Origin of the sequence: Flavobacterium sp. (assembly GCF_029945805.1) — a bacterium.
In the GTDB taxonomy this organism is placed as follows: Bacteria; Bacteroidota; Bacteroidia; order Flavobacteriales; family Flavobacteriaceae; genus Flavobacterium.
Window position 1 is genome coordinate 115343 of record NZ_JAQSDH010000033.1, and the last position, 56312, is coordinate 171654.

Consider the following 56312-nt stretch of genomic DNA (forward strand, 5'->3'; position numbering starts at 1 on the left):
CCTTCAGCTATATTTGAAGGAATAGAGACTGATGCTCTCCGTAGTTGGTTAGTTAAACCAAATTTTTCATCACTAGGAAACTTTGAAGTTATTGTATAAATCTGGGAACAAAATAATCTGCTCCTTTTCCAAATTTCTAGTTCTTTAAATTGATGCATGTATAAAATATAAATTTATCTAAGTTGTCTAATTAGTCTAAAAATCTATCAAGTCTAACTAATACTGTTCATTCGCATTCGGAAAATCTTTCGATTTCACATCCGCAACATAATTTCCAATCGCTTTTGTCATTTGCTCGTACAAATCTAAATAACGGCGCAAAAATCTAGGACTAAACTCGTTGTTCATGCCGAGCATGTCGTGAATTACCAAAACCTGTCCGTCAACACCGCCACCAGCCCCAATCCCAATTACAGGAATAGAGATTGTTTTAGCAACTTTCTCAGCTAAACTCGCTGGAATCTTTTCCAAAACCAAGGCAAAGCAACCTAATTTTTCTAATAATTTAGCATCTTCAATCAATTGTTCCGCTTCTGCATCTTCTTTAGCGCGTACGGTATAAGTTCCAAATTTGTATATAGATTGCGGTGTCAAACCTAAATGTCCCATAACGGGAATTCCGGCGTTCAAAATGCGTTTGATACTTTCTTTAATTTCACTTCCACCTTCTAATTTCACAGCATGACCGCCACTTTCTTTCATGATTCTAATGGCAGAACGCAAAGCTTCTTTAGGATCCGATTGGTAACTTCCGAAAGGCAAATCTACCACAACCAAAGCACGTTCAATAGCACGAACCACGCCTGAAGCATGATAAATCATTTGGTCTAAAGTTATAGGCAAAGTAGTTTCATGACCCGCCATAACATTACTTGCAGAATCACCAACTAAAATCACATCCACACCAGCAGAATCCACAATTTTAGCCATGGTATAATCGTATGCCGTAAGCATAGAAATTTTTTCGCCATTGGCTTTCATATCAAACAATGACTTAGTTGTAATCCTTTTATAATCTTTTTTTGCTGTAGACATATCCTTTAGTTTTGATGCGGTAAAAGTATAAAATCTATTTGTCTTAAATCAAAATTCAACAGAGTATGCTTAAATTATACTATTTTTGTGCCATCTTGATTAGGAGCGAAAGGTTCGGGCTTGGATTAAACCATATTCCTGCTTTAGTTTATCCTGAGCTTGTCGAAGTGTTCCAATATCTTTATCAAAGTAAAAAACTTTGATAAAGATGATTTCCACTGCAATCAGGGCTATCGAGTAAACCATAAAATTAGAATCACATCGAGAGCGATCGGGGTGAAAATCGAAACATACAAGTATGCCCAAAATTTTAATTATCGAAGACGAATTGTCAATCCGGAGAGTATTAATCAAAATACTTTCTGAAGAAAGCAGTGCCTATATTTTAGACGAGGCAGAAGACGGAAAAATAGGTTTTGAAAAAATCAAAAATGAAGATTATGATTTGGTTCTTTGCGACATCAAAATGCCAAAAATGAACGGCGAAGAATTGCTCGAAGCGGTTAAGAAAATCAAGCCCGAGATTCCGATGGTAATGCTTTCAGGTCACGGCGATTTAGAAACTGCCGTCAACACGATGCGTCTTGGAGCCTTTGATTACATCTCAAAGCCACCCGATTTGAATCGGTTACTGAATACTGTGCGGAATGCATTAGACAAAAAGCAACTGGTCGTTGAAAATAAAATACTAAAGAAAAAAGTTTCTCGAAACTACGAAATAATTGGCGAAAGCGAACCAATTCAACAAATCAATCTTATGATTGAGAAGGTTGCGTTGACCGATGCCAGAGTTTTAATAACGGGTCCCAATGGAACCGGAAAAGAATTGGTAGCCCATCAACTGCATGAAAAAAGCGAACGAGCTGCTGCACCCATGATTGAAGTCAATTGCGCTGCCATTCCATCCGAATTGATTGAAAGCGAATTATTCGGACACGTAAAAGGGGCGTTTACTTCTGCCATTAAAGATAGAGCTGGTAAATTTGAAGCTGCTGATGGCGGAACGATTTTTCTAGATGAAATTGGCGACATGAGTCTTTCGGCGCAAGCGAAAGTATTACGTGCATTGCAAGAAAGTTTAATTCAAAGAGTGGGTGCCGATAAAGACATCAAGATCAATGTTAGAGTTATCGCAGCAACCAATAAAGACTTAAAAAAAGAAATTGCAGAAGGTCGCTTTCGTGAAGATTTGTATCACCGATTAGCCGTAATTTTAATCAAAGTGCCTTCGTTGAACGACAGAAGAAGTGATATTCCATTGTTAATTACTCATTTTTCTACTAAAATTGCAGAAGAACAAGGAAATGTTGCAAAGGCTTTCTCGGATAAGGCAATCAAATTGCTACAAGAATACGATTGGACAGGAAATATCCGCGAACTTCGAAATGTGGTGGAACGTTTAATAATCCTTGGTGGAACCGAAATTTCAGAAACAGATGTGAACTTGTTTGCATCCAAATAAAATAGGGATAAGGGATAAGGCAAAAGTCTACTCCCTTTTCCCTTTTAACTTATCCCTTTACAATGAATTTAAAAAAAATAAACCTAAATCTCCAGAACGCACTAATTGAGCACGGTTTAACCGAAGCTAACGAAATGCAACAGCAAACGTTTTCAACAATTAAAAGCGGTGCCGATGCTGTCATACAATCGGGTCCTGGAACCGGAAAAACAACTACTATTGTTTTGAACGTCATTCAAAAATTAGAAAAAACTTTAGACGAAAGTACACGGGCCTTAATCATTGTAGAAACTAAGGAAAAAGTAATCGAAATGGAAGAATTGTTCCTGCAATATGGAACGTATACCGATTTGAGTATTCTAGGAGTTCACGAGAAAGGCGACATCGATTACGATAAAAATGTAGTTTCGATGGGATTGGATATTCTTATTGGAACACCCAACAAAATCAACGCCATGTTTGCTTCCGCCGGATTTAATAGCAATACCATAAAACTTTTAGTAGTTGATGATGCTGATGTTTTATTCAGAATCAGAATGGATGCCATTGTGCACCGTTTGTCAAACAGTATTGAAAAAACACAACGCTTGTTCTTTTGTTCCCAAATTACCGAAAGGGTAGAATCACTAGCCGATAAAATAATGATTGAACCCGTTTTTTTTGAAATGGATGGGGAAGACGAAGCGTAGTCAGAAGTCAGAATTTAGAAATCAGAAACCACTAAAAAATGTCATGCTGAGTTTGAAGAGGTGCCACAAATAAATCGTAAATTGTAATTCGTAAATCATAAATAAAAATGGGTCTAATTAAAATATTTTCAGGAGAAGAAATTCTAGCAGTAGGTTTAAAAGAAAGACTAGAAGAATCAAATATTAACGTTGTTATTAGAGACAATAATCAGGCAAATGTTTTGCCTAGTATTCAAACGGCAAAAGCGGTCGAATTGTTCATTCAAGAAGTTGATTTCGGTAAAGCCAATCCTATTATTGAAGAGTTTAGGTTGAGTATTTAACAATCAAAACGTCGGGATGCGAACAGTACAATTTGTTTTTAAATATCTTCTGTCTTTTTTTGGAATCATTTATCTTTTGTATGCGTCCTACGTTTATATCAATCAGGAAGAAATGATTTTCGTAGCATCCAAATTGCCTAAAGAATATAAATTTGACTTTAAACAAAATTTTGAAGAGCTTACTATTACTTCTTTCGATGATAAAAAACTTAACGGTTTATTGTTTAAAACACCAAATCCGAAAGGCTTGATTTTTTATTTGCACGGAAATGCAGGAGCTTTAGATTCCTGGGGAGAAATTGCCACTATTTACACTGATTTGGGTTATGATATTTTCATTCTAGATTACCGAGGCTACGGTAAAAGCGAAGGTGAAATCGACAATCAAGACCAATTTTATAAAGATATTTCATTTGCGTATAAGAATTTAGCGAAGCGATACAATCAAAATAAAATCATCATTATTGGTTATTCAATTGGAACTGGTGGGGCGACATATTTGGCATCAAATCAGAATCCGAAACAACTCATACTTCAGGCACCATATTATAATTTCTTAGAATTTTCAAGTTCTAGAGTGCCATTTTTTCCCAACTTTTTAAAGAAATTTACCTTTGAAACGAATAAGTATTTTGCAAAAGTTAAAGCCCCAATTTATGTTTTTCATGGCTCAGAAGATCGTTTGATTTCTTTTGATAATTCAGTTCGACTTAAAAAGCTATTCAAGCCAACCGATAGTTTATTTACATTGGAGCATCAAGGGCATACAGGAATTAATGATAACCCTGATTATCAAGAAAAACTCAAAGAAATTTTAAATCATTAGTGTAAACAATACAATAAGATGAGAGCATTCAGAATTCAAAATGACAATTTCGGAAATTCCTATTTTGAAGAAGGTAGTTTGCCAGAATACTTCAGTATGGATTGCGAACGTTTTATCATTCAGACTAAGGTAGAAGAGTATCAAAAACACCAACATGTGGCACCTCGCTATCAATATGTGGTAACTTTAAAAGGCAAACTCCGATTTACAACGTCTGACGGGAAACAATTTGTTTTAGAACCAGGAATTATTTTAATCGCTGAAGACATTCACGGTGAAGGACATTCTTGGGAATTAATTGAAGGTGACGAATGGCATAGGGTTGATATCATTCCCAATCGAAATGCCGAGGATCATTTTAGTGTCGATTAATTTCTAAAAATCTTCAACTGACTAACCAAAATCGTAATAAAGAGTCCGAAAACCCCAATAATAGCGAAAGAATATTTTAAACTTGTCAATTCCGCAATGAATCCAATTAACGGCGGGCCCATTAAAAATCCAAGGAAACTGATACTGGATACAATGGTCAACGCAATACTGGTTGGTACTTTTTCATTCTTTCCAGCAACACTGATTATTATCGGAACCACATTTGAAACCCCAAAACCAACCATCATAAAGGCAATCGTACACGGAATCAAATAAGGAAACAAAACGGCGGTATACAATCCGCAGGAAATTATAATTCCACTTGTCATAAGTACTTTTCGAGCACCGTATTTTCTAACTAAAATGTCACTCAAAAATCGACCACAAGCCATACTAATCATAAAAGTAGTGTAGCCTAAAACGACTAATGCTCCGGGTGCTTTAATGATGTCTTTAAAATAAACACCACTCCAGTCAAACATTACTCCTTCACTTGCCATTCCGCAAAAGCACACAACACCTAACCAAATCAAAGTCATATCCGGATTTTTGATAAAGGAGTAGTTGGATTGTTCGCCCTTTTTCTTGACTTTGGCTTTAATAATGAATTTGTAGTTGAATAAAACAATTAATAATGTAAAAACAAAAGCCACCCAAAAGTGTTGGTATGGCGTTAGCTCTATGGCTAGCATAAATAAACTCGTCACAGCACCAAAAAAACCGGCCAAACTCCAAGAGCCATGAAACGAACCCATTATGGGCTTTTCAAAAAGCTGTTGGGTATAAACACCTTGAGTATTGACTGCGATATTGCAAAAATTTCCAAAAAAACCAAAAAGAAATAACCCTAAAGCCAATTGCCACTTTACGGTTGCTAATCCTAATAAAGTCAGACAAAAAGCATATACCGGTAAAGCCATGATTACAATATTCCGGCTTCCGTACTTGGCAACAATTCTACCTGAAAAAGGCATTCCAATAAGCTGACCAACGGGTAAAGCGAATAAAAGTGTTCCGAGTCCGGCTTCGCTTAATTGTAGCATCGATTTGATGTCGGGAATCCGGCTTGCCCAAGTAGCAAAACAGAATCCCATCCCAAAAAAGAATAGAGAAGTAGCTAATCGTACTCTGTTTAAATACGATTGTTTTGCATTCCGATAGCTTTTTTTGATCTTGGCTTTGGGTAAAATTTTCTCTAAAAAACTGTAGTCTATTAATGGCATATTTTCTTTTATTCTGATTGAATGCTTAAAATTAACCAAATCCTGTCGCATAGAAAAGGATAAAATGAAGTTGTTCATCTTATTGATTCATTACAACGTTATTGTTGTCAAATTGCAATTAAAATTAATAAGAAAAGACTCGTTTACAAAATCATTTTCAAATTTTCAAATTGTCTCATTTCTAAATTACACTATCTTTGCCGCTTCAAAAAATCTAAGTAGTCTAATTAATCTAAGAAGTCTAACAATCTAAATGATAACAGTTAACGACATAGCCGTAGAATTTGGCGGTACAACTCTTTTTAGCGAAGTAACTTTCGCCATCAATGAAAATGATAAAATTGCCTTAATGGGCAAAAACGGTGCGGGTAAATCAACTTTACTTAAAATTGTCGCCGGAGAAAGTAAACCTTCACGCGGATCAATTTCTGCACCAAAAGAAGCTGTGATAGCCTATTTACCGCAACATTTATTGGCTGCCGATAATTGTACAGTGATGGAAGAAGCATCCAAAGCATTTGCCGAAGTCTTCAAAATGAAAGATGAAATTGATGGTATTAATGAGCAGTTAACTATTCGTACCGATTACGAAAGTGACGCCTACATGAAACTCATTGAACGCGTTTCTGAATTGAGTGAAAAGTTTTATTCTATTGAAGAAGTGAACTACGAAGCCGAAATTGAAAAGGTTTTGAAAGGTTTAGGATTTGAAAGAGAAGATTTCAATCGTCCCACATCTGAGTTTTCTGGTGGATGGAGAATGCGTATCGAATTGGCTAAAATTCTATTAAAACAACCCGATTTGATTTTATTGGATGAGCCTACGAATCACTTGGATATGGATAGTATCCAATGGTTGGAAGATTTCTTGATCAATCAGGCGAAAGCCGTAATGGTCATTTCTCACGATAGAGCCTTCGTTGATAATATCACCAACAGAACCATCGAAGTTACCATGGGAAGAATCTACGATTACAAAGCCAAGTATTCTCATTATTTAGAATTGCGTAAAGACAGAAGGGTGCACCAACAAAAAGCGTACGACGAACAACAACGATTTATTGCCGACAATCAGACTTTCATTGATCGATTTAGAGGTACATTTTCTAAAACCGATGCAGTACAATCGCGCGTTCGAATGTTAGAAAAAATTGTACCCATTGAAGTGGATGAAATCGATAATTCGGCTTTGAAATTAAAGTTTCCACCATCCATTCGTTCCGGACAATATCCGGTAATTGTTCGCGATTTGGAAAAATCATATGGAGAACATCTTATTTTTAAAGATGCCAATATGGTCATTGAACGCGGTCAGAAAGTAGCTTTCGTCGGAAAAAATGGTGAAGGAAAATCGACGATGATTAAAGCCATCATGAAGGAAATTGAAATCAACAGCGGAAACGTTGAGGTGGGGCACAATTCACAAATTGGTTATTTTGCCCAGAATCAAGCTTCTTTATTAGATGGAAATGCTACGATATTTGAAACCATAGATAATATTGCTGTTGGTGATGTTCGTACCCAAATCAAAAATATTCTAGGCGCTTTTATGTTTCATGGCGATGATGTTCAGAAGAAAGTGAAAGTGCTTTCGGGCGGAGAAAAAACGCGTTTGGCCATGATTAAATTGTTGTTGGAACCCGTTAATCTATTAATTCTGGATGAGCCTTCGAATCACTTAGACATGAAAACTAAAGATATCATTAAAGAAGCGTTGAAAGATTTTGATGGAACTTTAATTTTAGTTTCTCATGATCGTGATTTCCTTGACGGTTTGGCCGAAAAAGTCTTTGAATTTGGAAATAAACGTGTAAAAGAACATTTTGAAGACATTAAAGGGTTTTTGGCACATAAAAAAATGTTAAGCTTAAAAGAGATCGAGAAATAAACAACTATATTTCCAAAGTTATGGCAGCATAGCCTCAAAAAATAAAGTTATGAGTACGAGCAAAATTTCTAGATTTGAACTTCATCACGTAGCTGATTTTTTACCCTATCCATTTATAATAGCAGAAGTGATTGACGGTGTTCATTATAACACTTTTTTAAATGAAAAATTCAAAATGGAAATCGGATATACGTTAGAAGAAATTCCAACCATTCAAACGTGGTACGATAAGGCTTATCCAGAGGCAACTTACAGAGATAAAGTAATTAAAAGTTGGGATCAGGAACAGATTAATTCGAATCAGGAAGGAAAACTTTTCGTGAGGGGTAAATCACTAATCACCTGCAAGAATGGAATGAAAAAATGGTATCAAATAAAGGCTTCTGTACTTGATAAAATTCATGTGGTTTCGTTTGTTAATCTGGATAAAGAAATTACACTTCAAGAGAAGCTAAAAAGTATAAACAGTAATAACGACCGAATGTTATCGGTATTAGGTCACGATCTTAGAGCTCCACTAATTAATCTTAGAGAGATATCCTCTATGGCTTTAGATTATGATTTATCTCGAGAAGAATTTACTGGTTTTATTGAAAAAATCAACAATCAAACGGCGCACGTTTTAGACATGTTGGATACTACGTTAAACTGGTCCAGAGCCAATTTTAATGCAATTACCGTAAGCAAAGTTACTATTGATATCGAACAAACCATTAATGATATTTTGAAAGTTTGTAAAAATGATTATGAAGCAAAAAATATTGCTATAACTGCTTCATTTGATACAAAAACATTGAATTCTGATTTGGAGATTGTTACAATCATTGCTCGGAATATGATTACCAACGCCATTAAATTCACTCCTGACAACGGAGAAATAAAGATCACATTTTCGGATAATCTTTTAACCGTTTCAGATAATGGAATAGGAATGTCGGAAAACATGATTCAATCTATTTTTAAGCGTCAATATGTTTCGAAACGCGGTACCAATAATGAAATTGGTATGGGAATCGGAATGCAATTGATGCAGAATCTGTGCGAAAAAATCAATGCCCAAATTAAAATTGAAAGTCAGTCTAAAAAAGGAACGTCAATAAGTTTACATTTTTAGTAAAAAAATAAAACCCTGTCCGTGTGCATCCAAACAGGGTTTCGTCATTTAAAAAAACACCCAACTTAACTATTTTTCTTTTTCAATTTAATTTACCGCTTCCATCAATCGTATGAATTCTGCTCTGTAGCCTTGGTCATCGAATTCCAAACCTTCTTTAGCTAATTTTTTAATATCTGATGAAGAGGTATTGGTTACAAATTTAGAATCTCTCAATTTCAATCCAAACCAAGCTACAGCGGAACTGAATTTTAAATCTCCGGAAGCATTGTTCATAGCTACTGATTTATCTTCAATCACTCGAATCATTTCGATGCTTTTATCACCATCTGGTTTTTTGTAACGAAATTTCACTGTTGCCAATTCGGCATTGAATTTGGTTTTCGTGGCTTCTGTTTTGGTGTATTTTAAATCGGTTGGTTCAGTATAAAATTTGCTTTTTATACCAGTTGGAATGATTTCGTATAATGCTGTAACGGTGTGTCCACTTCCTAATTCGCCAGCATCTATTGCATCATCTTTAAAATCTTCTGGATTCAATTTTCTGTTTTCATAACCAATTAGTCGATAGGATGCCACATGTAACGGATTGAATTCGATTTGAATCTTTACATCTTTTGCGATAGCAAACATCGAACCTTTGAATTCCTTACCCAAGAAACGATTCGCTTCCTGAATGTTATCGATATAAGCGTAGTTACCATTTCCTTTATCGGCTAAGGTTTCCATTTTGCTGTCTTTGTAATTTCCCATTCCGTAACCCAAACACGTTAAGAATACCCCCGATTTTCTTTTAGCCTCAATCAAAGTTTGCATAGCACTATCAGAAGAAGCCCCTACGTTAAAATCGCCATCGGTTGCCAAAATTACACGATTGTTTCCGTCTTTGATAAAATTATCCATTGCAATTTTGTAAGCCAATTCAATTCCGGCGCCACCCGCTGTACTTCCACCAGATTGTAGTTTGTCTAAAGCATCAATAATCGTTTGTTTCTGATTTCCTGCTGTTGAAGGTAAAACCAATCCCGCTGCACCAGCATAAACCACAATTGAAATTTTATCCTCATCACGCAATTGGTTTAGTAGTACTTTCAACGATTCTTTGACTAAGGGCAATTTGTTCATAGCACTCATAGAGCCCGAAACATCTATAAGGAAAACCAAATTTGAAGCGGGTAAATTATCGGTTGGAATGATTTTTCCCTGCAAACCAATGCGAACTAATTTGGTATTCCGATTCCATGGACAATCGCTATATTCTGTGGTAATAGAAAACGGATTGCCTTCTGTTGGTTGTGGATATTGGTATTTGAAAAAGTTCACCATTTCTTCCACCCGAACAGCCTCTTTTGGAACCTTTTGTCCCGAGTTGATAAAACGTCTAATGTTGGTGTAAGAAGCATTGTCAACATCGATAGAAAAAGTAGAAAGTGGTGCAGTTTTCGGACTTTCAAATACATTTTCAACCAGGGTTCCGTAATCTTCATCATTGGAATTGTAGATTCCAGAATTAATAGCATCTTTTTTAATGGTTTCTTTCGGTTTCAGATAACCTACTGCATCTGCGTTAATCGAACTGTAGCCACGAATAACAACGTTTGCTTGGCCAGGCATACCAGAACCTAAAGCAATACTGGTACCTTTTAATTGACCTTGTAACGACTGTTGAAGGATAGCGTTAGGTCTATTAACTATTGATTGTGAACTCACCGTTTGAGCTGCGCCAAGCTGTCTTGATTTTGATTCGGTTTTTCCGTACCCATTAACAACAACTTCAGACAGTGTTGCCCCGTTGTCTTGTAGTACTACATTTATTACAGATGAATTCCCTACTGCTACGCTAGACGTATTCATTGCAATAAAGCTGAAGATTAAAACTTCTCCTTGAGACGCTTTGATGGTGTACTTTCCATCAAAATCGGATTGGGTACCACGTGCGGTTCCTTTGACAACTATATTGGCACCTGGCAAAGGCCCTGATTTATCTGAAACTACTCCAGTAATGGTTTTTTCTTGTGCAAATGATACGACACAAATGAACATAGCAAGGGCTAATGAAATACGTTTTACATTTTTCATGACTTTAAAATTTAAGGGTTGGACGATGTTATTTTGCTTTCTTTGAAGCTACGGGTTTCCCGTTTTTGGTGGTGATAATCACGACACCTTTTTTTCCTTTTTCACCATAGATTTCGATAGCTTTTTCATCCTGCAGAATGGAAATGGTTTCGATTTCTTGTTTTTTAAGTGGCGAATACGGACTTGTTGGATTTGGGCCAAAAACTTCCTGTTCGGTATATTCTACTCCATTAATGATGTAGAGTGGTTCATTCAAGACAACTAATGATTCATCATCATTAAATTGAATGTCTTGTATTTTTGTTTTTTCAACTTTATTGTCAATCACAACAAGTGGTTCGTCTTTATGAACTAATGATGCCTTTCTGTTTTTCTGTAGCATCATTTCTATATCTGCTTGTTTAGATTCCGCTACTGAAGTTTCTTTGATGGCACTGGCACTAGGTGAAGGAGCATTAAAGTAACCTGATGGAGAAGACGGAATTTCGTTAACAGCATCAGCTTTGTTCTCTGGTTTGATATCTGTTTCCAGAGCAACTTGACGTTCTGGTTTTAATTGCTTTTGCAGAATTTCAGCCGCATCTACCTTAATTTCTGGAATTATTGGATCACTTGTAACTATAATTTCTTTTTTTGGAATTGATGTTTTAGTTGAATCTATGTTTACAACAACGCCATTTACTTTAGGTTGTTCCTGTTTAAGAAAATGATAACCTAAGGTTCCGAATAATAACAGACAAGCTGCAACTGCAATTTTCTTCCAAAGCAAGATTGATTTTTTATTTTCGGTAGTATCCAATTTTTCTTCAACGCGCTGCCAGACTTTATCCATTGCCGCAAACTCCTTGGTTTCAGCATTTTTAGCTGCCGATTTGAATTGGTCAAATATTTTATCTTCTTTCTTCATCACTATTTTGCATTTTGATAATAAAATTTAGCAATCAGTTCTTTTAATTTGGTTTTTGCCGCATTCAACTGCGATTTGGATGTTCCTTCTGAAATCGTCAGCATTTGTGCAATTTCTTTGTGTCCATAACCTTCAATAACAAATAAATTGAAAATGGTTTTACAACCTTCTGGAATCAAATTCAATAAGTTTAATAAATCTTCTTCTTCCAACTGAGTATCTGCAGCAACTTCTGGCTGTAAATAAAACGGAGTATCTTCTAGATACAAATTGAAATTTACATTGCGTTTCAAATGCTGTAAACAATGATTCACCGTAATCTTTCGCGACCAAGCTTCAAATGCGCCAAATTCCTTTAGCTGATTAATTTTACTGAATATCGTGCAAAATGCATCTGCCAATACTTCTTCAATTTCTTCTTCCTTTTTCAAATACCTTTTGCAGGTGCGGTATAATTTTGGAGACAGGTGATCATATACTTGTCGCTGCGATTCCCGCTGCATTTTTTTGCATCCTAGTATTTGATTTTCGTTAATCACAAATTGGCTTTTTTATATAGAGAACAATTTTTGTAAAAAGGTTGGAAAGAATATTAATTTTTTTTAAAGTTTTTATCTAAACCCTTATCCCTTATCCCTTTTGCCTAGTCACTAATTTATAAATATTCGACTCTAATTTTTCAGTATCATTATCTTCACACAATAAAAACTCGATTTCTGTTGCTGATTTTTTGAATAATGTCAATCCTTCAAACTTATGTTTGTTCGTTATCTGAATCCAATCTATGAGTTTCATGGTTTTCAAATCAATGCTTCCAATGCTACTTCCTAATACTTCGCCGTCTAAATACGTTGAGGTTGTGTCTTCGGCTGTAGCCAAAAAGTAAATGGTTTCTCCAATTAGAATCGCATCCGTAAAGGTTGTCGCGACGTTTCTAATTTTAGGTAAGTCAAACGGAATGAATTCAAATTTTGCAGTCTCGGCACTATCATATGCATAAATAATTCCGTTTTTCCCAATTTTTCCGTTACCACGCTGGAAGATGTAAAGTGACTCGCCATTTAATATTACTCCTTCAATATTCAGTTCATCATCTGCAATAGTGTATTCCCTTTTAATCTTTGAATAGAGATCGGTACTATCTTTTGCTATGACTTGCCCTGATTTTGGTTTGTATTTAAAAAGTCGATTTCTACTTTCTGTTGAACCCGAACCAAATAAATAGAGATTTTTTCCTTTTAGCGCAATCGCTTCTAAGTCCGGTTTATCTTTCTTGGCGATGTTTTCCTGCGGATTATCGACCAACGCAATTTTGTTCAGTTTTGCATCCGAAAGCTGATATTCATACAAATAACTGCTGCTATCAGAAATGATATAAAGTTTGTCGTCAAGATAAACTAATCCTGATGCAGAACCAATTCCGATGATCTTAAACAGTAGCGAAAGTTGAAATTTTTCCATAAGTTTACAAATATAAACAGTTGTACAATGAAAAGTATCAATCCCGACGATTTTAGAGTAGCAAAATACATTAAGTTATCTACTAGTCCAACCAACCTTAACAATGATGCCACTGATGATGAAAAGGAAGCGGAATTAGAAAATATCCAGCAGAAACTCAGCAAGCGTCAAGATGTAATGTATGCGCACAATAGGCATGCAGTTTTGATTTGTTTACAAGGAATGGACACCAGCGGAAAAGACAGTTTGATAAGGGAAGTTTTCAAGGAATTTAATACGCGTGGAGTGATAGTACACAGTTTTAAAACACCTAACTCAACCGAATTAGAGCACGATTATTTATGGCGTCACTATTTGGCTTTACCCGAAAAAGGAAAGTTTGGTGTTTTCAACCGAACCCATTACGAGAACGTTTTGGTTACCCGAGTGCATCCCGAATATATCTTGTTTGAGAATCTTCCCGGAATTGAAAAAGTGGAAGACATTACACCAAAATTCTGGAAACACCGAATGAGGCAAATCAAAAATTTTGAAAAATATCTTAGTCAAAACGGAACCTTAGTGCTGAAGTTTTATCTGCACATGAGCAAAGAAGAACAACGTAAACGATTGTTGAAACGATTGGAAAGTGGTGAAGACAATTGGAAGTTTTCTATAGGCGATTTAAAAGAACGTGAACTTTGGGACGAGTATCAAAAATACTATGAGGAAGCCATTAACGAAACTTCTACCAAGCATTCGCCATGGTACGTGATACCAGCAGATGATAAAGAAATGGCGCGTGTTATTGTTGCTAAAATAATTTGGGAAGAACTTCAAAAACTTACTGATATTGACGAACCCGAATTAGATCCAAAAGTTAAAGCCAATATTGAAGAATATAAAGAACTCTTGAAAGAGTGATTTCAATCTCAATGTCAAAAATCAATCTCAATAACAAAAAGCAATATCAATGACAAATTCAATGATATTGCTTTTTTTAATTGCCATTGAATCCACTACATTTGCAAACTCAAAATTGCAAAATGAATCTCTCAGTATATACCAAAGAATTTAGAAGAAACTTAACATTGGCGTATCCCGTAATGATTGGAATGTTGGGGCATACGCTAATAGGTATTGTAGATAATATTATGGTGGGTCGGTTAGGTAGTACTGAGCTTGCTGCAGTTTCTCTAGGTAATAGTATGATTTTTATTGCGATGTCGATTGGTATCGGATTTTCTACTGCTATTACGCCAATTGTTGCTGAAGCAGACGCTGAAAAGGATAACAACAAAATACGTTCTGCCTTTCATCACGGCTTGTTTTTATGTATCATTTTAGGTTTTTCTTTGTTCGGATTAGTAGTTTTGGCAAAGCCGATAATGGAATTACTCCAACAACCTGATGATGTAATTGCGCTCGCTAAGCCTTTTGTGGATTGGGTAGCTTTTTCACTCGTTCCGCTGATTATTTATCAAGGATACAAGCAGTTTGCCGATGGATTATCAATGACAAAAGTTTCTATGTATGCTATTGTGATGGCGAATATCCTGCACGTAATTATCAACTATTGCCTCATTTATGGCTTTTGGATTTTTCCTAAAATGGGAATTATTGGAGCCGCATTGGGAACTGTACTATCCCGAATTGCCATGGTTATTTTTATGCATTTTATTTTGTCAAGAAAAGAACAACTAAAGCAATATTTTCAAAATTTTAGTTTTGAAGAAATCAAGAAAGAATCGATTCGGAAAATTGTCAATCTCGGATTTCCATCTGCCATGCAAATGCTTTTTGAAGTGGTACTTTTTACTGCCGGAATATGGCTTTGCGGAAACATTGGTAAAACCAGTCAAGCAGCAAACCAAATTGCGCTGAGCTTAGCTTCAATGACATTTATGGTTGCGATGGGATTGAGCGTGACAGCCATGATTAGAGTCAGTAATCAGAAAGGTTTGAATGATTATAAGCAGCTAGTAATAGTTGCGCGTTCTATCTTTTTATTAGCCATACTTATCGAAATTGTATTTGCCGTAATGTTTGTTGCACTACACCAAATTTTACCGTATCTATTCCTAAATATGGAAAACGAAACCCAATTACTCGACAATCAAGAAGTGATTGCTATTGCAGCCAAATTGTTATTGGTAGCGGCAGTATTCCAAATTACAGACGGATTACAAGTAGTAGTTTTGGGTGCATTACGGGGTTTGCAAGATGTTAAGATTCCAATGTATATTACGTTTGTAGCCTATTGGATTATTGGTTTCCCAATTTCCTTCTACCTCGGAGAATTCACAGAATTAAAAGCCGTAGGCGTTTGGATTGGCTTATTAGCCGGACTAACAGCTGCAGCAATATTTTTGTATATTCGTTTTCATTATCTAACCAAAAAACTCATAACGCAGACATCAGATAAGTAGAGTGCCGATTACAGAAATCTAAATTAGTTATGTACTTTTGTTTTAACGAATAACCAAATCCACAAAATAATCAAATCCACATAAAATGGAATTACCTAAATTTTTACTTGCCGACAACTCCGATTCACCAGAAGTGGACATTTATGTTATTCACCTTGATTTCCCGCGCTTTATTATCAATTTAAAAGATGATGAGGTAGAGTTTTTAGAAGATCTCGAAGGAGAAGACGAAACGGAATTAGAAAGCGAAATGGAACATCTAATCACGTTGGCCGGAGAATTCTACGACAGAGAAATGGAGCGTTACGAAGAGTAATTTTCTAGTCTAATCCGCTTTTAATAGCAAAAACTGCTAAACCTACACGGGTTTTAATATTCAATTTTTCACATAAGCTATTCCTGTAGCTTTCAATAGTTCGTGGGCTGCAAAACATTTTTTCCGAGATTTCTTTGTAGCTCATATCTGTGATGCAAAGTTTTAGGAATTCTTTTTCTCTGTCGCTTAGCTCCGTGGCTATTGAAGTTCCTTTTGGAGCATTTCCCATCATGATTGAGATCATGAGGTTGGATGCCCATTCGGGATAATAATACCCGTTGTTGATTATTGTTTTTAACGCTCGTTCCAACTCGGAAGGCGAAACATTTTTAAGCAAATAACCTCGCGCTCCATTTTTTATCATTTGAATCAAACTCTGCTCGTCATCTTGCATACTCAATGCTAAAACCATAACGCTTGGATGCGTTTCGTGCAGCCATTTTGCCGTTTCAAATCCATTCATTATTGGCATGCTGATGTCTAGCAATACAATATTTGGAATGTTATTTTTAGTAGTAAATTTTTCTTGAAGTTCCTTGCCATTTCCACATTCGTAGAGCACCTCAAATTCTTCAAAATTCGTCATGATGCTACCAATAGCTTTGGCGATTAAAATGTGATCGTCAACAATGACAATAGAATGCTTCATTTTTTCTAATTATGGTGAAGCTAATATAAACATTTTAACTTTTTAACCTACTAAAGGGTCCACGGTAATTTTATTATTAATTGCGTTCCAGATGAACTGCTCTGTAATTTAAAATTGCCGCCAATGATTTCGGTTCGTTTTTTAATATTATGAAGTCCAATTCCGAGCGAATCACTCTGATTTACATCAAATCCGCATCCGTCATCTGCTAATTCGAGTACTATAAAGCCAGATTTTAAGTTTAGATTTACCGAAATCGATGTGCATTGACCATGCTTCAAACTGTTTTGAATAAATTCCTGAGCAATTCGCAACAACATACTTTTCATATGATAATTCACCTCACTGTCTTGAATTGCAGTGTCGTAAGTAAACCAACACTTCTTGAGCTTGTTGACTTTTTGACATTCAATCTGAAAAAGGGTCACTATTGATTTTGTAGCAATACTATCGTCGGTCAATGTTTTAGACAATTGTCTCAAATCGGCTAAAGAATCATTAATAATTGAACCAATATTTTCTATACTTTCTGTGTTTTCTAGTTTTTTATTTTCGTAAAGTAGGTTTTGAATGTATAAGCTAGCCAAGGTTAATTTTTGTCCAATATTGTCGTGTATTTCCCTACCAATTTCTTGCATCGTCTTTTGTTGCATTTCCAATTGAATAGATAAAAGTTCTTTGTGATGTAACTCTTGTTGGTTCTGAATGGCGTAAGTGTGTTCTCTTTTCTTCAGTTTATATTGCCATACATACGATACTATGGCTACAATAAATAAAAGAAACAAAAAATTAAAAATGATGGTTATCAGTAAGTATTCGGTTTCCCCCATAGTAAAGCGATTGAAAATAGTGTGTACATTAAAATATTGGTAAGCATAAAAAATAAATAATAGTTACTCCAAATAACCGCATCTTTCCAAATCAGACTGTGAAACGCGAAAAAGGGGAGTGTGCCAACAAAGAACAAACCTACTGCCGTATTAATGTAAAACATCATGTTTTCTTTAAACTTTAAGATAGCATCTGATTTTATTTGTTTGTCATATTCTAAGATGATCATGAAGCTCAGCAAAAATGTCCCTACGATATAATTAAACGAATTGACGAGCGTATATTCTCCAAAAACAAAATATGGAAACAGCGATAAGGTGTAGATAATCGCACTAATCCAAAACAACTTTTTCTTACCCAAAGACTTATAACTGTACAACCAAAAGAGAAATAAAAACTCAACAGGTATGACAAAAAAATCATAAAAGTAGCCTCTAAACTTTATAAAATAACACAATACAAAAAAACTTAGTAACTCGCAAAGTGCAATAAATATCAGAAAATAAATAAACCATTTCCAATGCGTATCTCTAAATTTTTTAAACTTAATAACTCCAATAACAGCAGCAGCTACTTCAGCAACCAACAATATTTTTACGAGTACATTTTGAAGATCAGACATACTTTATCAAACCAAGTTTATTGAATGGGTATTCCGTTCGGAATAAAACAGGTTAAATATACTAGTTATACAACTTAAAACCATAAACCGGTATTAGTTTCTGGCGGTGTTAGACTTCCGTGATTTTTAGCCATGATGACAGTAGCGGTACCAGTTGGTTTTTTTCCCGTGTATGTATTTACATCAAAAGGATCAAAGTCGGAATTCACCCCATCCATTTCGGCAGTAGGAATGGCTACCAGCGTATGTAGTTTTTCATATTGTTTATTGACATCCGCAATGTCTTCATAACTGGGTTCGTCCCAAGAATCATTTTTTGGATACGAGGTATAATAAAAACGAGCCCCAAAATTTTTCAGATTGTATTCAGGATGTTTGGCAGCTTCATCTTCAATAGTGGCAATAAAATCTTTTAAAGCCTGTAAGTCAAACCAAACCGACTGCGCGTCAAACGACATCGGATTAATAGTATTGGTCACAATTGAAAGGTACTGTTTTGATTTGTAGTTAGTAACCATTTCTTCAACAAGGTCAATATTCATTGTTTTGGCCGCCATTTTGTTTAGTTTTTAGGGTTTAATTATTAGGATTATAGTTTTAAAGGCAATTAAAGTAAGCAATATTCATTCTTACTTAGCAAATCAAATCATTATTTTTCACATGGCGCTTAGGGTTTTTACCATTTTTTAGTCTTGAAAATATAGTAAAAACACGGTAGCAGATACCGTAAAAACCCTATACGATTAGTGAAATTGAATTTGGAACTTTGATATACTTTAGAACTTAAGTTCTTTTTATAGAATAACCTGCTTTTTTGGGACTGTTTTCAAAACGGTTTTCACCTTACAAAAAAAGAGGGAGTTAAGTTAAAATCCTGCCCGTAGCTTCATTGTGGTATTTGAAGTTCAAGAAAGGGCAGGTTTTTGTCTAAAGTCATTTAAAATAATGAAGCGATGAAATTTTTTGACACCAATAGACCAAGTAAGCTTATCATATCAGATAAAGCAGCCCCAGTTTTTATCAAAATTATTTTGTTTTGTAGTATCATTATTGTGGGGTTTGAGTTGTACATATTGACAAAATTGTAAAACAGCGCACGACGTGAAATAGTAGATAGCTAGCTGCCAATGGTTGCTGTCAAAATGATTCCTTAGAAAATTGTCTATGGATTCTAAACTGCTTTAATTCATTCGGATTGAACCAAAATAACTTAATATAAATCCTTCCAAACCTCTTGCGATTTTATTTGAGACTTTAATTTAAGAGGGGTGGCGAGGATAAAAAACAAAATGGCTCATGTGGAAAAATGTAGAAGACCAATGTAAAGCGCTGTATGACTACAGATTCATTAATGCTAATGATCCGGTGGATCGTAGAACGCTGATAAGACTTATTGCCGAAGAATTTCCAAACTATTCTAGAATGCGAATTAGTTATGCCGTTGACCAATGCCTAAAAACCAATTCTGAAACCCTGCGTCCGACAACTTTTGTGAGTGCGGTGAAAACGTATCTTATGTAGGGATTTTGTCTTTGATTTTATTCTATTGTACAAGATAAATAGCGGCATGTTAAACTAGCTTTCTCACTTTGGAACATGGCCTATCACACTGTTTAATGAAACAAATAGTATATTGGCAAGAATAAAAACAGTTTTTTTATTTGTAAATTACTGATATTAAGAATTATGTACGTTTTGTAACGACCATAAATCTTTTAGCGTTATATTTCAAAAAAAAAATCAAAATAAGAACAACGAACTTTTAATTAAAAAACCTTTCTGGAAACAAAATATAATTTGGCTGTTTGCATGTATTGTAATTTTTATTTTATGTATAAAATCTTCATATTTATTCTTAAATGGAAATTTAGAATTTTATCTTTTAGCTAATTCAGATTCTTCATAGTATGAAATTGCAATTGATAGTGCAAATAAAAATAATGAAACAGGGGAAAAGTTCGGATATTTAAAACCTGTAAATACTAGCGAAATTTTCGACAGAAAAGCTTTTTATTTCAATATTAAAAATCCGTTAAGAATAATTGTACCCTTAAGCGGAAATAAATTGAAGGGAGCTATGAATTTATGGTCGCACAGAAATCCAAAAAAATTGGGAATTTGATAGTATAATAATTGAAAATAAAAACTTAAAAATTCGATTATAAAAACAAAACCTCAAATAGCTAGAATCTGTTTTATCCCATGTCTAATTCTAAAGTAAGTTTTAAAATCAACAACATGAAAAATGTAATCGTCCTATTTACACTGATTTTTTTTACTTCTTTTAATGTGGAAGCATAACAAAAAAATGGATAATGAAACGGAGCGCATTAGATTGTAATGAAAATAGGCCATTTGCCAGCAGCCGTTACTCGCAATTCCGAATTTTGTAGTAAATCCACTTTTACTTTTAGCGGTAATTTTTAATCAAAAAGGAGCTAACCACTTCTAAAGTTCGTAACTTACTAAGCGCTTCAAAATAAGCTCAAATGCATACGTTGAAAATCAAACCTATTTTTGAAATGTAATCTAAACCTCTGAAAATTATGAATTGGACGTATAGTATAAAAAATAAATTGGCAGCATCGGGCATACTATTGTTACTATTTATATTGGTTTTAGCCAGTAATTACATAGACCGAAACCATACTGATAACGTAAAAAATGCTATAAGTACTTTATATGAAGATCGGTTAATTGCTGAGGAATACATCTTAAAAATGACAAGCGGAGTCTATCAAATTCGTGAAGTAATTCATTCAGACGCTAATGATGTCAACAAAGTTAATTGGACCAACAATTTACTTTTAACCATTAAAGAAGCAAATAATGCCTATCAAAAAACCAAATTTACACTTGTAGAAAAAGCGAAAGCACAAGAGTTAGAAAAGATAGTAAATGAGTTTGAATCTATACTTTTAAGAAATACTCCAGTCAAATTAGAAGTTGCTAATAAGGCACTAAATGTCTTAAATCAACTATCCACAATCCAATTAGAAGAATCAAAAAAAATAATGGATTATGCTGAAACCTTATATGTCTCAGGAAAAACCTCTTCCCAATTTGTATTTGCCTTAATTATAGTCATCCTGTTTGCGCTTCAGGCAATTGTATTTACTTCTAAATCACTAATTCCGCGAAACAAACCAAAATCAGCGAGCCTTAACTAGGTGAATCACTTTTTCTTTTGTGGAGTTCCCCCACAATTTCATATGAATGCAATCTTGCTTGATGATCATAAATGGCTGAGGTAATCATAAGTTCATCAACACCACTGGTAGTTATAAATTCGTCTAATTCTGTCCGTACTTTTTCGGGTCCACCCACAAACGAATATTTAATCATTTGTTGTAAAGCCGCTTCTTCGGTATAATCAAAAAGACCTTCGGAGTCAACTGGTGGAGCTAGTTTTCTGCGGTTTCCAGTCAAAATGCCAAGAAACAATCGTTTGAAAGACGTTGCCAAATGTGCTGCTTCGGCATCGGTATCTGCTGCAATTACATTCACACAGGCCATTATATAAGGTGCCGCTAATTGGGCAGACGGTTTAAATTCGCGACGGTAAATGGCAATTGCCTGAGGAAATTGTGCCGGTGCAAAATGACTCGCAAAAGCATAAGGAAGACCGAGTGCCGCCGCCAAATGAGCACTGTCTGTACTCGATCCCAAGATCCAAATCGGAATGTCAAGACCTTCGCCCGGAAAAGCCCTAACGGAAGAAGTTGTATTGCTGGCAGATAAATATTTTTGAAGTTCTTGTACATGCAATGGAAAATCGCTTGACGTATCCGCATTTCGGCGCAAAGCCATTGCCGTCAGTTGATCGGTTCCGGGAGCGCGTCCGAGTCCAAGATCAATACGTCCTGGAAATAAAGTGGCAAGTGTGCCAAATTGTTCTGCAACTACAAGCGGCGTATGATTGGGAAGCATAATGCCACCCGAACCCACGCGAATAGTACTGGTTTTGGAGGCAATATGACCGATAAGAACTGCGGTAGCGGTTGAGGCAATACCTTCCATATTGTGATGTTCGGCAAGCCAATATCTTTTGTAGCCCCATTTTTCGGTATGTTGCGCAATAGAAGCGCTATTGGAAAACGTTATCGCAGCCGCGCCATTTTCAGGAACTATGGCTAAATCAAGAACGGAGATGTTTATGGATTGAAGTGTTTTAGACATCATTTTTTTTACAAAATTAACTAACGTATTCAGTAGTTAGCCTAGTGTTTTAAAAACTTTATGATATTGGAATTATTCAAAATACTTCTTCAACAAAATTTGAGCTGCAGCAAAAGGAGAAATCTCATCATTGGCAACCGCCTTTTTATTTTCGTCGAGCAAAGTTATAATTTCGGGATGGTTATAAAAGTTGGTTTTCAACTGTTCGTTGATGGTTTCAAGCATCCAATATTGATTTTGTTCCTTGCGCTTGTGCTCAAAATACTGATTGGTTTTAACCAATTCAAGATACTTGGAAATTGTTTCCCAAACGGCATCAACTCCGTCTCCAGTTATCGAACTACAGGTTGCAACCGTTGGAATCCAGCCCGAAGTTTTTGCCGGAAACATATGAAGTGCGCGATTGAATTCGGCCTTTGCCAATTTGGCTTTATTGATGTTATCGCCGTCGGCTTTGTTGATTACTATAGCATCCGCCATTTCCATAATGCCGCGTTTGATGCCTTGTAATTCATCGCCAGCACCAGAAATTTTAAGTAACAAAAAGAAATCGACCATCGAATGAACCGCAGTTTCACTTTGACCTACGCCAACCGTTTCAATAATGATGGTGTCAAATCCCGCCGCTTCACAAAGAATAATGGCTTCACGCGTTTTACGCGCCACACCACCCAAAGTTTCTCCCGATGCTGAAGGTCGGATATAAGCATGTTCATCTTTTACCAATTCTTCCATTCGGGTTTTATCACCAAGAATACTACCGTGCGAAATCGTACTGCTTGGATCAACTGCTAAGACGGCAACTTTTTTACCTAAAGATGTTAAATGCTTCCCGAATGCTTCAATAAAAGTAGATTTTCCAACGCCAGGAACGCCTGTAATTCCGATTCGTACTGATTTGTTGGCATAAGGTAAGCATCCGTTAATGATTTCGTTGGCTTTCGCCAAATGGGTAACATTTGTACTTTCTACTAAAGTAATGGCACGGCTCAAGGCTACTTTATCGTGTGCAATGATTCGGTTAATGAGTTCGCTTGCTGAAGGTTGCAGTTTTCTGCTGTTGACAATTTTTTGCAAAGCCGACGCACTAAAGCTTTCCGGTTGCGGAATGCCGTCTTTTTCATGAAGTGCAGATTTCTTATTATGCTTTTCGTTCAAGGGAAAATCGTTTGGGTAAATTTAGTAAAATATTGCGTCCTAATAAATTCAAACGTTTCATTTTTTTGCTGTTCCTTTGCAAAATAAATGCAAATTCCGAATGGATAACATTCTGTTGATTTTTATTTGTTTACTTGTGGGTTTGGGAATGCAACGGGTACCAGCCTTTCCTAAAAATGGATACTTAGCACTCAACCAATTCATTATTTATGTTGCTTTGCCCGGTTTGGCATTGTTTTACATTCCCAAAATTTCAATTTCTGCTAGTTTATTATATCCGTTAGGCGTTGCTTGGATTGGATTTGGATTGTCTTTTTTGTTTTTCTATTGCATCGGTAAACGATTTGGCTGGCCGAAGCGATTGATAGGTTGCTTGATTATTACTGCCGGTTTAGGAAATACTTCGTTCGTAGGCTTTCCAATAATTCAAGCTTTATATGGGGATGAAGGATTGAAAACCGCCATCATCGTTGATCAACCAGGAACATTTGTAGTGATGGCGACATTAGGCATTATTACCGCTGGAATTTTCAGCAAAGGCAAATCGAGTTCAACTGAAATAATTAGAAAAATTTTAATATTTCCACCTTTTTTAGCGTTTGTTATTGCCTTACTAATGAATCTCTTAAAAGTAGATTTTACTGAATATTTTCAAACGGTATTTCAAAAGCTTGGTACTACGATAACTCCAGTGGCACTAGTTTCTGTTGGACTTCAATTAAAAATTGACAAACGAAGTCAGCATTGGAAATTCCTCAGATTAGGTTTGCTTTTTAAATTGATTATAACTCCAGCCATCTTTCTCATAGTATATAAAATTATACTGGGTGGAAAAGGAATAGCCGTTGATATTTCAGTTATGGAATCAGCGATGGCGCCAATGATTACGGGAGCAATTTTAGCTTCAAGTTACGGATTAAAACCAAAATTGAGCAGTATGATGGTCGGAATCGGAATTCCTTTATCTTTTATAACGCTTGCTTTTTGGTACTTTATTTTACAATTATTTTAAATGGAAACTTCAATAAATACTACTATAAAAAGCAAAGATTTACTACAAAAAACAATGTATTCCATATTGTTTTCGATAAGTTTTGCACATTTGCTAAATGACTTAATCCAGGCAATCATACCGTCGGTTTACCCGATTTTAAAAGAAAGTTATCAGCTTTCGTTTTCACAAATCGGATTAATAACCTTTGCTTTTCAACTCTCCGCATCATTGCTTCAACCTTTTGTTGGCTATTATACCGATAAATTTCCGCAACCTTTCTCTCAAATTTATGGAATGTTGTTTTCTTTGGCGGGAATTGTATCCTTATCGTTTGCAAATAATTTTTATTGGATAGTGTTATCCGTGGTTTTCATCGGAATAGGTTCTGCGATTTTTCATCCTGAATCGGCACGTATTTCCAATATGGCATCGGGTGGAAAACGGGGTTTAGCACAATCTATTTTTCAGGTTGGCGGTAATTTTGGAACAGCATTGGCACCGCTTTTAGTAGCCTTAATTGTAGTGCCTAATTCGCAACGCTATATTCTGTGGTTTATTGTTGCTGTTGTAATTGCGTTGGGCTTTATTAGTAAAATTGCCTATTGGTATCGCGACCATTTGGTTTTTAGAAAGAACAAACCTTTGGTATTTATCGATTATCATAACCTGTCCAAAAGCAAAGTAAAATGGGCTATTTTGGTGTTGTTGCTGATTATTTTTTCGAAGTTTTTCTATACCGCAGGTTTGTCCACATACTACACTTTTTATATCATGGATAAGTTTCATTTGTCAATAAAGGAAGCGCAATTTCACATGTTCATTTACTTGATTGCTTATGCGCTTGGAACCATTCTTGGTGGTCCGCTAGGTGATAAAATCGGACGAAAACACGTCATTTGGTTGTCTGTTTTTGGAGCGACGCCGTTTGCTTTATTATTGCCCTATGTAAATTTGTTTTGGACCGATGTTTTAATGATTACCATCGGAATTATCATGTCGTCGGCATTTCCAGCAATATTGGTTTATGCGCAAGAATTAGTACCTAAAAAACTCGGAATGATTTCTGGATTGTTCTATGGTTTTGCTTTCGGAATGGGCGCTTTGGGTTCTGCATTACTAGGAATCTTAGCGGATAATACTTCTATTCAATACGTATATCATGTGTGTTCGTATTTGCCTCTTATCGGAATTATTTGTTTTTTTCTTCCCAATTTGAAGAAGAAATAACGATGTAATTAGTATTTTTACTTTTCAATTTTTAAAAAATGGCACTGCATCCCGAAGCACTTCAAAAATTAGTTCAAATCGTAGGTGAATCTTATGTTTTTACCGATATCGAAACCCGAAATCATTACGGTCGCGACGAGACGGAAGATTATGTTTTTCCGCCACATGTTGTAGTGAAACCAGGTACAACTTTTGAAATTTCAGAAATATTGAAAGTGGCCAATGAATATAAAATTCCAACCACGCCAATAGGAGCGCGGACAGGTTTAAGTGGTGGCGCTTTATCTATTTATGAAGGAATAGGTTTGTCAATGGAACGTTTGAATAAAATTCTTGAAATTGATGAGCAAAATCTTCAGGTTCTTGTTGAACCGGCCGTGATTAATCAAGTTTTACGTGAAGCTGTAGCCGAAAAAGGGTTGTTTTATCCCGTTGATCCAAGCAGTATGGGAAGCTGCTGGATAGGCGGCAATATCGCTGAAAACGCTGGTGGAGCAAGAGCTGTCAAGTATGGCGTAACCAAAGATTATGTACTTAATTTAGAAGTAGTGTTGCCCAATGGCGAAATCATTTGGACGGGAGCCAATACGTTAAAAAATTCTACGGGTTACAATTTGACTCAATTGATGGTGGGAAGCGAAGGAACTTTAGGTGTGATTACCAAAGCAGTGTTGAAACTATTGCCTCAGAATAAGCACAACGTTTTAATGTTAGTTCCGTTTTATAATGCGGCTCAAGCTTGTGAAGCGGTTTCTGCAATCTTCAGAGCGGGTATTATTCCAAGTGCGATGGAGTTTATGGAACGCGATGCTATTGATTGGACATTGAAATACAACAGCACAATAAATATTGAAGTAAATAATAAAGTACAAGCGCATTTATTGATTGAAGTGGATGGGAATTATCCTGAAATTTTAATGTTGGAAGCAGAAAAGATACTGACGGTTGTCGAGCAATTTGAGATTGATGAAGTTTTGTTTGCCGATACCGAAGATCAGAAAAATGCACTTTGGAAAATGCGTCGTTCGGTTGCAGAAGCCGTAAAATCAAATTCAATCTACAAAGAAGAAGATACCGTTGTGCCTCGATATATGCTGCCTGAATTGTTAACCGGAATAAAAAAAATAGGAGCTAAGTATGGTTTTAAATCGGTTTGTTACGGTCATGCTGGTGATGGCAATCTTCACGTGAACATCATAAAAGGCGATATGACAGATGATAATTGGGATACGCAAGTTCCGATTGGGATTCGTGAATTATTTGAATTGACCGTTGCTCTTAAAGGAACTTTGTCTGGGGAACACGGTATAGGCTACGTCCAAAAAAACTTTATGGATATTGCATTTTCCAAAACTCATTTGGAATTGATGGAAAGCATCAAACGTGTTTTTGATCACAACAATATTCTTAATCCTGGAAAGATTTTTCCTGATTAGTTATGAAAATTTTTAATTCATGCTGGCTTCTAATTTCTCATATTTGTTGTGAATATATAATATTAAAACGCCAATTAATACAGCGGCAACGGTAATAATTGTGTTTAAAACCCCATCAATATTAAACGAAAGTTTGATTAAAATCGTTGAAATGATGAAACCGGAATTGCGAATCACTTGATTGAATTTATCGGTATGAAAAAGAGAAAATAGTAGCAGTAAAACGTCTATTAAAATTAGTACGGTAAAAAATTCTTCGAAGAAAATTTTGTTAGTATTCTTTATAGAAACAGCAGTCTGATTCAAAGAATAAAAATTTTCGTAAATCCAATGACTAAAATTATAGATGGCCAAGAGTAAAAATAGTGGTACTAAAATGGTTGCAATTATTTTTTTTAATTCGATGAATTTTTCAACTTCAATTGAAATTTTTGGTCTTTGTTTTACTTCTAAAATTTTGTAAAAAACATATATTAAATAAAATAGGATCAGCACCGCTAGGACATCTAATGTAAATAAGATATTGTCTTTTTTGCTAAACCAATCCGATGTAAATTCTAACTTATATAAATCCTTAAAAATGCGTCGTATTATTATTAAAGTAATAATTTCATATTGCTTCCCGATATATTTGGTAGTAGATTTTGGCAGATAGTATACCAAAAGATACGCTTCGTAAAGTAGTATAAATGAAAACGGAGTATAAATAGCCACCATCGGACTTTTTAATAATCCCGAAAAATCATTCGGATTTATCCAATTAAAATCGACTAAAAATATTAGGAATAAATGAACTATAAAACTAATTATCGCAATGGTAACCACTACTTTTTCACTTTTAGTTTTAGTTGTCTCAGATAAAAATTTGTTGAATAAATTTTCAGTAGTTACACTTAATTTTTTCATTTTTTTATAAAAATAAGTCTTAAGTTTTATAGATAACACAGAACAGTTGTTAAATTTTATATTATTCTTAACTCGGATTTAATTTTTCATTGTAAACTCTAGATGTGTAATTTGCCGCAGTGCGATATTTTTTGCGTTTAGGAATTTTTATATCATTATTTATCTAAACGGTTTAAATGATTAAAAAAATACAATTTATTTCGATTGTATTGGCTGTGACATTTGCTCACGCACAAAAAACAAAATTTGGCGGTAAAGCCCGAGTTGACGTTGCTTCAATTAAAGTTGAAGTTTCAGGGAGTTCTACTACAGCTTTTAAAAAAGGATTCATTGTTTGAGGCTTTGCCTCTCTCAGTATTACCGAGAAATTTCATTTATATGCAGAAGTTTATACGTGCTATTTCAGATTCTAACTTTTCCAGCGTATCCGTTTAAGCTAAATATACGTTTGCAGAAAAGTTTACCACTTTGGCTGCAGTGAGTGCAACTATTTTTCAGATGCTTAAGAAGATAAATTAGAAGTGGACATCGATTTAGGAGCTACTTATGATATTACTGAAGAAATTGATGTAAATGCTAAGTATTCATTAGATTTGGTAGCTGTTGCTGTTCCAGAAATCTTCGTTGGTGCTGGATACAATTTTTAAGATTTCTATTAGGTTTTTACTAAAAAAACCACCTGATTATCGGTGGTTTTTTTGTGTTAATCTCTTTTTGGAGTATTCTTTTTCTCGCGTTTCTCCTCTTTCTTTTCTTTTGCCGTCTTTAAAGGTTCTTTCTTAACTGCTTTCTGAGTATCTTTTCCTTTTGCCATGATATAAATTTATTAGTTGGGTTAGTAATAAGTAAAGTAAAGGTAAATACTATTTTTTATAAACCCAATTGTTTTTTCACGCTTTCGCCAAAAATACTCTGAAAACTTTCATTCTGAATGGCATCATCAAGGTTGAAAAACTTCCAATTATTGTTTGTTGTTCCATCAGCTACAGCGACAAATGTTGTTATTTTCCTCACGTTGAAACTATTTCTTTTGGGCTCGAAAGTTACTTCTTTGGTTTTGTTACTGTCTTTCAACCAATCTGATTTTGCTACAGCAGTTTCGGCAGTTAATTTAGTTTCATAAGTATAGCGAATCGGATTCCGAAACGTAATTACACAAAAAGATTTTTCTTCTAATTTCTTTATTGGTCCAAATAAAAACGGAACGGATTCGAGCTGCAATCGCAACCTGAATTCTTCATTCTCAAAATGTTTCTCTATCTTTTCAAAAAAGGCGTCAGTTCCAATTATTTCAATCATTTTTGGATAGGAATTGGAGGCAATGGTTTCAAAATCCATCAAAAAATTCGCTTCGTAAAGTTTCTTAGTGGAAGTTTTAAGGCTTTCCGTAGATTGTGCTAGAGCAGAAAATCCAATAAACAAGAATGCGATATAAAGTGTTTTTTTCATTATTTTAATTTTACCAAATATAAAAAATCCCCATCAGTTTGCACTTTTGGGGATTGTATTTTAATCCATTTTGATTTTACTAATGAAATTATTTGTGTAGTAAAATTTATTCGTGAACAATAACCCAGTCACCAGTAGCAAGCATGCTTTCTGCTTTTTTATATTTCATGGCTTCGGTTTTTCCGCTCATTACATGTTTGATTGTAACAGTGTCATTACGATTAATTTTTGGCTGATCACGCACAATAGTTTCAGTTATTTGTGGACGCTGAGACGCTGCCTGACTTGCTTCACGATTAGCACTTTCACTACTTTCAATTTCGTCTTTACTTTCAATATAATTCTGTTTTTCACGTACCTGACGCGCTTCTTGAATCGTATTATTTTGCTGTGGCAAATCGCCTTTAAACAAGAACGAAATTACTTCTTTATTTACACCATCTAACATGGTTCGGAACAATTTAAATGCTTCTAATTTATAAATTAGCAATGGATCTTTTTGTTCGTGAACTGCCAGTTGAACCGATTGTTTTAGTTCGTCCATTTTGCGTAAGTGTTTTTTCCAAGCCTCATCAACAATGGCAAGTGTGATATTCTTTTCGAAATCAGCTACCAATTGTGCTCCGTTTGAATCAAATGCTTTCTTTAAATCGGTCACGACATTCAAACTCTTAATTCCATCTGAAAACGGAACAATGATTCGTTCAAATGTATTGCCCTCTTTTTTGTAAACATCTGTTATAATAGGTAATGCCTCACGCGCACTTCTTGCAGTTTTTTCAGAATAATATTCCATTGCGGCTTTATATACTTTACCAGTCAACGATTGTTCTGTCATTTTCTCAAAATCGCTTTGTGAAACAGGAGACGTTATAGAGAAATAGCGAATCAATTCAAATTCGAAATTCTTAAAATTATTCGCGCCTTTATTTTCGCTTATGATTAACTCGCAAGTATCATATAACATATTTGCTATATCCAATTTTAAACGTTCACCGTGCAATGCGTGACGACGACGTTTGTATACTACTTCACGTTGAGCGTTCATTACGTCATCGTATTCAAGCAAACGTTTACGCGTACCAAAGTTGTTTTCTTCTACTTTTTTCTGAGCACGTTCGATAGATTTGGTCATCATCGAATGTTGAATCACTTCGCCTTCTTTCAATCCCATTCTGTCCATGATTTTAGCTACTCTTTCAGAACCGAATAAACGCATTAAGTTGTCTTCTAACGAAACATAAAATTGCGAACTTCCCGGATCTCCTTGACGACCAGCACGACCACGCAACTGACGGTCAACACGACGTGAATCGTGACGTTCCGTACCAATAATTGCCAATCCACCAGCAGCTTTAACTTCCGGTGTAAGCTTGATATCGGTTCCACGACCAGCCATATTGGTTGCAATGGTTACTACTCCAGATTTACCAGCTTCTTCTACAATCTGTGCTTCTTGTTTGTGCATTTTTGCATTCAATACGTTGTGATTTACGCCACGTATTTTTAGCATTCGACTCAATAATTCTGAAATTTCTACAGATGTTGTTCCGATAAGAACGGGTCTTCCGGCTTGAGATAACTGAGTAACGTCTTCAATAACAGCATTAAATTTTTCACGAACCGAACGGTAAATTAAATCTTCTTTATCTTGTCTTGACATTCCACGGTTAGTCGGAATTTCTACAACATCTAATTTGTAGATTTCCCAAAGTTCGCCAGCTTCTGTTACCGCTGTTCCAGTCATACCACTCAATTTACTGTACATACGGAAGTAATTCTGTAAAGTAATTGTAGCAAATGTCTGAGTTGCTGCTTCAATAGTAACTTGCTCTTTAGCTTCGATGGCTTGGTGCAAACCGTCAGAATAACGACGGCCATCCATAATACGACCCGTTTGCTCATCAACAATCAAAATCTTGTTGTCCATGATTACATATTCTACATCTTTTTCAAAAAGGGTATAGGCTTTCAATAACTGTGTTAAGGTGTGAATTCGTTCTGATTTGATTCCGAAATCTTGGAATAATCTTTCTTTTGCTTCCGCTTCAGCATCTTTATCCAGATGTTGTTTTTCGATGTTGGCAATTTCAGTTCCAATATCTGGAAGAACAAAAAAGGTAGCATCTGTATCTTTCGAAAGAAATTGAATTCCGTTATCTGACAATTCTACCTGATTGTTTTTTTCTTCAATCACAAAATACAAAGCTTCGTCAACCTCCGGCATTTTGCGGTTGTTGTTTTCCATATATTCATTTTCTGTTTTCTGAAGTAATGCTTTTACTCCTTCTTCACTTAAGAATTTGATTAAAGCTTTATTTTTTGGTAATGCTCTGTAGGCTCTCAACAATTGGAAACCTGCGTCCTTCATTTTACCTTCTTTATACAAACGCTTCGATTCTGTTAAGAATCCGTTTGCTAATTGACGTTGTAAATTATAAAGATTTTCGATTTTTGGTTTTAACTCGGTAAACTCGTGACGATCGCCATCAGGAACTGGTCCAGAGATAATCAATGGCGTTCTAGCGTCATCAATTAATACAGAATCGACCTCATCGACAATGGCGTAATTGTGTTTTCTTTGTACCAAATCTTCTGGCGAATGAGCCATATTATCACGCAAATAATCGAAACCAAATTCGTTATTCGTTCCATAAGTAATATCTGCTTCGTATGCTTTTCTGCGCGCATCTGAGTTTGGCGAATGATTATCAATACAATCCACTGTCATACCGTGGAATTCAAATAATGGTGCTTTCCAAGTACTATCACGTTTGGCTAAGTAGTCATTCACTGTTACTAGGTGCACTCCATTTCCTGTCAAAGCATTCAAATATAGTGGAAGTGTAGCTACCAATGTTTTACCTTCACCCGTTTGCATCTCGGCAATTTTACCTTCGTGTAGCACGATTCCACCAATCAACTGAACGTCGTAGTGAATCATGTCCCAAGTGATTTGTTTTCCGGCAGCGTTCCATTGGTTTGCCCAATTGGTTTCGTTACCAACTAAAGTAATATAAGGTTTTGTAGCCGAAAGTTCTCTGTCTTTTTCGGATGAAGTAACGGTTATGGTTGTGTTTTCTTTGAAACGTTTTGCTGTTTCTTTAACTACAGCAAAAGCTTCTGGAAGGATTTCCATTAAAACTTTTTCTGAGATTTCGTAAGCTTCTTTTTGTAAAGCATCAATAGCATTATAAATATCTTCCCTTAAGTCGATATCGGCTGTATTTTCAGCTTCCAATTTTTTAGCTTCGATATCAGAATCTTGCTTAGCGCGAGCTTCTTTTATTTTTTGTTTGAATTCAGTTGTTTTAGCTCTCAACTCATCGTGTGAAAGTTTTGCCATTGCTGGCTCCAAAGCTTTAATTTTGGTAATATAAGGTTGAGTAGCTTTGACATCTTTTTGAGATTTGTCGCCTACAAAAGCTTTGATAATGCTATTTATGAAACTCATAATCGGGTTTGGTATTATATGTTTTTATAAGGTCTGCAAATTTAAACAAAAAAAAAGCCCTCAGTGGACTTTTCTCTTTTGTGTTTTTTTATTTTTTAATATTCATCCTCGTTCCAAAGATAATCTTCGTCGGTTGGGTAATCTGGCCAAATTTCTTCCATAGATTCATAGATTTCTCCTTCATCTTCTATAGATTGCAAATTTTCTACTACTTCTAACGGTGCACCAGTTCTGATTGCATAATCAATAAGTTCATCTTTGGTTGCCGGCCATGGCGCATCACTTAAATAAGATGCTAATTCTAATGTCCAATACATTTTATATTGATTTAATTTTATGCAAAAATAAATTTATTACTGAAAAAGTCAAGTTTTTTTTGATTTATTTTTTAATATGTTTAAGAACGTGTTTTTTCAAGTGGTCAGCTTTCAGCTTTTAGTGTTCATTTCTCGTCTTTTAAAACGATTTTCTACTTACTTAAATTATTCCGAAATCTGGGTACTGAACAGTGAACACTATTTCCTAGGTATCCATTGCACTTCGTCAGCGTGCAGGTCGAAAGACAACTTCCGTGCCAAGACAAAAAGGTAGTCAGAAAGTCGGTTCAAGTACTTTATTACCAATTCATCCGTAGGCTCTAAGTCGTTCAAATGCACGGCTAAACGTTCGGCTCTCCGGCATACGCAACGTGCGATGTGACAATATGACACAGTAGTGTGTCCACCAGGTAAAACAAAGTGCGTCATTTGTGGCAAAGATTCTTCCATAGTGTCTATTTCTATTTCAAGAAATTCGATATCGGTTTCAACAATGCCTAAGTTTTGTAATCGAGGTTGACCATTTTTTAATGTTTCTTTATCGGGTGGTGTTGCCAATATAGCTCCTACAGTAAATAATCTGTCTTGGACTTCAATTAGCACATTTTTATATAAAGTATTGATGTCTTGATCTCGGATTAATCCGATATGGGAATTGAGTTCATCAACAGTTCCGTAGCTTTCAATGCGGATATGATGTTTTGGGACACGCGTGCCTCCAAAAAGTGCTGTGGTTCCTGTATCGCCGGTTTTAGTATATACTTTCATATTTAATTATGAATTAGAAGTTATGAATTCACTACTTATTATTAGTTGGTTTCAAAGGTAGCAAATTATCCAAATAGATTACTCTTTAGCCCTGATGGTAGTGGCACGAAGTAGAACGGACAGCAGGAAAATGGATCACTGATAAAGCCCGAACCATTCGCTCCTAACTTTGAAAAGCTTAGTTTTAAAACTATAAATGATTCGGATTTGAATTATCGCTTTCAATCACACCATCGCGCAGACGGATAATCCTGTGTGCATATTTGGCAATATCTTCTTCATGAGTAACCAAAATAACCGTATTCCCATTTTTGTGAATGTCGTTGAAAAGATTCATGATTTCTATTGAAGTCTTGCTGTCAAGATTTCCAGTGGGCTCATCGGCAAGAATGATAGAAGGTTTGTTTACCAAAGCTCGAGCAATCGCTACACGTTGACGTTGCCCACCCGAAAGTTGGTTGGGTTGATGGTCCATTCTATCGGAAAGATTCACTTGGTTTAGTACTTCTGTTGCGCGTTCATTTCTGTCCGATTTGGAATAACCAGCGTAAATCATTGGCAACGCTACATTATCTAATGCCGTTGTTCTGGGCAATAGGTTGAAAGTTTGGAAAACAAAACCAATTTCTTTGTTGCGAATTTCGGCTAAATCATCATCATGCATTTGGCTGACATCTTTTCCGTTTAGAATATAGGTGCCCGATGTTGGTGTGTCTAAACATCCCAAAAGGTTCATCAATGTCGACTTTCCTGATCCTGAAGGTCCCATCAGTGCGACATATTCTCCTTTGTTAATTTGTAAATCGATGCCTCTTAAAACGTTAATGATTTCATTCCCTAAAACGAAATCACGTGTTAATTTTTTGATGTTGATTAAAGGATTTGCCATTTCTTGTAAGATTGTCGGTGTTGATTTAGAATTGTAAAGATAAGTAATTGAAGGTGTGTTTTTGTTACAATTCTACTAAGGAAAATGTTTATTTTTTTAGCAAAGAATAGCAATTCTATAAATCATTTGGAAAAAACTGTAACAGGTAAGGTGTTCAATCTAAGTAATTTTACATCAAACAAATTAACTAATTCAAATAATTATGAAAAAAAGAGTATTTACAATCGCGATCCTTGCTACAGTAGCATTAGGTTTTACATCTTGTAAAGATGAAAAGGCGACAAAAGCCGAAAAAACAGTTAACAATTATGTTGTCTATGTGGACTCATTAGGAAATGTAGCAGCGGATGATGCAAAGGCGAATTGGGAATCAATTGATGCTAGCTATCAAATGAAAATTGCTGATGCTGAAACTTCTTTAACGGAATCAGACAATGAAGCGTTAAGAGAAAAATTGGCTGCCAGCAAAATGAAATATGAAGCAATGAAAGCTAAATATATGGCTGAATTGGAAGCAGCAAAACCTGTTGTAAAAACGCCTAATCAAATGGTTAGAGATCGCTTTTTTGGTGAAGGTAAAGTTGGAGAAGATATGAACTTTTCATGGGTAAATAAGGATAATATCCTAAAAGTTTACCAAGATTTTTACGATTCTTATAAAGCAAACAAAGGAGATTTTTCTAGAGAAGATTTTGATGAAACAAAATTATTATATGAAGCCTTAGATAGCAGAAAAAATACTGTTGAGAAAGAAGGATTAACTTCTGAAGACAACAATAAAATTGCATCTATAAAATTCAAATTTGCGCCAGAGTTCAAAATAAACCGTATTGGTGCAAAAGCAAGAGAAAATTCAGAAGCTAAGGAATAAAGAAATAAAAGAAGTTGGTTTTTAATGTAAGAAATGGCAATCAGGGATGGTTGCCATTTTTTTATGCCCGAATCACAAAATGTTCTTTCAATTGTTCGTCTCTAAAGAATACAATTCCCCACTGAAACGTATCAATAGTTACGGTAACTTTGGGATGATTTTGAATAATTTCCCAAGCTTCTTCCATGTCTTGTGACCAATGAATATCATCAAATATCCAGACACTTTCGTTAGTAACTGTTGGTAATAATAAGTCGAAATAGTTTAAAGTGGCTTGTTTGGAATGATTGCCGTCGAAGTAAATTAGCTGATAGCTGTCAGCTGTTAACTGATAGCTTTTTAAATATTCTGAGAACTCTTTTACAACAGGATTTATAGTATCAAATTTAAATTCTTGAAATTGCTTTTTTGCAATCGAACTTGTTTCAGGACAACCTTCTAATGTTGTTATTTTGGAGTTTTTATTTCCTAGTGAAAGGGCAGAAGTAGCCAATCCTAATGAAGTTCCGATTTCCAGAATATTTTCTGGTTGAAAATAATTAGCAATTCTGAAAAGTAATTCGGCTCTTTTAGAAGAGATTCCAGCATTCATAGCAATTTGGTCAATCGCTCGAGTGTTGCTTTTGAAAACTCGTGAACCTGAGCCAAAATCGGTAACTTCTATTTTATTTTTATTTGCCAAAAGCGAATTTCGATAACTTTTCAGAATAGAATATTCAGCATATTTCTTCTTGTCGTAAAAACATTTGGTAACCAAACTAAATACAAACGGAGAATGTACTCCGTGTTCGTTTTTGGATTTCCAAAGAAACTTTAAATATGATTTTATGATGTGTAACATATTTTTTTGTTACACAGAGATTCGCGGAGTTTGCCCAGAGATTCACTAAATTTTTAAATTTATTTCTGCGAATCTTTTTTTTCTCTGTGAATCTCTGTGAAATAGCTATTCCATTTTTGAAGAAAGCTCAAACCAACGCGTTTCTTTTTCTTCCATTTTCTTGATGATGACTTCCAATTCTTTGGCTTTTGCCGTAATATCTGCATCAGCAACTTTTCCGTCAGCGAATTGGTTTTCGATTTGTTTTTTCTCGTATTCCAAATCCTTAATTTCACGTTCAATTTTGTTGAATTCTTTCTGCTCGTTGAAGTTCAGTCCAGCAGCAGTATTATTTTTCTCTTTCCAATTGACTTTTTCCGTGCTTACGCTCGACAAGTTTTTAGGCTCTGTAGAATCTTCATAGGCTCTGAAATCAGAATAATTTCCTGGGAAATCTTCAATTTGTCCTTCACCTCTAAAAATGAACAAATGATCTACAATTTTATCCATAAAGTAGCGATCGTGAGAAACTACCAATAAACATCCTGGATAATCCAAAAGGAAACTTTCCAAAACATTCAACGTCACGATATCCAAGTCATTCGTTGGCTCATCGAGAATCAAGAAATTCGGATTCTGAATCAAAACCGTACACAAATACAATCGTTTTAATTCACCACCGCTTAATTTTTCAACAAAATCATATTGCTTTTTGGCATCAAATAAGAAACGTTCCAATAACTGCGAAGCCGAAATGATTTTACCTTTCGTAAGCGGAATGTATTCACCATATTCTTTAATAATATCAATTACTTTTTGTCCCGGTTTCGGATTGATTCCACTTTGCGTATAATAACCTACTTTAATCGTATCGCCAATGACCACTTTACCAGCATCTGGAAGCATAGTTTTGGTTAAGATATTCAGAAACGTCGATTTTCCAGTTCCGTTTTTTCCAATGATTCCAATGCGTTCGCCACGCTGAAAATCATAAGTAAAATTATCAAGTATCGTTTTGTCTTTGAATTTTTTATACAATTTGTGCAGTTCGATAATCTTGCTGCCCATACGTTCCATATTGATTTCAAGCTCTACAACATTTTCTTTACGTCGACTTTCCGCTTTTTCTTTAATCAAATAGAAATCATCTTGCCGCGATTTTGATTTGGTCGTTCTCGCTTTCGGTTGACGGCGCATCCAAGCCAATTCTTTTACAAAAAGATTTTGCGCTTTATCAACACTCGAATTTTCCATCGCAATGCGTTCTTCTTTCTTTTGAAGATAATAAGAGTAATTTCCTTTGTAATTGTATAGTTTTCCGTTGTCTAATTCGATGATTTCGTTACAAACGCGCTCCAAAAAGAAACGATCGTGTGTTACCATAAACAACGTAATATTTTCTTTAGCAAAATAGCTTTCCAACCATTCAATCATCTCTAAATCCAAGTGATTCGTTGGCTCATCCAAAATCAGTAAGTCAGGACGATTGATCAAAATAATGGCCAATGACAATCGTTTTTTCTGTCCACCCGAAAGCGATTTTACTTTTAGTTTTAAATCATCTAGTTTTAATTTGGATAAAATTTGCTTGAACTGCGTTTCAAAATCCCAAGCATTGTGGCTGTCCATTTCGTCAAAAGCCAATTGGTATTTTTCTTCATCTTCCGGATTTTCCAATGCTTTTTCGTAGCGCTCAATTACATGTAGAATATCATTATCCGAAGCAAAAACACTTTCTTCAATCGTCAGTTCATCTTGAAGTTGATTGTTTTGCGAAAGAAAGGCCATTTTGATTCCTTTTCGAATGATAATCTGACCCGAATCCGGTTCATCATCACCATTAATCATTTTCATAATTTGGGTTTTCCCCGAACCATTTTTGGCGATAAACGCAATTTTCTGGTCTTTATTAATTCCGAAAGAGATGTTTTCAAACAAAGTTCTTTCGCCAAATGACTTCGATATATTTTCTACTGAAAGGTAATTCACGGTAACAATTTTTTGCAAAAGTAGTTTATTGCGAGTGATGAAGCAATCTTTTATTTGAAACGAACGGCTTGATCTTTATCAGTTAATCTTATTCCCGCTTTTCATTCCAATCTTTTCAGGATTTCCTTTTCACTAGGTTGCAAGGCAATCCCAAAAAGGATTTCCATTACAATCGGGGTTAAAGAGTTAGGGTCTTTTGTGTTTTTACCTTTTAAAAATTTCATATATTTGAAATGTAAAATCAGTAGAAATGAATGATAAAAAGAAAAATACCGCTAAAGAACCTTCTGAAGTTTATGAAACTGCAGCTAAAGAAAATGTTGATAAATTAAATCCTATTTTATTTCAATCGATTGAGAAATCTAAAAAAAATCACAAAGTAGGTGCTGTTATTTCTCATGAAGAGGCCATGCTTAAAATTAAAGAGCGTTATCCTATTTTAAAATGAATTATAGTTTTAATTGGGATTCAACCGCATTACAAACTTATTTAGATGAAATTGAATTCATATTTTTGAAATGGAATTATAAAGAAGTTGAGAAGTTTAAAATTCTAGTCGACACCAATTTAAAACTATTATCTAAAAATCCTGAAATAGGCGCTTACAACAAAATATCAGAAGTTTATATTCTAGTTATTTCAAAACAAACTTCTCTTTATTACAGTTTTGATGCTACAACAAAAATAATTGAATTACATGTTATTTTGGAACACTCTAAAAAATCTTGAAGATTTACAAAAGTTGCTTTAAATTTGCACCTATGCAACTATCCGTTATCATCCTTAATTATAATGTACGTTTCTTTTTAGAACTCTGCGTTTTGAGTGTGCAAAATGCCATTCAGAATCTGGATGCCGAAATTATTGTCATTGATAACAATTCATCAGACAATAGTTGCGCGATGATGAAACAGTGTTTTCCGAATATAAAACTTATCCAAAACAAAGAAAATTCAGGTTTCCCTAAAGGTAATAATATTGGTGTTGCAACAGCCAAAGGCGAATACATCTGCATCTTAAATCCCGATACGGTAGTTGCCGAAGATACTTTTGAAAAAATACTAGCTTTCGCGAAAAGTAAAACCGATTTAGGAATTGTGGGCTGTAAACTTATTGACGGAACCGGAAACTTTTTACCTGAAAGCAAACGAGGAATTCCAACGCCTTGGGTTGCGTTTACCAAGATTTTTGGGTTGTATAAATTCTTTCCAAATTCTTCTTTATTCAACAACTATTACGCTCAACATTTAAATGAAAACCAAACGGGTAAAGTGGATATTTTGGTTGGTGCTTTTATGGTGATGAAGCGTGAATTGTATAACGAAATTGGCGGTTTTGATGAAAAATGCTTTATGTATTCCGATGATATTGATTTGAGTTATATGGCGTTGCAGAAAGGAAAATCTAATTATTATTTCCATGAAACGACAGTGATTCATTTTAAAGGAGAAAGTACTGTAAAAGACGGAACGTATATGAAACGTTTTCAGGAAGCAATGAATTTCTTTTATAAAAAACATTTTAATGTGTCATTTTTCTTTTCGTTGTTCATGAAAATCGGGATACTATTTTTCTCTTTTGTCAAAATGTTTCAGGGAAACGTCAAGCCAAAACCAAGTCCAGATAAGTATCTTTTCGTTTCTGATACTGAATCTATAAGAGAAAAATTAGAAAACAAACTTCAAAAAAATACAGAAAGAATTCTTTTAGAAAACGGAAAAGCAGTATTTTCGCAATCGTTTTCGGAGAATAGAAATGTGGAAGTAATTTTGGATACAAATTATCTTAAATTTAAAGACGCAATCGCTTTTTTCGAAACCAACAAAAACAAGTCGTTTACATTTAAGTTGTTACCAATGCAAAGCAATTTCATCATCGGAAGCAATAGTAGTAACGATAGAGGCGAAGTGATAACAATATGAGAATTACGAGTTATGAATTACGGTTTGAAAGAATTAAAATTGTTGAATTCGAGATAAAACCTAATTTGTTTTCCTAATTTTGCAAACGAAATTGAAAAACACAACTTTAGTTTACAGATATGGCAAAGTTTGAATTGAAATTACCTAAAATGGGTGAAAGCGTTGCGGAAGCAACCATTACAAATTGGTTAAAAAGCGTTGGTGAAAAAATCGAGGCGGATGAAGCTGTTTTGGAAATCGCAACGGATAAAGTCGATAGCGAAGTTCCAAGTGAAGTTTCGGGTACGTTAACCGAGATTTTATTTCAGGTAAATGATGTCGTAAAAGTGGGGCAGACCATTGCCATTATCGAAACCGAAGGCGGTAGCGCTGCGCCAAGTCCAGTTGCAAATGCTGTTGCGGCTCCAGTTGCTGAAGTTGCTAAAACGGTTGATCCCGAAACTTCGGGAGCTCAAGCTGCAGTTACTCCGGCTGATTTTAAATCATCAGATAAATTCTTTTCACCTTTAGTAAAAAATATTGCGACTGCAGAAGGAATTTCTGTAGCTGAATTGGAAAATATTAACGGTTCTGGAAAAGAAGGACGTGTTACCAAAGAAGATATTCTAAAATTTGTCGAAAGTCGAAAATCGAAAGTTGAAAGTCAGGTTACTACTAAACCAGTAGCTGCGCAGGTTACTCCATCAGTACAAGCTGCTCCGGTTTCTGTAAATGGCGGCGACGAGATTATTGAAATGGACCGAATGCGTAAGCTGATTTCGGGTTATATGGTGGCTTCTGTGCAAACATCGGCACACGTACAATCCTTCATTGAAGTTGATGTGACCAATATTGTAAAATGGAGAGAAAAAGTAAAAGTAGCGTTCGAAAAGCGTGAAGGCGAAAAACTGACGTTCACTCCAATTATGATGGAAGCCGTTGCGAAAGCGCTGAAAGACTTCCCTGGAATGAACATTTCTGTTGATGGCGATTACATCATCAAACGTAAAAATATAAACCTTGGTATGGCTGCGGCTTTGCCAAACGGAAACTTAATCGTTCCCGTAATTAAAAATGCAGATCAACTGAATTTAGTGGGAATGGCAAAAGCAGTTAACGATTTAGGAAATCGCGCTAAAACCGGAAAACTAAAACCAGACGATACGCAAGGCGGAACGTATACGGTTACCAACGTTGGAACGTTCGGTTCAGTATTTGGAACACCAATTATTAATCAGCCACAAGTTGGAATATTAGCACTTGGAGCCATTAGAAAAGTTCCTGCGGTAATTGAAACTCCAGAAGGTGATTTCATAGGTATACGTCAAAAAATGTTCTTGTCACATTCTTATGATCATAGAGTCGTTGATGGTGCATTAGGCGGAAGCTTCGTAAAACGAGTAGCAGATTATTTAGAAGCATTTGATCCGAATAGAGATTATTAATCGTATTTAAAATTTATAAACTAAAACCTTTCAAGTAATTGAGAGGTTTTTTAATTTTATAATTACTGAGTGACAGATAAACGTAGATGTTTTAGTTGGATGTAAAAAACTGTAATTATGTAAAATTATAGCTCGTTTGATGTAATTTTTTTTGATCCATGTTGGGTTAGATTTGATGATATAAATTAACTTTCACTATTATGAAAAATCTATCCCTTTGTGCACTCTCCTTATTTACATTCTGTATTTCGTTTGCACAAGAAATTAAGACTACAATTGTTGTAGATTCTGTTCAAACAAAAATTGAATCCAGTAAATACGCCAATGATGAAAAAAAATCTCAACTCAAATCCGATCTTTCTGATCAGAAAAAAGTCATCAGAGATCAAAAACGACAAGACAATATAGCAACAGACGAACGAAAAGAATTAGCCAGAACTCAAAAAAAACTTAAAAAGGAGCAAAAGCAAGTTCAAAAAGAGAATAGAGCGATAGCAAAAAGTAACGATAAGTTGAACAATGCTAAAGCAAAAGAAATTAAGCTTAATCAGAAATTAATTAATGCCAATAAAGATTTAGTTAAAATTCAAGGAAAATACGAAAGCAAGAAAAATTCAGGGAAATTATCTGCGGTACAAAGCAGCGAATTTGAAGTTAAAATAACAAAAAAACAACTTGAAGTAAAAAAGATAGAAGAAGACATTTCCAATTTGAATAGATAGTTTTTTCAATAAAATATTTATCAAAACAGAATTCTTCTCTTCAATACCATAAAAAGCCCGAAATTTTAGTCGGGTTTTTTTATTTTCACTTGTTTCAAAATCATTATTGCACGTTCTAAAGTCATTCTGGGAGGTCCTAAAATCATTTATAATCAGTAAAAAATCATTTATCATCGGTTACTATTCATTTTTAACTGGTAACAAATCATTTACGTTTACTGCTAAATCATTTGTTAAAATAATCTAATTATCGACCATCTGTAACTTCAATATTTTATATTTGCTCGCTTAATATTTTATGATGGAATTAAAACTCACACGTCCGATTTGCTTTTTTGATTTGGAAACTACAGGTATCGAAGTTGCCAAAGACCGAATTGTAGAAATCTCAATTTTCAAGGTTTTCCCCAACGGAAATAAGGAAAGCAAAACCTGGTTAGTGAATCCAACCATTCCAATTCCGCTGCAGTCAACAGCTATTCACGGAATTACAAATGAAAAGGTTGCCAACGAACCAACGTTCAAAGAATTGGCTTCCCAAATTCACATGATGATTAAAGATTCTGATTTGGCAGGATTTAATTCGGATCGATTTGACATACCCTTATTAGCAGAAGAATTATTGCGTGCTGAAGTCGATTTTGATATGAAAAACCGAGTTTCAGTTGATGTTCAGACTATTTTTCATAAAAAAGAAGAACGAACCTTGAGCGCGGCTTATAAATTTTATTGCAATCAAAGTTTAGAAAATGCGCACAGTGCTGAAGCAGATACGATGGCAACGTATGAAATTCTGAAAGCACAATTGGACCGATATGAAGATTTAGATAACGATATGAAAACGCTATCTGAATTTACTACTAGAAAAAAAGCCGTTGATTTTGCTGGTTTCATTGCATTGAATGCAGAAGGGCAGGAGATGTTCTCTTTCGGGAAACACAAAGGCGTTTTAGTTGATGAAGTTCTGGAAAAAGAACCGGGTTATTTTGGCTGGATTCAAAATGCGGATTTTCCATTGTATACCAAAAAAGTGCTTACAGCAATAAAATTAAGGAAACTGAATAATAAATTTAACTAGAAGAGTGAAGATAAGATAAAGACAATAGATAGTCTTGATTCTTGCTTCTTGCTTCTTTTTTCTTGTCATGAAAATAATCTGCATCGGAAGAAATTATGCGAATCATATAGCGGAACTCAACAATGAGCGTCCGGATGAACCTGTGATTTTCATGAAAACAGATACATCAGTTTTACCAAAGAAAACACCATTTACAATTCCAGCATTCACTAACGATGTTCATCACGAAATTGAGATTTTGGTAAAGATTTGTAAAGTCGGAAAATACATTGATACTAAATTCGCCCATAAATATTATGATGAAATTGGTTTAGGAATTGATTTTACGGCAAGAGATCTTCAGCAAAAGCTTAAAGAAAAAGGGCTTCCTTGGGAAAAAGCGAAAGCATTCGACGGTTCAGCGATTATTGGCGACTTTTATCCGAAAAACGATTTTAATTCGGTAGAAAATATTAATTTTGAATTGAAAAATAATGGACAAATTGTCCAAAAAGGAAATACAAGTCAAATGCTTTGGAATATAGATGAAATTATTTCACATATATCGCAGTATTTTACATTAAAAAAGGGTGATATCATTTTCACCGGAACACCAGAAGGTGTCGCAAAAGTAAATCCAAATGATGTTCTTGAAGGATTTATAGAAGATAAACTAGTATTAAGATTACACATTAAATAATGGCAATAAATTATAACTTAGCAAAGGTTTACGCACTATCAGACAACGATCCAGAGTTCGTAATGCAAATCATCACACTTTTCGTAACCGAAGTTCCAGAAGATTTGAAACAAATTGATTTAGGGATCAAAAATAAAGATCACAAATTGGCTTACAGCTATGCCCACAAAATCAAACCTAGTTTAGATTTAATGGGAATGACTGTAGCTTTCGAGGAAATACTTCAAGTAGAAGCTTGGACCAAAGCCGAAGGTAAACGCAAAGAAATTGAACATACTTTTGAAAGTATTCAAAGCCAAATTGACAAAGCCGTAAAAGAAATCAAGAAAGATTTCGAGATATAAATAAGAAGCGAATGGTTCGGGAATTGTCAGAAATGGTAATTCCCGCTTTTCGTTATACTTCGTGCCACTTCAATCGGGGCTAAAGGATAGTCCATTTTACTTCTTGTTATCGTTCGAGATAAATTAATCTAAAAACTTAGTATTCCATGAAAGCAACCATAGTAACCATTGGCGACGAAATTCTGATTGGACAAATTGTAGATACCAACTCAGGATTCATTGCAAAAGCATTGGATAAAATTGGAGTAGAAACGGTTGAAATGCTTTCTATTTCCGATAAGAAACAACACATTTTAGACACTTTTTCCAATCTCCAAAATAAAGTAGATTTAGTTATTATTACAGGCGGTTTAGGACCAACAAAAGATGATATTACCAAACATACTTTTTGCGAATACTTTGATGACGTGTTAGTCGTAAATCAGCAAGTTTTGTCTCATGTTACCCAAATTATTGAGGGAATTTATAAAAGGCCTATTACGCAGTTAAACAAAGACCAAGCGTTGGTTCCGTCCAAATGCGAAGTGCTTTTCAATAAAGTTGGTACAGCGCCCGGAATGTGGATGAAGAATCAAAATACCGTCTATATTTCGCTTCCCGGAGTTCCGTACGAAATGAAATATCTGGTAGAGAATGAAATCATACCTAAAGTCGTAAAAGAGTACAAACGACCGTATATTGTTCACAGGACGATTCTGACCTATGGTCAAGGAGAAAGCATGATAGCGGAACGAATTGAAAATTGGGAAAACAAGCTACCCGAATTCATTAAATTGGCTTATTTACCTAGTCCTGGAAAAGTTCGCTTGCGATTAACAGCTCGTGGCAAGGACGAGCAAATACTGCTGAAGGCTATTGAGGAAAACGTACAATCGTTAACTAATATTATTGGTGATATTATCGTTGGTTTTGATGAAAATGAAACGATTGAAGTGGTTATTGGAAAACTGCTTACGCAACAAGGGAAAACCATTTCTACTGCAGAAAGTTGTTCTGGCGGAAAAATTGCTCAAATGCTTACTTCGGTTGCTGGTTCTTCGGCTTATTTTAGAGGAAGCGTTGTGAGTTATGCTACTGATATCAAAACATCAGTTTTAGGAGTTGACGCTAAGATAATTGATGCGTTTTCTGTAGTAAGTTCAGAAGTGGCAAAGGAAATGGCCTTAGGAGTTCAGAAACTAATGAAAACGGATTATGCTATTGCAACAACGGGCAATGCAGGACCAACTTCCGAACCTGGAAATGCAGAAGTAGGAACAGTTTACATTGCATTGGCAACACCAAATAGAGTTTTTGTTGAAGAGTTCAATTTTGGGCAACCCCGTGAAAAAGTGATAGATAGAACTTCAAATAAAGCATTGGAAATTGTGCAGAAAGAAATTTTAAAAAATGCCTACAGCTAAAATGGGAATGTTAATAAAATTGTTCAAAAAAGATATTCTTTTTCACCAATAAAAATCAAATAAAAAAAAGAAAAAAAATCTATAATAATTATTTTGTTTCAATGATTTATTTTTCTTAAGTTTGCACCCTCGAATTGAATAACGATATAAAGATAAGTATAATGTCAAGAGTTTGTGACCTTACAGGTAAAAGAGCGATGGTGGGAAATAATGTTTCTCACGCAATGAACAAGACTAAGAGAAAATTTTCTGTTAACTTAGTTAAAAAACGTTTCTATCTTGCGGAAGAAGACAGATGGGTTACTTTAAGAGTAGCTTGTTCTACAATTAAAACAATCAATAAAAATGGATTGGCTGCAGTTTTGAAAAAAGCAAAGGCTGAGGGATTTATTAAATAATTCTTAATCCGATAAAAATAAAAGTAAGATGGCAAAGAAAGGTAATAGAATACAAGTTATTTTAGAATGTACTGAGCACAAAGGAACAGGTCTTCCTGGAACTTCTCGTTACATTACAAACAAAAACAAGAAAAATACTCCAGATAGATTAGAGATTAAGAAATTTAATCCAATTTTAAAGAGAATGACTGTTCACAAAGAAATTAAATAATTAGAGATTTAGTACAATTTCAGATGATCTCATCTGAATAAAATATTCAATCAAAATAACAAATATTAGTCATGGCAAAGAAAACCGTAGCAACGCTTCAAACAGCTTCTAAAAGATTATCAAAAGCTATCAAAATGGTAAAATCTCCAAAAACAGGAGCTTATACTTTTGTTGAAAGCATTATGACACCAGAAGAAGTGGATAGTTTCTTAGCAAAGAAATAATTCCAATTAAAACAATATATCAAAGCTACTTTCTTTTGGAAGTAGCTTTTTTATTTATGTAAGCCGTTGGTCGAAATTATCATCAGTTTAATAAAATTAGATTTTTAAATTATTTTTGAGTCCAATTAGAACCATAAATGGCAGTCTGAGCTTGTCGAAGGACTTTTTTAAGGCTCTTATATAAGCTAAGTCTAAAACAAATTGTAAATAATTGATGTTACTATATAAATGCACCCAAAGGTTTATCTATTTCTTCTCTATTTATTATTTTGAATAAGGAAGAAGTAAGCTGGTAAAAATTTCATATTTTTGACTGCAAAATGAAATTTTCATTTCGTTTTTTACAACATTTTTGAACTCCAATCCGTAACAAATGAGTTTTTTCAAAAGAATATTCTCTTCCGAAAAAAAGGAAACCTTAGACAAAGGCCTTGAAAAATCAAGCACTTCTTTTTTATCAAAACTGACTAAAGCCGTTGCTGGTAAATCGAAAGTTGATGATGAAGTTTTAGATAATCTTGAAGAAATTTTAGTTACCTCTGATGTTGGCGTCAATACTACTCTAAAAATCATAAACAGAATTGAAGAGCGAGTTTCTAATGATAAATACATGGGAACTGACGAACTGAATAAAATCCTTCGTGAAGAAATTGCTGGTTTACTTTCTGAAACTAAATCAGGTGAAGAAACCGAATTTAAAATTCCGGCCAACAAAAAACCGTATGTTATTATGGTTGTTGGTGTAAACGGGGTTGGAAAAACGACTACCATTGGAAAATTAGCCTATCAGTTTAAAAAATCCGGTTATAGCGTTGTTCTTGGTGCTGCCGATACGTTTCGTGCTGCTGCGATTGATCAACTGCAGATTTGGGCGGATAGAGTAGGTGTTCCAATTGTAAAACAGCAAATGGGAAGTGATCCGGCTTCGGTTGCGTTTGATACGTTACAAAGTGCAGTTACCCAAAATGCCGATGTTGTTATTATTGATACCGCTGGTCGTTTGCATAATAAAGTTAATTTGATGAACGAATTAACCAAAGTAAAACGGGTGATGCAGAAAGTTATTGAAGATGCGCCACATGATGTTATGTTAGTTTTAGATGGTTCTACAGGTCAAAATGCATTTGAACAAGCTAAGCAATTTACCGCTGCAACTGAAGTTACGTGTTTGGCTGTAACCAAATTAGACGGAACAGCTAAAGGTGGCGTTGTAATTGGGATTTCAGATCAATTTCAGATTCCGGTAAAATATATCGGAGTTGGAGAAAAAATTGAAGATTTACAAGTATTTAATAAATATGAATTTGTAGATTCGTTTTTTAAATAATAGCTATGAATAAATTTTCATCCTTTTTTACGTCAACATCTCCCTTATTACTTCTTTTGCTTGGTGTTGGTATTGAATTTTTGTCAAAACTTATTGAAAAAAGATTCACAAGCTTAGCGTTAGGATTACAATTATTGGCCTTTATTGTTATTGTATATTCTTTGATTCGCTTGCTTAATAGAAAAAGAAATACTAGTAGAAAATAACACTATTCGTATAAAGCTTTAATTTTTTGCCAAAGCGTTGCATCAAAATCGGATAAGGCTAGATTTACATTGTCAGCTGCATCTCCCATACGTATAATTACCATTTTCTTACTCGGAATCACATAGATTTTTTGATCATTTTTACCTAATGCCATAAACATATCGTTTGGCGCAGTTGGAATTATACTTCCGTTGATTTGTAGCTGAGTCTGCGGTAAATGATAACTTGCTTTTCCATTCAGCCACCACAAATATCCATAACCTAAATTAATATTTTGCGATGTTGAAGTAGCAGCATTAAAGTAAGCTTCGTTTACTACTTGTGTTGTATTCCACTCTCCTTTGTTTAAGGCCAGTAAACCAAATCGTGCCATGCTTCTTGAATTACTATAATAAACGCTTAAACCTCCATTAGGATTCCAAGTTCCTGTCATTCCTATTCTATCGCGTAGTTTTGAATTGAAATAACTGGACCATGTTTGTCCCGAAGCTGAAGCTACTACATCTTGTAATTTTACATACACATTATGGTAAGCCCATCTCGTTCCTGAATCAGCGACATACTGAAGGTTAGCTGGAGAAACCTCATCTCCTAAAGTATCATCTAATCCTGAATTCATCGACAATAAATTTTTACAGGTAATTAGATTTTCTTTAGCTAATGGTGCACTAGTCCAACCTGGACCTAAATAATCAGAAACTTTATCATTTAGGTTTAGTAAACCTTCTTGCTGTGCGATTCCCGTTACTGTTGAAGTTAAAGTTTTTCCGGCGCTTGCCCAATACCATGGCGATGTGGCAGTATGTCCATTGAAATAATTTTCCATTACAATTCTTCCGTTTAGCAATACTATGAACGATTTAGAATGTTTCAGCTCGAGATAATCCAATAACGGTTGAACCGCATTTTGATTCCAGCCTAAACTAGCAATCGATTTTGTTTCCCACACTACATTTCCATCGCTTGGCGGAAAATACATTTGCTCTTCAATTGGATCAGCTGAAGCGGAATCAGAACTGCAGCTGACAAGTAAAACGAAAAGAATCGGAAGGAGGACTAGTTGTCTCATAAGGAAAAATTTTTCTTTGGACTTTAAAGGTAGAAAATAGTTTAATGTTGATAACATTAATTTTATTTGTGTTGACTTTATACAGTTAAAAAATTAAATTTGTTGATCTACAATTTAGAAGTACTAACAATGAAAAAAATAGGATTATTTATCGTTTGTTTGGTTTTAGTTTCGTGTCATACTGGTGTTAAAAAAGAAGATCTTCAAAAGATTAATAGTTATTGGGAAATCAAACAAGTTGGTTTGCCAAATGGAGAAAAGAAAGATTATAAAGTCAATGAAACTATCGATTATTTTGAGTTGAACGATAATGAAGGTTTTCGCCAGAAGGTTATGCCTCAATTTGACGGAAAATTTAAAACCAACGATATTAAAGAAATCATAAAGGTTGTCGAAAAAGATAATTCTTTTTTTATCGAATATGCTACGAAATATGGCAAGTGGAAAGAAGAAATCATCTCCATTGAGGATTCCACTTTAGTATTGAAGAATAAAGATAAACTAGAATATACCTATAAAAAATTCAAACCTTTTTCATTCGAATAATTCTGAAATAAATTCAGCGCAAAATGGCTAAACGATTAAGTAACGAAGGAACGATTGGGGAGGTTTTAAAACAGTTTATAGAAAAAAATAAACTGCAATCCGGTATGGACAAAATTGATGTTCAAGATGCTTGGAAATCGCTCATGGGTAACGGAGTGAATACCTACACTAAAGAAGTGGTGCTGAAAGGTTCAACTCTTTATGTTTCGTTGACTTCAGCGGTCTTGCGTCAGGAGTTGAGTTACGGCAAAGAAAAGATTATCAAGATGATTAATGAGGAAATAGGTAAGGAAGTAGTAACTGATGTGATCCTGCGCTAAGTATTGGTTTCTAAATCCTTAATATACTCTTCATATTCGTTGTAGAATAACTCAAATTGCGACATTGTATCTTTGAAAAACAAAAATATTTCACCCCAATTACTTTTATTATTCAGGCTTACGCCCAATTTTTCTACCCAAATTCTACTGATTACTTTTCCGTTTTCCAGATAAAAATTACGCTCAAAAATTGCTTCCGGAAGATATTCTTCGTGCAAAATGGTTTTGAGTGATTCTATTTTTTCAAAGTAGATTTTTCGCAGTTCTTCATCTTTAGGTTCTATATCAAGCAGTACTTGTGCCTTCTTGTTATCAACATAAAACTTGAATGTTACATCCTTAATTTTAGTGTCGTACAACAACCATTTTCTTGGATATACTGATGCAAATGCAATCCAAAAATCCTTTTTTATAAATAATGCTTCTTTTTTGCTGTACATTTTAGTTTGGTAAAAAGTTGAACGCGTTGTATTTTTAAGGTAACTTTATAATTCAAAAAAAACGGCTATGCATTTTGATGAGTTTTTAAAATATACACCAAAAATACTAAATGTTGAACTACCAGCAGCACTTGCGCATGCAAAAATGGTTCCGCCTAACAGAGAAGATTTATTAAAAAGTATTGATTTGAGTCAAATCAAACCCAAAAGAGCAGCTGTTATGATGCTTTTTTATCCTAAAAATTTCCAAACGCATCTGGCTTTGATTCTCCGAACTTCTTATAATGGCGTGCACTCGTCACAAATAGCTTTTCCAGGTGGTAAAGTAGAATTGGAAGATTTTGATTTGAAACAAACCGCACTGCGTGAAACTCACGAAGAAATTGGAATTCACCCCAGCAGCATCAATGTAATTCGGGCTTTTACCGAAGTGTATATTCCGCCGAGCAACTTTATGGTCTATCCGTTTTTGGGCTATAGTCATGACGAATTAAAGTTCTTTTTGCAGGAAGAGGAAGTTGCAGGAATTGTTGAATTTCCATTAGTGGATTTCTTGGATGATAAAATTCTGAAGAACACTTTAATTCAAACCTCGTATCAGAATTCTATTGAAGTGCCTGGCTTTCAAGTCAAAGAACACTTCATTTGGGGCGCAACTGCGATGATGTTGAGCGAACTTAAAGAAACCTTGAAATTAGTTTTATAAAGTTTTAGTTTTTGTAGATTTGCCTTCAGTCTCGAAGTTTTGGGATTGCGACTAACAAAATTATAATTATGGGATTATTTAAAAGAAATCCTTTTGGACATATACTCTTCGTAAAAAAATGGTTGATTCGTATTTTTGGCGCTATTACCCACAGACGCTATAGGGGCTTCAATGAGTTAAAGATTGAAGGTTCCGAAATTATTGCGGGTCTGCCCGATAAAAATGTACTGTTCATTTCGAACCATCAAACCTATTTTGCCGATGTGGTAGCGATGTTTCATGTGTTTAATGCCAGTCTTTCCGGAAGAAACGACAGTATTAAGAATGTAGGTTATTTGTGGCAGCCGAAAATGAACATCTATTACGTTGCGGCAAGTGAAACCATGAAAGCAGGATTGTTACCGAGAATTTTGGCTTATGCAGGCTCTATTTCTGTTGAAAGAACTTGGCGTGCTGGCGGGAAAGATGTTGAAGAGAAACGCGAGATTAATCCAAATGATACTGAAAATATTAGGATTGCGCTGGAAGATGGCTGGGTAATCACCTTTCCTCAGGGAACGACCAAGTCTTTCAAACCAGTTCGTAAAGGAACAGCGCACATCATCAAGCAGTATAAACCTATAGTTGTGCCCATAGTTATTGACGGTTTTCGCCGTTCATTCGACAAAAAGGGATTGCGCATGAAAAAGAAAAACATCCTGCAATCGTTTATCATTAAGGAACCTTTAATTATTGACTATGACAACGAAACGGTTGAAGAGATTGTAGAAAAAATTGAATATGCTATTGAACAACATCAGTCGTTTCTAAAAGTGATTCCTGCCGAGGAAATTGAAGAACACGACCGCCTGAATAAACTGCGGAAATGGAATGTAGATAAAAAGAATATCTCTGTGTAATGATGTAATTTTCTTTGGGGTTGATGACATTTTTAAAAAACACTAACGATTACTATATAGTTAAATCTTAACCAAATCAACGCGTTCCATAAATGGGATTGCAGATTTCAAGAATCTGAGTTGGGTTTTAACTAGTTTATCCGATGGGGCTCTGTGAGATTTGGTTAGAAACCGTGCTTTGGTAGCCGTAAAATCTACCATATTTTTTTCATCAATATCTTTTTGCTTGTCAGATGAAAATACAACTACATTGTCCTTTACTGTCCAAGTTCCTTTTCCGTATTGATTAAGTGTAGATGGAATTCGATGATTGATGTTTAAATAATAGTGGAATACAAAACTTCCATCTTCGTTTAAAGTCAATTTATATTCAATTACATCGCCTTCGTTGCTTGGAAGTGAAAGGGCGTAATTCCCAGCCACTTTATCTGATTGTGCCACTATTGCTGCACTAGTTAGTAAAATTAAAAAGGTAAGTAGTGTTTTCATAATTTGTTGTTTTTTGATGGTGGAATGAGCTATTTGGTTTGTAGAACCAGGCAAAAGGATTCGCGCGGGAGCGGCGAACTTACAACAAAATTCGCAGTTGCTCTAAACGGCTGTAGGCAATAGTTTTTTATTCTATTATTTCATAAAATGTTACGTATTCTAATTTTTCATTATTTTCTTCTTTTCCAATAATTGAATTTTCAGATATTTCGAAATCTCCAAATTCTGTGAAATTTTGGATATGAATTTTAGAATTTTTTATGGACCAAGTTGATGATTTATTATTTTTTTTAGCATTTTCTTCATATAATTTTTCACGTTGAGTTGTTGTGCAATTTGCATCTACAAAGTATTTTATAATTACATTTTTATTCTCAAATGATATTGTACAGAAGGTTTTAATCGTACAACCACCATCATTAAATTCCTTACAGGATTTAGATATCAGAGCTTTATACGATTTTCCAATAATATTTTTTTGAGAAAAAATAAGTGTATTATTCATTAAAAAGAATAATAATAGGAATTTTAGAAAGTTTAATTTTTTCAATTTCTGTTATTTTAGATACTTAAATTCTCCCATCTGCGGTAATATTACTGCCAAGTAGTATGTACACGTTAAAGCTTCCAAACTTTATCTAGTTTCTATCACGTTTTATACTATAGCGTTCATCAAACTTAAACAAATAATTACTAATTTTCTCTTTTTGGATCTACTTAAGGCTCTAGAGTCAGGAAATCAACTTAATAGTGCAACAAATAGGAATCAGAACCTCTTTCAAAATCCTCAGATGCATAAAATTGACTTTGAGAAGATTTAGGATAAGGGTTCGATGTGCTTGCAAATAAGTATGAAGTGCATTCTTGGTTGTCAGTTGCTTTTTGCTATGAGTCCGAAGCTCGTTCCGAGGCTGGGAGGCCCAATAAATGCTCGAAAATTGGGTTTTTGACTGCTATGCATTATATCCATAATAAAATCCCGAACGATCGGGATTTTATTTAGTTGTTACTTCTTTAAAAAATCGCTTAATAAAGCAAAGAGTTTCGCTCGTTCTTCAATCTGCGGATTGTGACCGCTTAGTTCAAACATTACAAATTGCGCTTGCGGACAGTACGCTTTGTATTTTACCATCATACTCGGTACAGCAACGCGATCGTATCGTCCACCATAAATAAGGATAGGCATTTTGAGGTCTTTTAGTTGCTGGCGGTAATCAAAATTTCCTATATCATTCCCTACATAAAAATCGCCATCTTTCCCCACCATTTGATAATATAAAGCGGAATTGAATGCATTGGGATAGGGTTTGCCCGTTCCTCGTTTTGAAAAATTATCGGGATTATAGGCATATAGAAAACCGTACGGTACTTTGCCGCAAATTTCACCATGTTTCGCGTCACTGCTAATGCCACCTTGCTCTCTGTATTTTATTAATTCATCCCAAACTTCCGGATAGTTTACCTTGATTTCGTGGTTGCTGTTATTATCGTTTTCCTGCCACATTACAAAACTGTGAAAACCATTGGCAATAACTAGATGACTTACATTTTGTCCATATTTTACAGCATAACCTTGCGCTACCAAACTTCCATAAGAGTGACCTAACAGACTTACTTTTTTAAGATTCATGGCTTTTCTCAGCCCTTCAATATCTTCAATATCTCTATCTAATGAATATTCTTTTACATCCTTTGCAATATCTGATTTTCCGCGACCAAAGCCATCAAAAAAGATTAGTTGTACATTGGTTTTTACACTCAGGGAATCAAAAGATCGCAATCCTTTGTGAGCACCTCCGGGACCACCCGAAATCAGAATCATTGGTTCGCCGGTTCCTACCGTGACTACCCAAAGGTTGGCACCATTTACTTTATAATATTTTCCATCCTTTTCACTATCTGGAAATTGTTGAGCAGATAAGTAAGTACTAAATAATAATAACGAGATCAGTATAATATTGTTTTTCACTGGGTAAAAAGTTTAGTTTGATTATAAAGTCTTACAAACATAATAAAAATCCCGTCGCATTGAAGACGGGATATGATTTTTATTTACAAATCTATTTTCTTTAATTCTTTATAATTGTGATTCAGTTTTCGGAGTAGAATTCCGTACAACAATCGGTAGAAAATCCAAAACAAACCTATAACAATCACTGTTGCTAAAAGTATTATGCCAACCGTTATCCAAATTGTATGGTAACTTTCTTCACGCGCAATTTTGTCTGCTATTAGTTTCATTTGAGGATTGAAAACAAATTGCAATATAAAGCCTATAATCAAACTGACTACTGCCATTCCCAAGTTATACCATACATAATATTGGACGGTTCTTCGGGTTTTCAAAATGTCCTGCATTAGTTGTTTCGTAGAAGCAGTGGTGGTAATCTTGATATAATTTTTATAAAAAGAATAGATGAAGCCTAATATTACAACGTAATTAATAAAATTCCACACCTTAAAATAAATGATAGTATTTTCGGCATGAAGTTTTTTTAAAAAGTCATCGGTATTCCAAATCACACTAATGAGTGTCCAAAATAATACTTCTACAATACTGATAATCAAAATCCATTTCACAATAGATGATGATTTGGTATGCAGCATTTTATAGATATCGGTTTCAGAAACCTGCTCATATTCATGAGTGTCTTTCTGCCACGCTTTTTTTAATAAATCCAACTCTTCCATAATCACTAGGGATTTAATATTTTTTTTAATTTTCCTTTTATTCTGTTCATTTTGACGCGGGCATTTACTTCAGTAATTCCCAATGTTTCTGATATTTCTGTATAATCTTTATCTTCTAAATACAAAAACACCAAGGCTTTTTCAATATCATTCAATTGTTGCACCGCCTGATACATCAATTTGATTTGTTCCTCTTCTTCAAAGTTGTACTCTTCTTGGGATAAGAAATGTTTTTGGCCTTCATAAGGTGTTGTAGGAACTCTGCGGGTACTCTTTCTATAAAGTGTTATGGCAGTATTTAAGGCTACACGATAAGCCCAAGTTGAGAATTTAGATTCACCTCTAAATTTAGGGAAGGCTTTCCACAGCTGAATAGTTACTTCCTGAAACAAATCTTTATGCGCATCTTCATCATTGGTATACAGCCTACAGATCTTATGGATAATGTTCTGGTTTTCCTTTAATTGTTTTACAAATAGTTGTTCCAAGTGTTCACTCATAGCCAGGTTAGTATAGGTAAAATGGATTTTGTTACAGTTGTAAAACTACGA

63 protein-coding genes (1 of these 63 cut by a window edge) are annotated in these 56312 nt (G+C 34.8%); 35 read left to right on the forward strand and 28 right to left on the reverse strand.

What is annotated here, in order from left to right:
• On the reverse strand, window positions 1-158 hold the 5' portion of the coding sequence (locus PSU83_RS07855) for a four helix bundle protein (protein WP_300588600.1). 196 nt of this gene lie to the left of the window's left edge; only the first 158 of its 354 coding nucleotides appear in the window; the start codon lies at window positions 156-158; the stop codon falls past the left edge of the window.
• A 58-nt stretch (window positions 159-216) separates the two neighbouring features.
• Window positions 217-1035, reverse strand: a complete 819-nt coding sequence (panB, locus tag PSU83_RS07860) for a 3-methyl-2-oxobutanoate hydroxymethyltransferase (protein WP_300588602.1) — start codon at window positions 1033-1035, stop codon at window positions 217-219.
• A gap of 298 nt (window positions 1036-1333) precedes the next feature.
• Between panB and PSU83_RS07865 the strand changes: the two genes are divergently transcribed.
• The 5 genes from PSU83_RS07865 (at window position 1334) to PSU83_RS07885 (ending at window position 4707) form a co-directional block, all read left to right on the forward strand.
• Window positions 1334-2497, forward strand: a complete 1164-nt coding sequence (locus tag PSU83_RS07865) for a sigma-54 dependent transcriptional regulator (protein ID WP_300588604.1) — start codon at window positions 1334-1336, stop codon at window positions 2495-2497.
• A 62-nt stretch (window positions 2498-2559) separates the two neighbouring features.
• Entirely contained in the window at window positions 2560-3186 is a 627-nt protein-coding gene (locus PSU83_RS07870; protein ID WP_300588606.1) for a DEAD/DEAH box helicase, read from the forward strand.
• Between the two features lie 107 nt (window positions 3187-3293).
• Window positions 3294-3509, forward strand: coding sequence for a DUF2007 domain-containing protein (locus tag PSU83_RS07875; protein WP_300588608.1), 216 nt, complete (start codon window positions 3294-3296; stop codon window positions 3507-3509).
• 16 nt (window positions 3510-3525) lie between these two features.
• A complete protein-coding gene (locus PSU83_RS07880; RefSeq protein WP_300588610.1) occupies window positions 3526-4335 on the forward strand; it encodes an alpha/beta fold hydrolase in 810 nt (269 codons plus the stop codon).
• A gap of 18 nt (window positions 4336-4353) precedes the next feature.
• On the forward strand, window positions 4354-4707 hold the full coding sequence (locus PSU83_RS07885; RefSeq protein WP_300588612.1) for a hypothetical protein: 354 nt from the start codon (window positions 4354-4356) through the stop codon (window positions 4705-4707).
• Here the strand turns inward: PSU83_RS07885 and PSU83_RS07890 are convergent.
• Window positions 4704-5930: an MFS transporter gene (locus PSU83_RS07890; protein WP_300588614.1), complete on the reverse strand. Its 1227-nt coding sequence runs from the start codon at window positions 5928-5930 to the stop codon at window positions 4704-4706. The genes PSU83_RS07885 and PSU83_RS07890 overlap by 4 nt on opposite strands.
• Before the next feature lie 253 nt (window positions 5931-6183).
• Here PSU83_RS07890 and PSU83_RS07895 point away from each other — a divergent pair, with 253 nt between their 5' ends.
• Together PSU83_RS07895 and PSU83_RS07900 are read left to right on the forward strand one after the other, a co-directional pair.
• Complete coding sequence (locus PSU83_RS07895) at window positions 6184-7818, forward strand: ABC-F family ATP-binding cassette domain-containing protein (RefSeq protein WP_300588616.1); 1635 nt, start codon at window positions 6184-6186, stop codon at window positions 7816-7818.
• 49 nt (window positions 7819-7867) lie between these two features.
• Window positions 7868-8932, forward strand: a complete 1065-nt coding sequence (locus PSU83_RS07900; protein ID WP_300588618.1) for a HAMP domain-containing sensor histidine kinase — start codon at window positions 7868-7870, stop codon at window positions 8930-8932.
• 87 nt (window positions 8933-9019) lie between these two features.
• Here the strand turns inward: PSU83_RS07900 and PSU83_RS07905 are convergent, their stop codons facing one another.
• From PSU83_RS07905 to PSU83_RS07920, 4 genes are all read right to left on the reverse strand, one after another.
• On the reverse strand, window positions 9020-11011 hold the full coding sequence (locus PSU83_RS07905) for a von Willebrand factor type A domain-containing protein (RefSeq protein ID WP_300588620.1): 1992 nt from the start codon (window positions 11009-11011) through the stop codon (window positions 9020-9022).
• Window positions 11012-11039: 28 nt separating this feature from the next.
• Window positions 11040-11918: a hypothetical protein gene (locus PSU83_RS07910; RefSeq protein ID WP_300588622.1), complete on the reverse strand. Its 879-nt coding sequence runs from the start codon at window positions 11916-11918 to the stop codon at window positions 11040-11042.
• 2 nt (window positions 11919-11920) lie between these two features.
• A complete protein-coding gene (locus tag PSU83_RS07915; RefSeq protein WP_300588796.1) occupies window positions 11921-12421 on the reverse strand; it encodes a sigma-70 family RNA polymerase sigma factor in 501 nt (166 codons plus the stop codon).
• 127 nt (window positions 12422-12548) lie between these two features.
• Window positions 12549-13379, reverse strand: coding sequence for an esterase-like activity of phytase family protein (locus PSU83_RS07920; RefSeq protein WP_300588623.1), 831 nt, complete (start codon window positions 13377-13379; stop codon window positions 12549-12551).
• Between the two features lie 27 nt (window positions 13380-13406).
• On the opposite strand from PSU83_RS07920, the gene PSU83_RS07925 reads away from it, so the two are divergent.
• The 3 genes from PSU83_RS07925 to PSU83_RS07935 all read left to right on the forward strand — a co-directional run bounded on the left by PSU83_RS07925 (window position 13407) and on the right by PSU83_RS07935 (window position 16103).
• Window positions 13407-14282, forward strand: a complete 876-nt coding sequence (locus PSU83_RS07925; RefSeq protein ID WP_300588625.1) for a PPK2 family polyphosphate kinase — start codon at window positions 13407-13409, stop codon at window positions 14280-14282.
• Between the two features lie 122 nt (window positions 14283-14404).
• Window positions 14405-15787 carry an MATE family efflux transporter gene (locus PSU83_RS07930; protein ID WP_300588627.1) on the forward strand — a complete coding sequence of 461 codons (1383 nt, stop codon included), beginning with the start codon at window positions 14405-14407 and terminating at the stop codon, window positions 15785-15787.
• A gap of 85 nt (window positions 15788-15872) precedes the next feature.
• A complete protein-coding gene (locus PSU83_RS07935; protein ID WP_300588629.1) occupies window positions 15873-16103 on the forward strand; it encodes a hypothetical protein in 231 nt (76 codons plus the stop codon).
• Between the two features lie 4 nt (window positions 16104-16107).
• On the opposite strand, the gene PSU83_RS07940 is transcribed toward PSU83_RS07935, so the two are convergent.
• From PSU83_RS07940 to PSU83_RS07955, 4 genes are all read right to left on the reverse strand, one after another.
• Window positions 16108-16752 (reverse strand): response regulator transcription factor, encoded by a 645-nt coding sequence (locus PSU83_RS07940; protein WP_300588631.1) that lies wholly within the window; start codon window positions 16750-16752, stop codon window positions 16108-16110.
• Window positions 16753-16802: 50 nt separating this feature from the next.
• A complete protein-coding gene (locus PSU83_RS07945) occupies window positions 16803-17582 on the reverse strand; it encodes an ATP-binding protein (protein WP_300588633.1) in 780 nt (259 codons plus the stop codon).
• Window positions 17558-18205: a hypothetical protein gene (locus PSU83_RS07950; protein ID WP_300588635.1), complete on the reverse strand. Its 648-nt coding sequence runs from the start codon at window positions 18203-18205 to the stop codon at window positions 17558-17560. The genes PSU83_RS07945 and PSU83_RS07950 overlap by 25 nt, the downstream gene beginning before the upstream one ends.
• 74 nt (window positions 18206-18279) lie before the next feature.
• A complete protein-coding gene (locus PSU83_RS07955) occupies window positions 18280-18762 on the reverse strand; it encodes a hypothetical protein (protein WP_300588637.1) in 483 nt (160 codons plus the stop codon).
• 739 nt (window positions 18763-19501) lie between these two features.
• Here PSU83_RS07955 and PSU83_RS07960 point away from each other — a divergent pair.
• The gene (locus PSU83_RS07960) at window positions 19502-19726 is read left to right on the forward strand and encodes a hypothetical protein (protein WP_300588639.1); all 225 of its coding nucleotides are present in this window, start codon (window positions 19502-19504) and stop codon (window positions 19724-19726) included.
• A gap of 1025 nt (window positions 19727-20751) precedes the next feature.
• Window positions 20752-21375, forward strand: coding sequence for a hypothetical protein (locus PSU83_RS07965; RefSeq protein WP_300588641.1), 624 nt, complete (start codon window positions 20752-20754; stop codon window positions 21373-21375).
• Here PSU83_RS07965 and PSU83_RS07970 read toward each other — a convergent pair.
• Both PSU83_RS07970 and meaB read right to left on the reverse strand, forming a co-directional pair.
• Window positions 21368-22384, reverse strand: a complete 1017-nt coding sequence (locus PSU83_RS07970) for an LLM class flavin-dependent oxidoreductase (protein WP_300588797.1) — start codon at window positions 22382-22384, stop codon at window positions 21368-21370. The genes PSU83_RS07965 and PSU83_RS07970 overlap by 8 nt on opposite strands.
• Window positions 22385-22456: 72 nt before the next feature.
• Window positions 22457-23542, reverse strand: a complete 1086-nt coding sequence (meaB, locus tag PSU83_RS07975; protein WP_300588643.1) for a methylmalonyl Co-A mutase-associated GTPase MeaB — start codon at window positions 23540-23542, stop codon at window positions 22457-22459.
• A gap of 100 nt (window positions 23543-23642) precedes the next feature.
• Here meaB and PSU83_RS07980 point away from each other — a divergent pair, with 100 nt between their 5' ends.
• Genes PSU83_RS07980 through PSU83_RS07990 form a run of 3 tightly spaced genes read left to right on the forward strand, consistent with a single transcriptional unit; the run spans window position 23643 to window position 27199 of the window.
• Window positions 23643-24554: an AEC family transporter gene (locus PSU83_RS07980; protein WP_300588645.1), complete on the forward strand. Its 912-nt coding sequence runs from the start codon at window positions 23643-23645 to the stop codon at window positions 24552-24554.
• Window positions 24555-25763, forward strand: coding sequence for an MFS transporter (locus tag PSU83_RS07985; protein WP_300588647.1), 1209 nt, complete (start codon window positions 24555-24557; stop codon window positions 25761-25763).
• A gap of 38 nt (window positions 25764-25801) precedes the next feature.
• On the forward strand, window positions 25802-27199 hold the full coding sequence (locus PSU83_RS07990) for an FAD-linked oxidase C-terminal domain-containing protein (RefSeq protein WP_300588649.1): 1398 nt from the start codon (window positions 25802-25804) through the stop codon (window positions 27197-27199).
• A 12-nt stretch (window positions 27200-27211) separates the two neighbouring features.
• Here PSU83_RS07990 and PSU83_RS07995 read toward each other — a convergent pair whose 3' ends face one another.
• Window positions 27212-28105 carry a hypothetical protein gene (locus PSU83_RS07995; protein ID WP_300588650.1) on the reverse strand — a complete coding sequence of 298 codons (894 nt, stop codon included), beginning with the start codon at window positions 28103-28105 and terminating at the stop codon, window positions 27212-27214.
• A gap of 176 nt (window positions 28106-28281) precedes the next feature.
• Between PSU83_RS07995 and PSU83_RS08000 the strand changes: the two genes are divergently transcribed.
• Window positions 28282-28443: a hypothetical protein gene (locus PSU83_RS08000; RefSeq protein WP_300588652.1), complete on the forward strand. Its 162-nt coding sequence runs from the start codon at window positions 28282-28284 to the stop codon at window positions 28441-28443.
• Between the two features lie 183 nt (window positions 28444-28626).
• The gene (locus PSU83_RS08005; protein ID WP_300588654.1) at window positions 28627-28752 is read left to right on the forward strand and encodes a hypothetical protein; all 126 of its coding nucleotides are present in this window, start codon (window positions 28627-28629) and stop codon (window positions 28750-28752) included.
• A 223-nt stretch (window positions 28753-28975) separates the two neighbouring features.
• On the opposite strand, the gene PSU83_RS08010 is transcribed toward PSU83_RS08005, so the two are convergent.
• The 5 genes from PSU83_RS08010 to PSU83_RS08030 all read right to left on the reverse strand — a co-directional run bounded on the left by PSU83_RS08010 (window position 28976) and on the right by PSU83_RS08030 (window position 34982).
• A complete protein-coding gene (locus PSU83_RS08010) occupies window positions 28976-29554 on the reverse strand; it encodes a hypothetical protein (protein ID WP_300588656.1) in 579 nt (192 codons plus the stop codon).
• Between the two features lie 106 nt (window positions 29555-29660).
• Window positions 29661-33008 carry a preprotein translocase subunit SecA gene (gene secA / locus PSU83_RS08015; protein ID WP_300588658.1) on the reverse strand — a complete coding sequence of 1116 codons (3348 nt, stop codon included), beginning with the start codon at window positions 33006-33008 and terminating at the stop codon, window positions 29661-29663.
• A 95-nt stretch (window positions 33009-33103) separates the two neighbouring features.
• Window positions 33104-33325, reverse strand: coding sequence for a DUF2795 domain-containing protein (locus PSU83_RS08020; RefSeq protein WP_002986941.1), 222 nt, complete (start codon window positions 33323-33325; stop codon window positions 33104-33106).
• 198 nt (window positions 33326-33523) lie between these two features.
• Complete coding sequence (locus tag PSU83_RS08025; protein WP_300588661.1) at window positions 33524-34093, reverse strand: cob(I)yrinic acid a,c-diamide adenosyltransferase; 570 nt, start codon at window positions 34091-34093, stop codon at window positions 33524-33526.
• A gap of 190 nt (window positions 34094-34283) precedes the next feature.
• Window positions 34284-34982 carry an ABC transporter ATP-binding protein gene (locus PSU83_RS08030; protein ID WP_300588663.1) on the reverse strand — a complete coding sequence of 233 codons (699 nt, stop codon included), beginning with the start codon at window positions 34980-34982 and terminating at the stop codon, window positions 34284-34286.
• A gap of 202 nt (window positions 34983-35184) precedes the next feature.
• Between PSU83_RS08030 and PSU83_RS08035 the strand changes: the two genes are divergently transcribed.
• Window positions 35185-35853, forward strand: coding sequence for a hypothetical protein (locus PSU83_RS08035; RefSeq protein WP_300588666.1), 669 nt, complete (start codon window positions 35185-35187; stop codon window positions 35851-35853).
• Between the two features lie 61 nt (window positions 35854-35914).
• Here PSU83_RS08035 and PSU83_RS08040 read toward each other — a convergent pair whose 3' ends face one another.
• Together PSU83_RS08040 and PSU83_RS08045 are read right to left on the reverse strand one after the other, a co-directional pair.
• Complete coding sequence (locus tag PSU83_RS08040; RefSeq protein ID WP_300588668.1) at window positions 35915-36694, reverse strand: class I SAM-dependent methyltransferase; 780 nt, start codon at window positions 36692-36694, stop codon at window positions 35915-35917.
• A 105-nt stretch (window positions 36695-36799) separates the two neighbouring features.
• Window positions 36800-38662, reverse strand: coding sequence for an ABC-F family ATP-binding cassette domain-containing protein (locus tag PSU83_RS08045; RefSeq protein ID WP_300588670.1), 1863 nt, complete (start codon window positions 38660-38662; stop codon window positions 36800-36802).
• Window positions 38663-38912: 250 nt separating this feature from the next.
• Between PSU83_RS08045 and PSU83_RS08050 the strand changes: the two genes are divergently transcribed.
• The 13 genes from PSU83_RS08050 (at window position 38913) to ftsY (ending at window position 48394) form a co-directional block, all read left to right on the forward strand.
• Window positions 38913-39110 (forward strand): hypothetical protein, encoded by a 198-nt coding sequence (locus PSU83_RS08050; protein WP_300588672.1) that lies wholly within the window; start codon window positions 38913-38915, stop codon window positions 39108-39110.
• A complete protein-coding gene (locus PSU83_RS08055; protein WP_300588674.1) occupies window positions 39107-39391 on the forward strand; it encodes a hypothetical protein in 285 nt (94 codons plus the stop codon). The genes PSU83_RS08050 and PSU83_RS08055 overlap by 4 nt, the downstream gene beginning before the upstream one ends.
• A gap of 32 nt (window positions 39392-39423) precedes the next feature.
• The gene (locus tag PSU83_RS08060) at window positions 39424-40584 is read left to right on the forward strand and encodes a glycosyltransferase family 2 protein (protein WP_300588676.1); all 1161 of its coding nucleotides are present in this window, start codon (window positions 39424-39426) and stop codon (window positions 40582-40584) included.
• 119 nt (window positions 40585-40703) lie between these two features.
• A complete protein-coding gene (locus tag PSU83_RS08065) occupies window positions 40704-42008 on the forward strand; it encodes a dihydrolipoamide acetyltransferase family protein (protein WP_300588678.1) in 1305 nt (434 codons plus the stop codon).
• Window positions 42009-42208: 200 nt separating this feature from the next.
• Window positions 42209-42730, forward strand: coding sequence for a hypothetical protein (locus PSU83_RS08070; RefSeq protein ID WP_300588679.1), 522 nt, complete (start codon window positions 42209-42211; stop codon window positions 42728-42730).
• Window positions 42731-43031: 301 nt separating this feature from the next.
• The gene (locus PSU83_RS08075; RefSeq protein WP_300588681.1) at window positions 43032-43808 is read left to right on the forward strand and encodes a 3'-5' exonuclease; all 777 of its coding nucleotides are present in this window, start codon (window positions 43032-43034) and stop codon (window positions 43806-43808) included.
• Between the two features lie 67 nt (window positions 43809-43875).
• Complete coding sequence (locus PSU83_RS08080) at window positions 43876-44487, forward strand: fumarylacetoacetate hydrolase family protein (RefSeq protein ID WP_300588683.1); 612 nt, start codon at window positions 43876-43878, stop codon at window positions 44485-44487.
• Window positions 44487-44831: an Hpt domain-containing protein gene (locus PSU83_RS08085; RefSeq protein WP_300588685.1), complete on the forward strand. Its 345-nt coding sequence runs from the start codon at window positions 44487-44489 to the stop codon at window positions 44829-44831. Before PSU83_RS08080 ends, PSU83_RS08085 begins: the two co-directional genes overlap by 1 nt.
• Before the next feature lie 146 nt (window positions 44832-44977).
• Window positions 44978-46234, forward strand: coding sequence for a CinA family nicotinamide mononucleotide deamidase-related protein (locus tag PSU83_RS08090; protein ID WP_300588687.1), 1257 nt, complete (start codon window positions 44978-44980; stop codon window positions 46232-46234).
• Window positions 46235-46395: 161 nt separating this feature from the next.
• On the forward strand, window positions 46396-46632 hold the full coding sequence (gene rpmB, locus PSU83_RS08095) for a 50S ribosomal protein L28 (RefSeq protein WP_300588689.1): 237 nt from the start codon (window positions 46396-46398) through the stop codon (window positions 46630-46632).
• A 28-nt stretch (window positions 46633-46660) separates the two neighbouring features.
• Window positions 46661-46843 (forward strand): 50S ribosomal protein L33, encoded by a 183-nt coding sequence (gene rpmG / locus PSU83_RS08100; protein ID WP_035126304.1) that lies wholly within the window; start codon window positions 46661-46663, stop codon window positions 46841-46843.
• A gap of 71 nt (window positions 46844-46914) precedes the next feature.
• Window positions 46915-47067, forward strand: a complete 153-nt coding sequence (locus PSU83_RS08105; RefSeq protein WP_136152050.1) for a DUF4295 domain-containing protein — start codon at window positions 46915-46917, stop codon at window positions 47065-47067.
• Between the two features lie 373 nt (window positions 47068-47440).
• Window positions 47441-48394, forward strand: coding sequence for a signal recognition particle-docking protein FtsY (gene ftsY / locus PSU83_RS08110; RefSeq protein WP_300588693.1), 954 nt, complete (start codon window positions 47441-47443; stop codon window positions 48392-48394).
• Between the two features lie 208 nt (window positions 48395-48602).
• Here ftsY and PSU83_RS08115 read toward each other — a convergent pair whose 3' ends face one another.
• Window positions 48603-49670, reverse strand: a complete 1068-nt coding sequence (locus PSU83_RS08115) for a serine hydrolase (protein WP_300588695.1) — start codon at window positions 49668-49670, stop codon at window positions 48603-48605.
• 129 nt (window positions 49671-49799) lie between these two features.
• On the opposite strand from PSU83_RS08115, the gene PSU83_RS08120 reads away from it, so the two are divergent.
• Window positions 49800-50216, forward strand: a complete 417-nt coding sequence (locus PSU83_RS08120; RefSeq protein ID WP_300588697.1) for a hypothetical protein — start codon at window positions 49800-49802, stop codon at window positions 50214-50216.
• A 23-nt stretch (window positions 50217-50239) separates the two neighbouring features.
• A complete protein-coding gene (locus PSU83_RS08125; protein ID WP_300588699.1) occupies window positions 50240-50536 on the forward strand; it encodes a DUF721 domain-containing protein in 297 nt (98 codons plus the stop codon).
• On the opposite strand, the gene PSU83_RS08130 is transcribed toward PSU83_RS08125, so the two are convergent.
• A complete protein-coding gene (locus PSU83_RS08130; protein WP_300588701.1) occupies window positions 50533-50976 on the reverse strand; it encodes a DUF4268 domain-containing protein in 444 nt (147 codons plus the stop codon). The two genes, PSU83_RS08125 and PSU83_RS08130, sit on opposite strands and share 4 nt — an antisense overlap.
• Window positions 50977-51043: 67 nt before the next feature.
• Between PSU83_RS08130 and PSU83_RS08135 the strand changes: the two genes are divergently transcribed.
• Both PSU83_RS08135 and PSU83_RS08140 read left to right on the forward strand, forming a co-directional pair.
• Window positions 51044-51682 carry a CoA pyrophosphatase gene (locus tag PSU83_RS08135; protein WP_300588703.1) on the forward strand — a complete coding sequence of 213 codons (639 nt, stop codon included), beginning with the start codon at window positions 51044-51046 and terminating at the stop codon, window positions 51680-51682.
• A gap of 68 nt (window positions 51683-51750) precedes the next feature.
• The gene (locus tag PSU83_RS08140) at window positions 51751-52581 is read left to right on the forward strand and encodes a lysophospholipid acyltransferase family protein (protein WP_300588705.1); all 831 of its coding nucleotides are present in this window, start codon (window positions 51751-51753) and stop codon (window positions 52579-52581) included.
• A 60-nt stretch (window positions 52582-52641) separates the two neighbouring features.
• Here PSU83_RS08140 and PSU83_RS08145 read toward each other — a convergent pair whose 3' ends face one another.
• The 5 genes from PSU83_RS08145 to PSU83_RS08165 all read right to left on the reverse strand — a co-directional run bounded on the left by PSU83_RS08145 (window position 52642) and on the right by PSU83_RS08165 (window position 56261).
• Window positions 52642-53070, reverse strand: a complete 429-nt coding sequence (locus PSU83_RS08145; protein WP_300588707.1) for a copper resistance protein NlpE N-terminal domain-containing protein — start codon at window positions 53068-53070, stop codon at window positions 52642-52644.
• A gap of 127 nt (window positions 53071-53197) precedes the next feature.
• Complete coding sequence (locus PSU83_RS08150; protein ID WP_300588709.1) at window positions 53198-53620, reverse strand: hypothetical protein; 423 nt, start codon at window positions 53618-53620, stop codon at window positions 53198-53200.
• Window positions 53621-54076: 456 nt separating this feature from the next.
• On the reverse strand, window positions 54077-55039 hold the full coding sequence (locus PSU83_RS08155; protein WP_300588712.1) for an alpha/beta hydrolase: 963 nt from the start codon (window positions 55037-55039) through the stop codon (window positions 54077-54079).
• 83 nt (window positions 55040-55122) lie between these two features.
• On the reverse strand, window positions 55123-55761 hold the full coding sequence (locus PSU83_RS08160) for a hypothetical protein (protein ID WP_300588714.1): 639 nt from the start codon (window positions 55759-55761) through the stop codon (window positions 55123-55125).
• Between the two features lie 5 nt (window positions 55762-55766).
• Window positions 55767-56261 carry a sigma-70 family RNA polymerase sigma factor gene (locus tag PSU83_RS08165; protein WP_300588717.1) on the reverse strand — a complete coding sequence of 165 codons (495 nt, stop codon included), beginning with the start codon at window positions 56259-56261 and terminating at the stop codon, window positions 55767-55769.
• Window positions 56262-56312 lie beyond the last annotated feature (51 nt).

What these genes read in the sequence shown, in the direction of transcription:
- PSU83_RS08160 (WP_300588714.1), bottom strand. Translation starts at nt 55,761, where the DNA reads ATGGAAGAGTTGGATTTATTAAAAAAAGCGTGGCAGAAAGACACTCAT.
- PSU83_RS08070 (WP_300588679.1), top strand. Translation starts at nt 42,209, where the DNA reads ATGAAAAATCTATCCCTTTGTGCACTCTCCTTATTTACATTCTGTATT.
- PSU83_RS08000 (WP_300588652.1), top strand. Translation starts at nt 28,282, where the DNA reads ATGATTAAAAAAATACAATTTATTTCGATTGTATTGGCTGTGACATTT.
- PSU83_RS08065 (WP_300588678.1), top strand. Translation starts at nt 40,704, where the DNA reads ATGGCAAAGTTTGAATTGAAATTACCTAAAATGGGTGAAAGCGTTGCG.
- PSU83_RS08105 (WP_136152050.1), top strand. Translation starts at nt 46,915, where the DNA reads ATGGCAAAGAAAACCGTAGCAACGCTTCAAACAGCTTCTAAAAGATTA.
- PSU83_RS08060 (WP_300588676.1), top strand. Translation starts at nt 39,424, where the DNA reads ATGCAACTATCCGTTATCATCCTTAATTATAATGTACGTTTCTTTTTA.
- PSU83_RS07865 (WP_300588604.1), top strand. Translation starts at nt 1,334, where the DNA reads ATGCCCAAAATTTTAATTATCGAAGACGAATTGTCAATCCGGAGAGTA.
- PSU83_RS07930 (WP_300588627.1), top strand. Translation starts at nt 14,405, where the DNA reads ATGAATCTCTCAGTATATACCAAAGAATTTAGAAGAAACTTAACATTG.
- PSU83_RS07985 (WP_300588647.1), top strand. Translation starts at nt 24,555, where the DNA reads ATGGAAACTTCAATAAATACTACTATAAAAAGCAAAGATTTACTACAA.
- PSU83_RS08035 (WP_300588666.1), top strand. Translation starts at nt 35,185, where the DNA reads ATGAAAAAAAGAGTATTTACAATCGCGATCCTTGCTACAGTAGCATTA.
- PSU83_RS08010 (WP_300588656.1), bottom strand. Translation starts at nt 29,554, where the DNA reads ATGAAAAAAACACTTTATATCGCATTCTTGTTTATTGGATTTTCTGCT.
- PSU83_RS07880 (WP_300588610.1), top strand. Translation starts at nt 3,526, where the DNA reads ATGCGAACAGTACAATTTGTTTTTAAATATCTTCTGTCTTTTTTTGGA.
- PSU83_RS08055 (WP_300588674.1), top strand. Translation starts at nt 39,107, where the DNA reads ATGAATTATAGTTTTAATTGGGATTCAACCGCATTACAAACTTATTTA.
- PSU83_RS07920 (WP_300588623.1), bottom strand. Translation starts at nt 13,379, where the DNA reads ATGGAAAAATTTCAACTTTCGCTACTGTTTAAGATCATCGGAATTGGT.
- PSU83_RS08165 (WP_300588717.1), bottom strand. Translation starts at nt 56,261, where the DNA reads ATGAGTGAACACTTGGAACAACTATTTGTAAAACAATTAAAGGAAAAC.
- PSU83_RS07890 (WP_300588614.1), bottom strand. Translation starts at nt 5,930, where the DNA reads ATGCCATTAATAGACTACAGTTTTTTAGAGAAAATTTTACCCAAAGCC.
- ftsY (WP_300588693.1), top strand. Translation starts at nt 47,441, where the DNA reads ATGAGTTTTTTCAAAAGAATATTCTCTTCCGAAAAAAAGGAAACCTTA.
- PSU83_RS08135 (WP_300588703.1), top strand. Translation starts at nt 51,044, where the DNA reads ATGCATTTTGATGAGTTTTTAAAATATACACCAAAAATACTAAATGTT.
- PSU83_RS07990 (WP_300588649.1), top strand. Translation starts at nt 25,802, where the DNA reads ATGGCACTGCATCCCGAAGCACTTCAAAAATTAGTTCAAATCGTAGGT.
- PSU83_RS07940 (WP_300588631.1), bottom strand. Translation starts at nt 16,752, where the DNA reads ATGAAGCATTCTATTGTCATTGTTGACGATCACATTTTAATCGCCAAA.
- PSU83_RS08140 (WP_300588705.1), top strand. Translation starts at nt 51,751, where the DNA reads ATGGGATTATTTAAAAGAAATCCTTTTGGACATATACTCTTCGTAAAA.
- PSU83_RS07995 (WP_300588650.1), bottom strand. Translation starts at nt 28,105, where the DNA reads ATGAAAAAATTAAGTGTAACTACTGAAAATTTATTCAACAAATTTTTA.
- PSU83_RS07915 (WP_300588796.1), bottom strand. Translation starts at nt 12,421, where the DNA reads ATGCAGCGGGAATCGCAGCGACAAGTATATGATCACCTGTCTCCAAAA.
- PSU83_RS08050 (WP_300588672.1), top strand. Translation starts at nt 38,913, where the DNA reads ATGAATGATAAAAAGAAAAATACCGCTAAAGAACCTTCTGAAGTTTAT.
- PSU83_RS07945 (WP_300588633.1), bottom strand. Translation starts at nt 17,582, where the DNA reads ATGGGGGAAACCGAATACTTACTGATAACCATCATTTTTAATTTTTTG.
- PSU83_RS07970 (WP_300588797.1), bottom strand. Translation starts at nt 22,384, where the DNA reads ATGTCTAAAACACTTCAATCCATAAACATCTCCGTTCTTGATTTAGCC.
- PSU83_RS08030 (WP_300588663.1), bottom strand. Translation starts at nt 34,982, where the DNA reads ATGGCAAATCCTTTAATCAACATCAAAAAATTAACACGTGATTTCGTT.
- PSU83_RS07905 (WP_300588620.1), bottom strand. Translation starts at nt 11,011, where the DNA reads ATGAAAAATGTAAAACGTATTTCATTAGCCCTTGCTATGTTCATTTGT.
- PSU83_RS07885 (WP_300588612.1), top strand. Translation starts at nt 4,354, where the DNA reads ATGAGAGCATTCAGAATTCAAAATGACAATTTCGGAAATTCCTATTTT.
- PSU83_RS08020 (WP_002986941.1), bottom strand. Translation starts at nt 33,325, where the DNA reads ATGTATTGGACATTAGAATTAGCATCTTATTTAAGTGATGCGCCATGG.
- PSU83_RS07870 (WP_300588606.1), top strand. Translation starts at nt 2,560, where the DNA reads ATGAATTTAAAAAAAATAAACCTAAATCTCCAGAACGCACTAATTGAG.
- PSU83_RS08085 (WP_300588685.1), top strand. Translation starts at nt 44,487, where the DNA reads ATGGCAATAAATTATAACTTAGCAAAGGTTTACGCACTATCAGACAAC.
- panB (WP_300588602.1), bottom strand. Translation starts at nt 1,035, where the DNA reads ATGTCTACAGCAAAAAAAGATTATAAAAGGATTACAACTAAGTCATTG.
- PSU83_RS07925 (WP_300588625.1), top strand. Translation starts at nt 13,407, where the DNA reads ATGAAAAGTATCAATCCCGACGATTTTAGAGTAGCAAAATACATTAAG.
- PSU83_RS07875 (WP_300588608.1), top strand. Translation starts at nt 3,294, where the DNA reads ATGGGTCTAATTAAAATATTTTCAGGAGAAGAAATTCTAGCAGTAGGT.
- PSU83_RS08125 (WP_300588699.1), top strand. Translation starts at nt 50,240, where the DNA reads ATGGCTAAACGATTAAGTAACGAAGGAACGATTGGGGAGGTTTTAAAA.
- rpmG (WP_035126304.1), top strand. Translation starts at nt 46,661, where the DNA reads ATGGCAAAGAAAGGTAATAGAATACAAGTTATTTTAGAATGTACTGAG.
- PSU83_RS07895 (WP_300588616.1), top strand. Translation starts at nt 6,184, where the DNA reads ATGATAACAGTTAACGACATAGCCGTAGAATTTGGCGGTACAACTCTT.
- PSU83_RS07965 (WP_300588641.1), top strand. Translation starts at nt 20,752, where the DNA reads ATGAATTGGACGTATAGTATAAAAAATAAATTGGCAGCATCGGGCATA.
- PSU83_RS08115 (WP_300588695.1), bottom strand. Translation starts at nt 49,670, where the DNA reads ATGAGACAACTAGTCCTCCTTCCGATTCTTTTCGTTTTACTTGTCAGC.
- PSU83_RS07980 (WP_300588645.1), top strand. Translation starts at nt 23,643, where the DNA reads ATGGATAACATTCTGTTGATTTTTATTTGTTTACTTGTGGGTTTGGGA.
- PSU83_RS07950 (WP_300588635.1), bottom strand. Translation starts at nt 18,205, where the DNA reads ATGTCTGATCTTCAAAATGTACTCGTAAAAATATTGTTGGTTGCTGAA.
- PSU83_RS07960 (WP_300588639.1), top strand. Translation starts at nt 19,502, where the DNA reads ATGTGGAAAAATGTAGAAGACCAATGTAAAGCGCTGTATGACTACAGA.
- PSU83_RS08040 (WP_300588668.1), bottom strand. Translation starts at nt 36,694, where the DNA reads ATGTTACACATCATAAAATCATATTTAAAGTTTCTTTGGAAATCCAAA.
- PSU83_RS07935 (WP_300588629.1), top strand. Translation starts at nt 15,873, where the DNA reads ATGGAATTACCTAAATTTTTACTTGCCGACAACTCCGATTCACCAGAA.
- PSU83_RS07955 (WP_300588637.1), bottom strand. Translation starts at nt 18,762, where the DNA reads ATGGCGGCCAAAACAATGAATATTGACCTTGTTGAAGAAATGGTTACT.
- PSU83_RS07910 (WP_300588622.1), bottom strand. Translation starts at nt 11,918, where the DNA reads ATGAAGAAAGAAGATAAAATATTTGACCAATTCAAATCGGCAGCTAAA.
- secA (WP_300588658.1), bottom strand. Translation starts at nt 33,008, where the DNA reads ATGAGTTTCATAAATAGCATTATCAAAGCTTTTGTAGGCGACAAATCT.
- PSU83_RS08145 (WP_300588707.1), bottom strand. Translation starts at nt 53,070, where the DNA reads ATGAAAACACTACTTACCTTTTTAATTTTACTAACTAGTGCAGCAATA.
- PSU83_RS08025 (WP_300588661.1), bottom strand. Translation starts at nt 34,093, where the DNA reads ATGAAAGTATATACTAAAACCGGCGATACAGGAACCACAGCACTTTTT.
- rpmB (WP_300588689.1), top strand. Translation starts at nt 46,396, where the DNA reads ATGTCAAGAGTTTGTGACCTTACAGGTAAAAGAGCGATGGTGGGAAAT.
- PSU83_RS08090 (WP_300588687.1), top strand. Translation starts at nt 44,978, where the DNA reads ATGAAAGCAACCATAGTAACCATTGGCGACGAAATTCTGATTGGACAA.
- PSU83_RS08120 (WP_300588697.1), top strand. Translation starts at nt 49,800, where the DNA reads ATGAAAAAAATAGGATTATTTATCGTTTGTTTGGTTTTAGTTTCGTGT.
- PSU83_RS08130 (WP_300588701.1), bottom strand. Translation starts at nt 50,976, where the DNA reads ATGTACAGCAAAAAAGAAGCATTATTTATAAAAAAGGATTTTTGGATT.
- PSU83_RS08075 (WP_300588681.1), top strand. Translation starts at nt 43,032, where the DNA reads ATGGAATTAAAACTCACACGTCCGATTTGCTTTTTTGATTTGGAAACT.
- PSU83_RS07900 (WP_300588618.1), top strand. Translation starts at nt 7,868, where the DNA reads ATGAGTACGAGCAAAATTTCTAGATTTGAACTTCATCACGTAGCTGAT.
- PSU83_RS08080 (WP_300588683.1), top strand. Translation starts at nt 43,876, where the DNA reads ATGAAAATAATCTGCATCGGAAGAAATTATGCGAATCATATAGCGGAA.